The sequence below is a fragment of the Vibrio sp. R15-SG3-ISO1A genome, from assembly GCF_059833955.1.
This window is the reverse complement of record NZ_JCBDGH010000088.1, coordinates 1-57671: the sequence shown is the minus strand read 5'-3', so window position 1 is coordinate 57671 and position 57671 is coordinate 1. Positions and strand designations below refer to the sequence as shown.

The window sequence follows — 57671 nt, the reverse complement described above, 5'->3', positions numbered from 1 at the left end:
TGTGAGTGTGAGCTCATAGGCCACTTGATTGCGCAGCATAAGAAAGGTTTCCAGTTGATTGAGCAGGCGCTGCAAAGGGCGAGTGAGCCACGCAATGGTCTCAATCTCAAACAGCAGTTCCAGATAGCGCTGGAAGGACTCGGGCGGATGGTAGAAATCCACGGGATGCTTAAATTGACCCATCAAGCGCCCCACATAGTTGACCAAATCAATATCAAAGCGGCGGGCAATATCTTGCATTGGCAACGCCAGCAACTGTTCGAGTGTGGTTATCCCGACGCGCGCGAGTTTATCCACTTGCGAGGGGGCGAGTTCGGTCGCGTGCAGAGCAAACGGTAAAAGGGCTTGATGGAGTCTCTCTTGACGCTCTTCAATCATGTCTGTACCCGATTTGGCCAATAGCATGGCACAGAGCGGAGAAAACCCCGTGGCATAATGATAGTGAAGGCACATCGGCGCGTTGCTATCGCTCTCTTCTGTCTCTTTGCCATCCAACGACCAGCGCGTGAGGTGCTGACTGAGCTGCTGCCAATACTTATCCAACCCCTCGTATAAGGTCAGCATATCGGTGACTTTAAGTAGCAAGCCATTGGGGGGGTAGAGCGCAATGTCAGAGGTGACGAAATAGAGCCACTGCGCCAGTTCCAGTAACAGCTTATGCTCGACATCGGCATCATAAGGGTGCACTTGCAGAGTCGGGCAAAGTGCACTGGCGCTGCCCAGCCCCATGCCGGGTTGGATCCCTTGAGCATGAGCCGCTGCATTTAATTGCACAACCCGAAAGCGCTGAGGATCGACAATCACCAGCGGATCACCTTGCGGCGTGTGAAACAGCGCGTCCAGTTGCAAGGACGGAAAATGGAGATACAACCAGAGCGTCATCGTTAGCCTTGCTGCCTCAGTGGAAAGGGGAGAACGTCAGCGCTTGATGGCGAGCGAGCGTGCGTCAGTGCTGGCCAAGTGCGGCTCATATCCAGGACAAAACTGGCGTGTGGCCATCCGCCGCGGCGTTTGGTGATAGTGACCTCTAAGCCCAAAGGGTGCGGGCGCAGGGCAAGGCTTAAGCTCACCGGCAGTGATGCCTGGCTGTGCTGCTCGGATTTGAACAAAAAAGACAAACTATCACCGCGTTCACTGGCGACTTGCAAACGCCGAGCTTGGTGCACTTCTAACTGGCTCGACCATAACAGCACATTGCTGCAAGCGCCGCTTTTTAAACATTGTTCAGCGGCCCACAGCGCCTCTTTGTGCTCGCGTGGGTAGAGGAGCAAAATCTTATTCATATCGAACCCTTCGCGGATGAGCTGCTCGGCGCATAGATACCCCGGCGGCTGAATAAAGACCGACAACCGCTCTTGAGTGGTGTTTCTTAGATGGGGAAGCAACAGGCGCAGCTCACCAATCGCAGCGGGCGAGCTCAGCTCCACCACACCTTGCTTCGGGAAGCCGCCGCTGAGCTTTTGATCAAGCAGATCATAGCCAGTGGTGTAGTGGTCTTGTTCTGCTAAGGTTTGATTACCCTGCCAAAGCCATTGTTTTTGCTTAAGATGTTCGATCAGTTCATACATAATTATTTACCTGTATATATATACAGTATAATTGTTTATCAACGATCGACAAGATCCTTGTGGTGTGAGTGAATAAAAAAACGCCTCACACAGAGTGCGAGGCGTTGAGAAGTCGGCGTTTATTGGTGATTATTTTTTCGGTTGCGCGTCAATACACTGCCCGTTGACGGCGCGACCTTCTGGTGCCATCAAGTAGAGATACAGGGGCATCAGATCGAGCGGTGTTTTGAGCAAATCGGCATCTTCCGCTGGGTAGGCTTTTGCGCGCATGCCTGTGCGGGTCGCGCCTGGGTTGATGGCATTAACACGAATAGTCGAGTCACTGAGCTCATCCGCCAACACTTGCATCATGCCTTCGGTTGCAAATTTGGACATCGCATACGTGCCCCAGAACGCGCGGCCACTGTGACCCACGGTGGATGAGGTAAAGACAATGCGCGCATCGTCGGATTGACGCAGCAAAGGCAGCAGGGCCTGTGTCATCAAAAAGGGCGCTTTGACGTTGACTTGCATCACGTCGTCATAGGTATCCTCACCGATTTGATCAAACGGACTGATCACGCCAAGCAAACTGGCGTTGTGCAGCACACCATCAAGACGTCCAAACTGGCTCTCAATCGTATCGGCCATATCCAGATAGTTTTGCTTGCTGGCGCCTTTCATATCTAGGGGAATAATCGCTGGCTGAGGGTAGCCAGCGGCTTCGATTTCGTCGTAGGTGGCTTCGAGTTTTTTGACGGTGCGGCCAAGGAGAATCACCGTTGCGCCATGCTCTGCATAAGAGAGCGCCGCTTGTTTACCAATACCGGCTCCCGCGCCAGTAACCAGAATAACCTTACCTTTCAGGGCATCTGAAGAGACAGCATAATCCACGATGTGCATCCTTATTGTAATCTTCTGCTTTAAGTCTTCGTGACAAGGTGGTTACAATACACCAATTCGCCTAGGAGAGGATATTCACATTGGAATTTTTGTTGGAGTACGGGCTGTTTTTAGCCAAGATTGTGACTGTTGTGGTCGCGATTATTGCGATTTTAGTGATAGCCAAAGCCGCGGGTGGTAAGAGTGGCAGTGCGAAAGGTGAACTGGAGGTGACCAACCTCAGTGAACAGCATAAACACACTGTCGATACCCTCGAACATCATCTGCATGATGACGCGTTTTTGAAGGCGCGCGACAAGGCGGAGAAGAAGAGCCAGAAAGAAGAGACCAAAGCGCGCGAGAAAGCCATTAAGCAGGCCAGTAAAGCGGGTGAGTTAGACAGCCAGCGCGAGCCGCATCTTTTTGTGTTGGATTTTAAGGGCAGCATTGATGCGAAAGAGGTGGCTTCGCTACGTGAAGAGGTGACCGCCATTCTTGCCGTGGCCCGGGAGGGAGACGAAGTGCTGCTGCGTCTTGAATCGGGTGGTGGCATGGTGCACGGTTATGGCTTGGCCTCTTCGCAATTGGATCGCATCAAGCACGCGGGCATTCCACTGACCATCGCGGTCGACAAAGTGGCGGCCAGCGGCGGTTATATGATGGCGTGCATTGCGGACAAAATTGTCTCGGCACCGTTTGCGATTGTCGGCTCTATTGGCGTGATTGCCCAGTTGCCAAATTTCAACAAGCTGCTAAAAAAGCATGACATCGACTATGAGCAGCTGACTGCTGGTGAGTACAAACGCACCCTCACCATGTTTGGTGAAAACACCGACAAAGCGCGTGAAAAATTCAAACAAGAGCTTGAAGAGACGCACGATCTCTTTAAAGACTTCATCCGTGAACATCGTCCAGAGTTAGCGTTGGAGAAAGTCGCCACCGGTGAACACTGGTTCGGCACACAAGCGCACAAACTGGGCTTGGTGGATGAAATCAACACTTCCGATGACCTTATCGCCACAGCTTGCAAGGAAAAGACCGTGTTGGCGATCCATTACACACAAAAGAAAAAGCTGTCATCCAAGCTGGCCAGCATTGCCGGAGAAGCCGCCGATAACGTGCTCATGAAGCTGATGGATCGCGGACAAAGACCGATTGTGTGATAAAGATAGATGCTTTGGTAACACGACGTCTAAAGCCTAACTCCCAAAAGCCCACTTCGGTGGGCTTTTTGCTGTTTGGTATTGGTACGGAGCCAATGTGTAGCTCGTTACTGTATGAGGAATAACCGATATTCCTCATAAAATATGCACTTCGCTACACTCGCACGAGCATGCTTATTTGTCTCCGAGGAATTATGAAATTTCGTACCAAACTGATCGTAGCAGGATCAGCGATATGTTTAGTGTCGTTGAGTCTATTATCGACCCTTAACTACCGTGCATTGAGTAAAGAAGTGGAGAGTTCTATCTCAACAATGATTGACCTCTCGATGAAACAGGTAGCTGATAATTTGTCGGAAACCATGAAGGCTAAATATGACTTTGCTGATTACCTATCGGAGTTGACGGCGAACGCACCTCAAGAGAGTGTTCATACTATTTTCAATCAATCGGCACTGAATCATGTCTTTGTTACCGCCGGAGTCGGATATGAAGATGATGGCCGAATTGTGCACAATGATGCTAGTTGGACGCCACCGAGTGACTGGGATTCTCGCACTCGCCCTTGGTATGTGGACGCAAAGCGCGTGGGTCAACGAGTGGTGACAGAGCCGTATGTGGATGAAGGCACAGACGCAGTACTGATCTCTGTGTCACAACCGATTTACCAGAGTGGTCAGCTTGAGGCAGTGAGCTTTTTTGATGTTGACCTTTCTGTGTTGTCAGCCACTGTCAATGAGGCTGACGTGCCACACAGCACGCTATTCATTGTTCATGAAAATGGCACCATCATTGGTCACCCAAACGCGCAATTTAATGGTCAGCCTCTGACTCGTTTCATTGCAAATGGTGCGATTAGCAATGATGTTAAGATCTTGCCTGTAAATGGGCGAGATTACTATGTCACCTACCAGCCAGTGCCTGATACGCGCTGGTTTGTGGGTATCTTAGTCGATTTTGAGCAGACACATCTTCCTTTGCAGAACATGAGAACAAGCTCGATGATCATTGCCACTCTCTTGATGTTCCTCAGTTTAGCGGTTTTCTTGGCGATCATCGCTTGGCTAACCCGCCCATTGCGTCAACTGAGTGCAGCGATGGACAACGTTGCAAGTGGCGATGGTGACTTGACCAAGCGTCTTGATACCAATACCGATGAAGAATTTAGCCAGCTGGCGAAAAGCTTCAACAACTTTGTTGCGACGATTCAAGCGCTGATTAAAGACAGCCAACGCACAGCGCACGATGTCACTCATGTGGCGGAGTCGACCAATATCGCGGCGAACGATTCACGAATGCTGCTGGACACTCAAGTACAAGAAGTGGAGCAGTTGGCGACTGCGATGAATGAGATGTCGACGACCTGTGCATTGGTGGCAGAGAACGCACAGAGCGCGGCGCACGCTGCGCAATCGGCGGATCACGCTGCAGAAGAGGGCACCAGCATTGTCTCGCTGACGTCTGATTCTATCCAAACGCTGGCTCAGCAGATGGAGCGCGCGTCGAAAAGTGTCCGTGAACTGGAAGCCTCAACCGACAGCATTGAATCTATCGTCAGCGTGATAAATGGCATTGCTGACCAAACCAACCTGCTTGCATTGAACGCAGCGATTGAAGCGGCGCGTGCGGGCGATTCAGGACGCGGTTTTGCGGTAGTGGCGGATGAGGTTCGCACCTTAGCACAGCGCACAACGGAATCGACTACCGAAATTCGCGCTATGATTGAGCGCTTACAAGCGGGCGCGAACACAACGGCCTCGGCGATGACTCAGAGCTACGATCTGGCGATGGAGACGGTAGAGCACGCGCACAGTGCCAATGAATCACTGCATCGCATTAAAGATGCGGTGTCGCAAATCACCGAAATGAACATCCAAATTGCCTCCGCGGCGGAAGAGCAAAGCTTGGTGGCTGAAGAGATCAACGGCAACACGGTGAACATCAAAGATCTGTCGAGCCAAGTAGCAGAGCGCACGTTGGAAACGTCCAACTTAGTCGAGCAACAGACGCGCCTTGTAGAAGAGCAATCATCAGCACTCAACAAGTTTATTGTCTAATCGAAATGGCCCCAGCTTAATGTTGGGGCTTTTTTTGAGCAGTGAGCGTGCGTTAACTGGCTTTTAAAGTGCGCACGAAGGGCACACCATCGTTATCATGGTGAACCGTGGCATCCACGTTGTAGATGGACTTTACCAGCTCTGTGGTCAAAATCGTATTGGGCGCGCCGCTGGCGACCAATTGCCCCTGCTTGATGACCAGAAGATGGTCGGCGTATTGCGCCGCCAAATTAAGATCGTGCAGCACCATAATGCTGACAAACTGCTGCTCGCGTGTCTGTTTCACTAAGTGATCAAGCAAGACATGCTGGTGGTGAAGATCCAATGCGCTAACGGGCTCATCAAGTAACATGATCTGCGGGTTGCGCATGATAGCTTGGGCGAACAAAATCATCTGCCGTTGACCGCCACTGAGTGAGCTAACGTTACGATTCGCCAAATGGGCCATGCCAATACTGTTGAGAATGTGCAGCCCTTGCTTGAGTAAATCATCATCAATGCGCAAGCTCAAACTATCGAGCCTGCCCATCAGTACCACTTCTATCACACTCAAACTCACTTCAAGGTGAATGTCTTGCGGCATGTAGCCAAAGCGAGCACGCCAGCGAGCGAGAGCTTTCGGGTTGAGCGTGGTCTCTTGATGACGAATGGCACCTTGAGAGAGGTCAATATCGCCAAATAGCGCTTTCAAGAGTGTGCTCTTTCCGGCGCCGTTGGGACCCAGTACCGCAGTGACTTGGCCGGGATTGAGCTCAAAGCTGATGTTATCCGCCAGCGTGAGATTATCGATATGAATGTGAATATGATCCGCAACCAGCACCATTAACCTCGCTTCGCCAAGATAAGCCAGAAGAAGAAAGGCACGCCAATAATGGCGGTGACTATGCCAATGGGAAATAGCGCGCCTGGCACGATGATTTTAGATAGCACAGAGGCGCCTGAGAGCAAAAATGCCCCAACCAAAAACGACATCGGCAAGAAGAATCGCTGATCTTCACCCACCATGGATTTCGCCATATTGGGGGCGACAATGCCAACAAAACCGATGATCCCAACAAAACTGGTCACGGTTGCGGTGATCACCGCGACGATAAACAGAGTTTTTAATCGCAGCCGTTTGATGTTAACGCCAACGCTTTTTGCCCGCTCTTCCCCAAGGCGCAGCGCGGTGAGTTGCCACGCATCTTTCATCAGCAACACGCCGCCCAATAAGACCACCGCCGCAGTAATGGCTAGGTTATTCCACGTTGCTTTCGACAGGCTACCAAAGAGCCAAAATAGAATTTGCTGACTGAGTTCAGGGGAGGAGACAAACTGCACCAACGAGAGCAGCGATTGAAACAAAAACAGCAGCGCAATGCCGGCAAGAATCAGCTGGCCAGAGCTAATATGACGCACCGATGCGAGAGAGAACAAAAAGCACGCCGACAGCATACAACACAAAAACGCGCCAAGTGGCACCGCATAGTTGCTGCTGATCCCCCAAGATCCCATGTACAGAGTGATGGCCGCGCCAAAACCAGCGGCGGCGGCCATGCCTAAGGTGTAGGGGCTTGCCATGGTGTTGTTCAGTAGCGTCTGCATTTCTGCACCGCCAACGCCAAGTGCGCCGCCAACGACGATCGCCATCAAAGCGATGGGCAAGCGCAGGTTGGTGACAATGATTTGCGTGGATGCATCGACTTGATACGGCAAGCCAATCCATTCCAATAATGAGTAGAGGACTTTGGATGCATTGAGCATCGAAGGCCCGGTCATGATGTCAAAAACAAACGTCATCACAATCAGACAAGCAAAGGCGATAATGACGCCTACGCGTTGCTTCTCATTGCGGCGCTGCTGCTTGATTAACTGTTCTAAGGCGACAGATTCCACGTCATCTTACCTGTACAAAAGGGCGTATTCGCATAAATAAAGGTGGTGATATTATCATTAATGATAGTTAGTTGCATTATCATTAATAAAGGGATTAATATGTCGCAAAACAACAAGGAATTGACCCAATGATTAAACAGTTAATGATGTTTGCCGCACTCTGTTTTAGCGGTTTCACTTTTGCCCAAACCACCACAGTAACTGACGTTCTAGGACGTGAGGTGACCTTTGATGCGCCGGCGCAACGAGCCGTCGTAGGATTTTACCCTGAAGATTATATGGCAATAGGCACGGAAGCGGCGTATGACCATGTGGTTGGCATGTCTAAATACATTTGGCAAGCACGTTCGGCGAGCTGGGCGGAGTATCTCAAGCACCGCCCCTCTCTTGATGAGATCCCCGAAATCGGACGTGTAGACACCAACACCTTCTCGGTAGAAAAAGTGATCGGCTTGAACCCAGACGTCGTGCTACTGGCGGATTGGCAGTTTAAGGCACTTGAATCGGATGTTGAGCGTATGCAAAGTGCTGGAATCGCGGTGGTCGTCGTGGATTACAACGCTCAAACGGTGGAGCGCCATGTGCAAAGCACTAAGCTGATTGGTGTCATCACTGGTCAGAAAGCGCGCGCACAAACCATTGCTGATGAGTACCAGAAAAACGTCGAGATGATCAGCGATCGTCTAGCGAAAGCCAACCTGCCTAAGCCGCGTGTCTACGCCGAATATGGTGCGGCGGGCGTGAGTGAAACTGGCTACACCTTTGGCAAAAACATGTGGGGTGCGATTGCGACCATGGCGGGCGGTGACAATATCTCCGCTCCCTACGTCGAGTGGTGGGGCAAACTCAACCCAGAGCAAATCCTCGCTGCGAATCCAGAAGTGATTGTGATGACAGGCTATGAATCAGGCAGCGCCGATGACTCTATGGTCATGGGGCAAGGTGTGGATGAAGCGCTAGCGAAGCAGCGTTTAGCCGGATTTCAGCAGCGCGTCGGTTGGTCAACCCTATCTGCGGTGCAAAACCAGCGTATGTTTGCGGCGTATCACGGTGCATGTCGTACGATTCTTGATGGCGCGATGATTCAGTTCTACGCGAAAATTCTTTACCCATCCCTGTTTAGTGATTTAGACCCTGCTGGTCAATACCAGGCGTTTTATGAAAAATACCTGCCGATTAGCCCAACCGGCACCTTTATGACTGAGTTATAAGAGCTCAGCTGTTAGGCTGGTTACGCTCTTTTGGGCAAGTTGAATAAGCGTGCTGCCCTCAACGAAAGCCGAAGTGAACCGTATGTCGGGTCACTTCGGCTTTTCTGTCATTACTGATCCTAGAGAGCGTCAATTTTCTTCTTTTCTGACAGAGTCGATTTGTCTGGTATCTCCCGAACTCGTGTCATACTCTTCCTACAAAATTTAAAATTATCTATATTTAACAATTAGTTACAATCAAGATGCCAAACGTGCTCGTTTGACTTTGCTTCCTATATCCCTAGTCTTGCCGATCAGTAGATTAGGAAAGACTTATGATGCCACGTTTTCAAACACGATTTCACATGCCGCGCCTGCGCGTGATGGCGCTGTGCGCGCTCTGCCTGCTTGGTTTAGGTACAGGTGAGGTGAATGCGACCAAAACTGCGCCAGTAGCGCCGACCAGCGAGCCACAAAGGGCGACGTTGGTGTTTGGTATCGTGTCAAAAGAGGGAGCGATGGGTACCCACCGCGATGGCATCAATGCGTTTGATGCCATCAATCAAGACTATCTGGTCAACATCGCCAACGCGCTGAAGTTGAAGGTAGAACTGAAAGGCTACCCGACGGTGTCTGCACTGCTGGATGCGATTGAGCGTGATGAAGTGGTCGGGGCGGTGGGCTTTAGCCACACCGAGGAGCGAGCCAAGCGATTTATCTTCTCTAAACCTTTTTTCACTAGCAGTGTGGCGGTGTGGTACGCCGATCGTCACCTCGCCAAACATGCGCCTGAATCTCTTGCTTGGTCATGCATTCGCGGCACTTCCCATTGCGAACAGCTCAAATCGGCGGGCATTGATAACATTCACTATGCCCGCGATCTTGATGATGCCAAGCAAGCGATGGAGTTGGGATTGAGTGATGCGCTTATCTCCAGTTTCGTGGTCTTAAACACCTTTCTTGATGGCCATGACATCGTCAAAGGTACATTGGCGACGCCAGAGTGGGTCAAGAGCGAGAAAGTGCGCTTGATCACCACCGCCAAATATCAAAGCCTTGTCGATCGCGTCAATCAGGTGCTGAATTTAGAAGAGCAGGGAGATAACGTTCGCTCGATAGTCTCCGACAACCCTTATCACTCGGTTGAACTCAAACTGAACGATTTTCAGCGTACCCATAGCGCCGAACAGCCGATCACTTATAGCGCCGCGACCACCGCCTATCCGTTTCTGTTTCGTGGTGAAGACGGCAAGCTTGATGGCTTTTTGCATGATTTCTTCCAACTGCTTCGCTCGCGTACAGGGCTCGAGTTTACCCATGTAGAGCCTGATCATCTCGATGAAGGGAGCTTGTCAGGCTATAACGCCGATTTGGTTCCTGTGGCGTATACCGATGAAAAACCGATGGCGAAGTGGCAACTGACTGAGCCCTTTTTGTCACTCAACTATGTTGCCGTGACCCGTGAAGGTGACGTGCCTCAACATCACGGGCATGACATTGTCGGCGTTTTGACCAGCAGTGAGCACCAAGGATTTGTTCATCTTACCGGGTGGCGCGATCGCCAGATCAAACAATACGACACACTGAAAACGCTGATTGCAGATTTGAAATCTCAAGCGATTGATTTTGCTTATATCCCTAAAGATATCGCGCACGGTTTGGTGGTACGAAGCGATGTCGGCGGGCTCGAAATCAATGAACGTGAACCTCTAAAAGTGCACCTTGCGTTTGCGGTGAAAAACTCCCCGCAGTTGAAGCGATTGCTCGACAGTGTATTTAGCACCATTGACGTTAACGAGATGGCGAAGCTGATGCGAGGCTATCGCCAAATCAACTTCATCTACGGCTATGACGACAAGCAAGTGGTGCAGGTCGCTGGCGCAGTGCTGACACTGGTGTTGCTGGCGGCGCTACTGACCTACTTTATTATCTCTAACCTCAGGCTCAAAGTGGGCTTGGCTGAGGCGAGTGCAAATCAAGAAGAGAACGAAAAAGAGTGGTTGAAGACCATTATTTCAGAGCTCGACAGTTGGGTATTTATTCATGACAGCCGCAACCAGATGGTGCTGAGTAACTGCGAGCACGTTCAACGTGGCGATTGCAGCGGGTGCAGTGTGGCCAGTCGCAGCGCGCAGTCGCCTTTGGTCGATAATGCGCAAGAAGTGGAGCGGGTATTGGCGGGTGAGCGGATCGCGGATTATCACCAAACTCAAGATTGTCGTCTGTCGGTGGCGCACATTTTCCGCCAACGTAAAGTGATCACGTCTCCGAGCTCAAACAATCGCTTTGTGTTGACGGTGCTCAACGACATCACCGAGCACAAAGCGAAAGAAGCCGAGCTTCTCAAAGCGAAGCAACATGCGCAGGAAGCGGTCGTCTCTCGTGAGCGCTTTTTGGCAACCATGAGCCATGAGCTGCGCACTCCCATAGCGGCAGCGCAAGGGCTATTGGAGCTGATGCAAACCAAGCCGTTGCATGCTGACGTGTCTGAACTGGTGGAACAAGCCAAACAATCGACCCGTCACCTCAATCAGCTGGTGGATGAAGTGCTCGATTTTTCCAAATTGCATGCCAATCAGTTGCGTGTGAATCCGGTTGAGACCGACCTGCTTCAGGTGGTGGGGGAGACGGTTCGTTCCTTTGAAAGTGCAGCGCAGAGCAAAGGACTGGAGTATCGCGTGGCGTTTTTACCCTTTGCCCAGCGTTATGGCGTGATTGATGATGTGCGAGTGGTGCAAATCATCAACAACTTGATGTCTAACGCGATTAAGTTCACTCAGACGGGCTTCATTAAAATTGACGCATCCGCGACTGACCGGGCACTCAACGTGACGGTCTCTGATAGCGGCATCGGAATGACGCACGGCCAAATAGAAAAGATTTTTCAACCGTTTACCCAAGCCGACGATGGCGTGACGCGCCAATTTGGCGGCACCGGTTTAGGACTGAGCATTGTCGATAAGCTGGTGGCCTGCATGGGTGGGTCACTCAATGTTGAAAGCATCGTCAATGTTGGCAGTGTGTTTCGCTTACAGCTGCCACTCAAACGCAGTGCTCGCTTAGATCCGATATTGAGCGATGTGACCTACAACGAATCAGGTTTACCTGTAGAAATGACACAGTGGTTTCGCGCCTGGGGGCTGAAAGCCTGTGAGAGTAACGCGGATGTGATGATGCTTGAAAACCATCATCTTCAGATTCGAGGTTTGAGTGATGACGTAAATGAGATGCCGAGTCAGCACTATCGCTACCCTCATCTGGTGCTTAAAGCCTTGACGGAGCGCACGCGTCAGACATCGACCTCCACGTCAGCAGCTAAGGATGCGCCAGCAAGTCCCGCGCTGTGCGGACGTGTTTTGGTAGCGGAAGATAACCTCATCAATCAAAACATCATCGCGATGCAACTGGCTGAGCTGGGCGTTGACGCCAAGATAGTCGATAACGGTGAACAAGCGTTGGTTTATCTTGCTCAGCACCAGGATATCGATGTGCTGCTGACTGACTTTCATATGCCCATTATGGACGGTTTTGCCTTGACGCGTCACATTCGTCAAGACTCGACGCTGAGTGTGTTACCCGTGATTGGCCTCACCGCAGAAGATTCGCGAGTGGCGACGGAGCTTGCCAGCCAAAGCGGCTTGGACCATGTCCTTTGCAAGCCTTATTCAATGGCGCAATTACGCGCTCTGCTTGGCTTGTATCTGCCCGCAGAGGCGAACGAAACCCGCGCCATGCCTGCTTGGCTTGCTCAGTTAAGCGAAAGCGAACAAGCCGAATTTGCGGCGCTGTTTGTGCAGTCGATGAATCAAGATTTAAAGGTGCTGCGAGGCAGTGGTGACATGGACGTGCTCCGTAAGGCGATACACAGCATTAAAGGCGGCTTGGCAGCCGTTGGGCTCACGTCACTGGTGACTCAGTGTCAACACATAGAGCACTCTTCTGCTCACTCATTCTCTCAGGGAGTCGCGTCATTGATTGATAGTCTGACGCAAGAGGTAGCTGCGGTAGACCGCTGGAGAACCCAATCATGACACACACAGTGATGTTATTAGACGACCACCCCTTACAGCTAAAAATGCTGGACAGAGCGCTACGCCAACTCGGGGTGAGTGATATTCACAGTTTTACCTCGGTAGATGCGGCGATGGCGTCAGTGAGTGAACGGGATTACCAGTTGATCTTGTGTGATTTGAGCATGCCCGATCGAGATGGTATCGACATGCTTGAAGCGCTCAATGAGGTCGGTTTTGCTGGACATGTCGCCATTCTCAGTGGGCTAGATCAACCCGTACTCTCTACGGTGAAAGCCATGTGCCAAGGTTACAGTTTTGACCTCATTGCCCAGATCAGCAAGCCTTTTGTTGAGGCTGAATTAAGCGCTCTATTTTCCTACATCAAACCGGCCCAGCGCACATTCGTTCAACGCGCGCTAACGCTAACGGATGCGGAGTTTTTGCTCGCATTGGCTGCGGGGGACATTTGCAATTTTTATCAGCCTCAAGTGGATTTCAATACTGGTGAGGTAGTAGGCGTCGAGGCATTGGCGAGATGGCAACACCCAGAGCATGGCACGCTCTTTCCCGATACCTTTCTTCCTATGGTGGAGCGATGCCAGTTGTCGAACGAGCTGTTTGATACCGTATTACTCAACGCGCTTGTGGATATGCAGCAGGGTTTGCTGCCCGCCAAAGTCTCCGTGAACGCCGATCAAGCGAATCTGGAGAACCCCAATTTTGCCGATCATGTGCTGACGCTGTGTCGTCAGCACCGAGTGGATCCGCAGCGTCTGACGATAGAAATCACCGAAGAGTACTCGTACCAGAAAAATCGTGCGCTATACAAAAACTTAGCCAAGCTGCGCGTCAATCACATCAATGTCGCGATTGATGATTTTGGTACAGGCTACTCCTCGTTGGAGAACTTGTATGCCTTCCCATTTAACGAAATCAAGATAGACCGCACCTTTGTGCTTGGTCTTGAAAACGACACCAAAAAGCAGCGCATCGTGACGTTTATCAGCCAACTTGCGCAATCTTTCAACATTCATGTTGTAGCAGAAGGTGTGGAGACGAAGCAATCGTGGGATGTATTGCGCGGGTTGAGTGTGCATACCTGCCAAGGCTACTTGGTCAGTAAACCTGTTCCTTTGGCAGAGCTGCCGCTTTGCCAACCTAATTTAGTAGAGAGCTTATTATGAGTAAATGTCGCTGTTTAGTGTTTGATGACCATCCACTGGTGGGAGTGGCGATTCGCGCCACCATCTCAACCTTACCCTTTATTGACAGTGTCTCTGTGGCCAACAACGCCAAGAGCGCGCTCAATACTATTAAGTCAGGGGCAGTGGACTTACTTATCTTGGACATCAATCTCACCGATGTCGATGGATACGATTTCTACCGCCGTATTAAGTCTCATGGCTATCGCGGTAAGGTCTTGTTCTATTCGGCGGAAGAGAGCGCGTTGTTCAGCGAATTAGCGTTTAAAGCAGGCGCTGACGGTTATGTGTGTAAGTCGGAGCAGCAAGAGATCTTGCGTGATGCGGTAGAAGGGATCTTCAACGGCTATACCTTCTTCAAGTTCAAATCAACTCCGAGCCCTGAGCGCGAGAAAGTGGAGCTCTCCAATCGTGAAGCCGTCGTGATGAACCATTTATTGCGCGGAAAAACCAACAAGGAGATCGCGCATATTCTATCCATCAGCGACAAAACCGTGAGCACCTATAAGAAGCGTCTTTTAGACAAATATGGTGTGGGTAATTTAATGGAGCTCAACAAGGTCGCGGCATTATGATTAGCAAAAAAGTGAGTCGTGTCAGCGTGCTGACGAAGTCTTGCGCGTTGGCATTCATCGCCTATATCTTACTGTTTTTTGCCTACTCCTATGTGCAAGTCAGCACGAAAAAAAACGACTTCAAGCTGCTGACGGAAAGCATCGATACTCAAAAGCAGCGCCTGATTTACACCTCTTTGTTTGTGAATACGGTTTTTCATATTGATGAGGCGGTGTTGGAGGAGATGTACAACAATATCGGCCAATATGCCATTAAGACTTACGTTTACCCGCTGACCGGAGAGTCACACCAGCTGAATCGCGATGAGAAAGTGGTGTTGTCTTCGCTGATTTATGCCTTTGGCAATATGAATGCGTTTTTACTCGATGATCGCTCTGCGACTTACTACCAGTCGTTTCAAGGGCAGGGAAAGTTCATCTTTTTCAGCGATATGGGGCAAATTGACTTGGGTACACGCGCCATCCACGATCAGCGCTGCGAACGCTTTCGAACTTGTTCTCGATTTTCCACCGCAGAGGCGCTTTCGGATCGCTTAGTGGTATCAAAAATCTACCAGGATATGATCTCAGGCGAACCAACAATAACGCTGTCGAGCCCCGTGTTGCATCGTGGTGAAGTGATTGGCGATGTGAGCGTAGATATGTACGCCTTTGGTTCAAAATTTGGTGAAGACGCGACGTACAGCTCAGGCAGTGTAGGCGAGCTTAATTATGTGCAAATCAGTTACCCAGACTACCCGTTGGCAGAGCTGGGCTTTCGCTCGCACTACGTGATTGATAACAAATCGGTGCTCAGTTTCAATTATCCGGTCAGCAAATTGTTGCTCGATACGTTACCCGCCTTTTTCTTGCTTTGGTGTGTCTCACTACTTGGGGTGAATCACTATGCCAAACTGCGAGAGGCGAAAGCCAATATCGCCAAAGTGTACGAAGAGTCACACCGTGATGAGATGACAGGGCTGTATAACCGCAAGGTGTTCAATACTCGCAAGTTTATAGAAAAAACGCACAGTGAAACTCTGGCTATCTTGGCCGTGGATGGCGACAAACTCAAAACCATCAATGACGAATATGGACACCATACCGGCGATGAAGCGATTAAACACATTGCCAACGCGATGAAGCGTGTTTTCCGCGACTCCGACTATCTTGTTCGCTCGGGCGGTGATGAGTTTCTCGCCATTTTGCCAGGGTGTACTCCGCCTCGTGTGTTGGAGCTCAAAGAGAAGTTGCAACAGCAGGTATCGGCTCAGTTGTTAAGACCGATGAACATCGCGGTGACCGTGAGCGTGGGTGTCGCGTTTAAACGGCCAGATGATGAGCTAGACCATGCGCTGATCATGGCGGATGAAAATCTCTATCAAGACAAAGGCAAGCGGGGGTAAGTAAGAGGTGATGCAGCAAATCCAGCCTAACGATCACACGGCGTGGCTAGATGCCTTCGAGCCAAGCACAAGGCCGATGATGGCGCAGTGCTATATCGATGTGATGCAAGAAGACGCCACCGGTTTAACGCAAGCGCTTGAACGGGCGGATGCAGTGACCGTTCGCGCTCTGCTGCATAAGATCAAGGGCGGCGCGGCGATGGTGGGTCACCACTTATTGGCGACTGAGGCGCATCACTTATTGCAAGCCAGTTCTCTATCGGTGCAGGGTGAGCCGGCGCTTATCCTATTTTCACGAAACCTAAGCCAAAGCATTGAGCATGTCGTGAACTGGCAATCGATGCCGACATCGGAGGAGGCAGGGCCATGAATGGGATCAATGTTAGCCAGCTTAAAGTATTGGTCGCGGATGACTCGCGTTTAGTGTGCAACTCTATCTTGTTGATCCTAAGAGAGATTGGCTTTGATAGCAGCAACGTTGTTTGTGCCTATCGGCCAAATGAGGTGATTAATCACTGCAAGCAGATTGCGTTCGACATCGTGATTTGTGATGTGAACTTCAATAGCCAGATCAACGGCTACCAACTGCTCGAAGAGTTGCATCACTTACAACTGCTCAAAAGCGATCTCTTTTTCGCCTTTTTAACCGGTGAAAACCAACCGCAAATCGTGCGTACCATCATTGACTGTAACCCGGATGATTATTGGCTTAAGCCCTTCAATAAGCCCTTTCTCTCTGCGCGTCTTTACAGCGGTCTCAAGCGGAAAAAGGCACTGGCGAGTGTCTATGCCGCTATTTATGCCAAGCAATACCAACAGGCGCTAGAGGTATGTGATGAGCTGCACCCGTTTCACCCGCAGTATGGGCGTCATCTTGGCCACCTGAAAGCCCAATGCTATGCCCAGTTAGGTCAATATGAGGATGCAGCCCAGCAGTATCGCGCGCTGCTCGATGAGTATGATTGCGACAGCGTGAAAACCGCATTGAGTAAAGTGCTGATTGAACAAGAAGAGATTGATATGGCAAGGGATGTGCTTAGTACCTTGTCGAATCAAGATAATAATCCCTACTACCATGATGGGATGGCCGCGGTGTGTGTGCGTAACGACAACATAGAGGGGGCGATAGGACATTTAAAATTGGCCACCAACCTGCTTGAGGCAGGGACAGAGCGCGAGTTGATTCTCTCCAATCTGTCGCTAGCGATTGCTCATTATGACGACGCGTTTTATTACATTAAGCGCTACAGCGAAAAGAACGAAAATACCTACCGGCAAAGTGAATACATCACGCTCAACACGGTCCGCAGTTTTCTCTATCGAGCCGTTGATGAGGATAAGCCCGCGGTGTTTGAAGCTCAGCGCTACCTCATCAATGGTAAGTTGGATGAGCTTGAAAAGTGCCGTCATCTTGGTGTGCAAGTGACGTTGCTGCATGTGCATATTCATTGGTTGTCGCAAGATATGCGCAGCGCCGTGTCGCTCATCTCTGAGCTCACCGTTGATGAGCCACTGCATTTCTATGATTATTTTCATTGGCTCTATCTACTAGAGCACCTGTCGCTGTTTAACGACATTCCCGTGCTCTTACAGCAGGCCAAAATGGCGATTCGAGACGAGCAAATTGCCCATATTAAGAAGAGCCAGCACATCATGTGGGAAAATTTTGAAAGCCGCTTCAAAGATAAGCAGCGCCAAATTCAGCGAGTGAAAAGCATTATGGCGCAATGGAACGAACGCGACGAAAAAGAAGGCGAGAAATACTTAGAGCAATACGCGACGCTCAAAGCCCTGATGCCGAACTCCAACAAAGTGAGCATGGCGATCATCAAGCTACTCGCCAATAACCGTATCCGAATTCGCAACTATCGAGAGGTATTTAACTTGTTGGCGGATTGCCATCGAGTGGTTCTCTCGCAAATGTCGGCACAAGAGCGCAACAACAGCAATTACAAAAAGCTCTATGCGATGGCGAAAGATAATGTGATGGAGTATGCCTAAGCCACCGGAGTGACTTAGGCAGGATATTAAGCTTTGATACGCATGATCGGATGATATGGGTTAGAAGCCGCGCATTTGGATACGACGCAGGAACTCCGTCATCAGGCGGTCATAGAGAAGATCGCCGAGGAAAGCGTCTTCAACATGATGGTCAATACTTGGGTTGTCATTGACTTCAATCACGTAGACTTGACCGTCGATCTCTTTCAAGTCGACACCATATAAACCATGACCAATCAGATTCGCTGCTTTGACCGCCACATCGACGACATTCTTTGGCACTTGCTTAAGATCGAGCGTCTCAAAGCTACCAGATGAAACACGGCCACTGTTGTGGTGTTGGTAGATTTGCCAATGACCACGACTCATCATGTATTTACAGGCAAAAATCGCTTGGTGGTTCAAAACACCAATTCGCCAGTCAAAATCGGTCGGCATAAAGGCTTGAGCCAAAATTAATGCGCTTTTCTCAAACAGCGCCGCCGCTTCGCGTTCAAGCTCTTCTTGGTTTTTAACTTTCACTACACCGCGAGAGAAAGCGCCATCTGGAATCTTAAGCACCATAGGAAAGCTCAACTCGCTCAGCAAATCGTCTTGCCAGTCTGGGTCAAAGCGATTCAAAATCACGCTTGCAGGCGCAGGGACTTTGTTGTTTTTCAACAGCTCAGTCAAAAACACCTTGTTGGTACACTTCATGATGGACTCCGAGTCATCCATCACCACTAGGCCAAGCTTTTCGGCGGTTTTGGCAAAGCGGTAGGTGAAGTTGCTGATGTTGGTGGTCGCGCGAATAAACAAGCCATCAAATTCGCCAAGACGCGAAATGTCGTTTTTGCCAATCGTCTCTAGGTTCATCCCCAAGCGATCCGCTGCACGCTTAAAACGCTTCAATGCAGAGGCATCCGATGGCGGCATTTTTTCCTCTTCATCGACCAGCATTGCGAGGTCATAGCGGTATTTTTTCACCTGCTTGGGTTTGCGCCAAACTTTGTCTGAGAATAGCTCAAGCGACTCGATAAAGAAGTTTTCTTCTTGATCTTCTAGCTCTTGGAACGGGAAGGCCGCCACTGATTCGATTTGCCACTGCGTTTGGTGTTTGGTCATCTTGAGCTCGATGATCGGAATCATAAACTGCTCAAAAAGCTGACGGGCAAGTTTTTCAAGCCCTGCTTGTTGCGTACGGCCAAAATAGATCTTGCAAGACAAGGTCGTTAAGTCACTCGGCAGTTTACTCAGCTTGAGGAAATTAGATGACATCAACAGGGGTTGAGAAATATCATTGATGGCAGTGACCGTCGGGATCACTCGGTGACGACGGGCCTCGGCCATCAGCGAACAGTAGTAACCACTGCTCATGTAGCTGTAATCGCGGCATAGGTTGACCACTTGAACGTTACGTTGGGTGGTTTGCCAATCTCTGTCGAGGTATTGCGCCACGCTCACCACTTGTTCTGACGGGAAATATTGCTGCCAATCACTGGTTTGGTCGGCGACAATTAATAAGTTTGCCATCTATCTTGTTCCTTAATAATAACGCTATGATGGGTAAACACTAGCATAAGCTTTTTTTGAAGGTATCACATGAATTTTCGCCAATCGAAAATCACAGATCTCAGTGCGTTAAATCAGTTGGAAAAGTCACTTTTCTCCAGTGATAGGATCTCACCACGGCAGATGAAAAGGTTCATCCAATCTGAACATTCTTCTTTGTTCGTAGCACAGTGCGATGAGCAGGTGGTTGGCTATGCATTAGTTTTGTTTCACCAAGGAACACAACTGTCGAGACTCTATTCCATCGCGGTGATGCCGCAGTACCGGGGACGAAATATTGCACAATCGTTGATCGAAATGTGTGAGCGCGCTGCCGTCGAAAAAGGCTTCACAACAATACGACTAGAAGTGCGCGAAGACAATATAGGCGCGATAAATTTATACAAGAAATTGGGCTATAAAACCCTCAAGCTGCTGATCCATTATTACGACGATTTGTGTGATGGGCTAAAAATGCAAAAACGCTTAAGTCATTACGGACCTAAGACCTTGTTAAATATGCCTCTTTATGTGCAAACCACGCCATTTACTTGTGGCGCGGCGTCGCTGCTAATGGCTTTTGCTCATTTCGATAAATCACAACCTCTGACACGCAGTGCCGAGTTGCAATTGTGGCGCGAGGCGACGACGATTTTCATGGCGTCAGGCCACGGTGGATGCAGTGGTCATGGATTGGCACTGGCAGCGGCACGACGCGGGTATCATGTCGAGCTGTGGAGCCAATCCCAATCGACGCCATTTATCGACAGTGTGCGGGATGACAACAAGAAGCAAGTGATTGAAATTGTTCATCAGGATTTTTGCCAACAGTTGGCGGAGCAGGACGTGGACATCATCGACTCTCCACCATCACAGAGTCAGTTGGAGCGCTGGGTGGAAGAAGGGGCCAGCATTTTGCTGTTAATCAGCACCTATCGTTTTAATGGCAGCAAAGAACCGCACTGGGTGGTACTGAGCGGGATGAGCGAGCAGTTCTTTTTCATTCATGATCCGCACGCAGAATCTGAGCTAGATGCCGTTGGCTCGGCGCACGTGACGGTCAGCAAAGCGGCGCTGTCGCAGATCATCGGTTTTGGCAAGCAGCGTCATACCGCTTGTGTGGTGATTCGCCCCGCACACTCTGGCTCCAGCGCAGTGGCGTCACAGAGCTAGTTGACCGAATAACGCTTAGATTGGGTCGCGTCAGCGTCAGGTTGTTCGGTTTTGCTATCGGTTTTACTATCGTCTTGGCTATCCAGGCTCTGCCATTTCAGCGCGCCATTGCTCTCAAAGTCGTTGGCTTTCGAGCAGCGCAGCAGGTGATCTTTGACTTCAATCACGGCGCCCAATGAGTAGGCTTGGTCTTGGTAGTAGCAGACGCGCTCCGCAAGGCGCGAAGCGTTGACGCCGACAACCGGTTTACCCGGCGTTGTGATGACGGTTGCCAACGCAGGATAAGTCATGCCGAGAGCCAACAGCAGACTTAGAATTTGAGTGCACAATCGCATCGCTGCGCTCCTTTTACTCTTTGGTTGGTGATGAACTCAGGGGATGCGGTGGCTTTAAACACCATCAAATTTGCGTTGATAACGCGCCAGCATACTTTCGTTGCCCAGCAATCCCCCTTGATGCACATAGAGAATAGTCTTTTGCAGGTGATTTGGGTACCAGCTGAGCAGGCAGCGCCACATCACGGGATCGTAAAGCAGATCAAACTCAACATCGGTGTCGGCCAGCAGCTGCTGCCACATCCGATAGTCCGCTTGATACAACTTGCCAAAGTGATGCTTTTGTTCGAGTTCAAGAACGGTGGGAAAGACCTCTTCACCTAACGCTCGCCACTGCGCTTCGAGGTAGGCTCTCCCGCCCACACACGGACAAGTCAGCACCTCAATGCCGTGCGGTCTGAGTGCTTTTTGCAGATAGAGCGACGTGGTACCGGTCCCGGAAGGTAAGGCGACAACAAACTCGTGCTCGGGATGATAGCGAGTCCAAGAGAGAATTTCTCGCGCCAGTCCTGCCACGCCGGGCTCTGCCAGGGTAGAGCGGCCGCCTTCGGGGATCACCAAGCAGGTATCATCAGGTTGGCGGATTTGCTCGATGTAGCGCGTGGGTTCTAGCCCTGAATCGCCGACAGCGATGATTTGCCCACCGAGCTCCAACACGCCCCGATAATTGCCCAGCGGCTGCTGCTCTAGCCATGCGGGGATACGATCGACATAAAACTCAAACGCCCAGCCCTTTATTGCAGCAAGCGCGGCAAGCGAGTAGGCAGAGTTCGCCTGTGCGCTGCCATAGCCAATCAAGGTTTTCACCTTTGGCCACTCGCTGCTCAGCACTGACATCAGTTTGCGTGCCTTGTTACCAGAGAAGTGGCTGTGCAGTTGATCGTCTCGCTTGAGAAAAAAGGGGATCGAAGCCACTTGATGTTGCGTGACGGGCGTATCGCTGAGTTTCATGGTCTAACGTGCAGGGTGTCAAAAAGAGGCGTAGTGTATAAAACTAGCACTAAAAAGTCTTGCTGAGCGGTTGGAGCGAAAAAGAAAAAAAAAGCCCAGAGTAAAAGGTCTCTGGGCGGATACATAAAACATAGGAGTTAATAAGAAAAAGCAGCATATGAGTAGGTTCAGAAAGGAAACAAGTTTGACGGCCTGTAAACTTCGAATGCTCTGCTCACTACACCTATTCAGACCGGGGACGGCGCAAACAGTTCAATAAATTTCTTCTCTTTTTTCTTCTTTGCACACTTTTTTGTTCGCAATGAAAAATCTCTCTTACGTTTCAATGAATTACTTTCACACTTTTTTATCTGGTCAGACCAAAGCGCAAAAATGTGATGTTAATTGGTTGTTAGTTAAATGTTTCGGATGTATATTTCAAACAGTTGTTTAATACGAGTGCTTTAAAATGTCGGCGAGAAATAAGACGAAAGAGAAAATCCTAGATGTAGCGGAAGCGTTGTTTGCTGAGCATGGTTTTAATGACACGTCTCTTCGCACCATTACCAGTAAAGCTGGAGTGAATCTCGCGTCAGTCAACTATCACTTTGGCGATAAGAAAACCTTAGTACGTGCAGTGCTAAACCGTTATCTCGAAGCTTTTATGCCCTCAGTGCAAGATGCGCTAATAAACTTAAATCTCAATGATACGTATGAAATGTCAGACGTGTTTGAGTCACTGCGTACGCCGCTGAGAAATTTAAACGATGTGAGACCGAACGGTACCAGCCGCTTTATGTTGCTGATTGGGCGTGGTTATACCGATGTGCAAGGTCACTTGCGTTGGTTCATCACCACACGTTACCAAGAGACGTTGTCACTGTTTACGCAATCGGTGATGAAGGCCAACCCTGAGTTGACTCAAGAAGCGCTGTTCTGGCGTTTGCATTTTACCCTCGGCACGTGCGTATTCACTATGGCTTCGAGTCAAGCGCTGCTGGAAATCGCTGAAAATGATTACGGCAAAGCGATGGATGCTAAGTCCGTCGTTGACCAACTGATTCCTTATTTGGCTGCGGGCGTCGCGGCCAAATAAGTCGAGTAATAGTTAAGATTTTTAACACCAACAAAGCATTTATAACACTAACAATAAGTTCAACACCCTAACGCGAACAAAAGGATCGGATTATGTGCTCTCTAAGAAGAAAATGGGTCAGTGACCCAGCTTTCAAAATGTTCAAAAAAGTACTACCGCCGCTATCAAGCACAGAGAAAGAAGCCATGGAAGCGGGCAGCGTATGGTGGGACGGAGAGTTGTTCTCAGGCCGTCCTGATTTTCGTAAGTTGCATCAATATCCTGCACCAACGCTAACAGCGGAAGAGCAAGCCTTTATGGACAATGAGCTCGAAACCTTGTTGGCGATGCTCAATGACCACAAGATCGTCAAAGAAGATCGCGATCTGCCAAAAGAAGTGTGGGATTACCTGCGCAATGAGCGCTTTTTCTCGCTGATCATTTCGAAAGAGTATGGCGGCCGTGAATTCTCTGCATTGGCAAACTCAACCATCGTTTCGCGCATCGCCACTCGCAGTATCAGTACGGCGGTATCGGTTATGGTGCCAAACTCGTTAGGTCCGGGTGAGCTGTTGTCCCACTATGGTACGCAAGAGCAAAAAGATTACTGGCTGCCACGTCTTGCCGATGGTACCGACATTCCGTGTTTTGCGCTAACTGGCCCGGAAGCGGGTTCAGATGCCGGTGGCATTCCCGATGATGGCGTCGTCTGTTACGGCGAGCATGAAGGGAAAGAGGTGCTGGGTATTCGCCTCAACTGGAACAAGCGCTACATCACTCTCGCGCCCGTTGCGACGGTACTTGGCCTTGCGTTTAAAATGTATGACCCAGACGGCCTGCTAGGCGATGAAAAAGAGCTCGGCATTACCTGTGCGTTGATCCCGGCGGATCACAAAGGGGTGGAAATCGGTGAGCGTCACGACCCGCTAGGTTTGGCGTTTATGAACGGTCCAACGCGCGGTAAAGATGTCTTTATTCCTATGGATTGGCTCATTGGTGGCCAAGACTACGCCGGTAAAGGTTGGCGCATGCTGGTGGAATGTTTGTCAGCAGGTCGCGGTATCTCGTTGCCAGCTCTTGGCACTGCGATTGGCCATCTGACATCACGCACTACGGGTGCGTATTCCTACGTGCGTAAGCAGTTTGGTATGTCGATCGGTAAGTTCGAAGGGGTTGCAGAAGCACTGGGGCGCATCGGTGGTTTGACGTACTTGCTTGAAGCGAGCCGCACACTCACCACGACCTCGTTAGATCTGAAAGAGAAACCGGGCATTGTGACGGCGATTGCCAAATACCACATGACGGAAATGGCCCGCACTATTTTGAATGATTCGATGGACATTCACTCAGGCCGCGCTATTCAAGATGGCCCGATGAACTACCTTGCTACGCACTATCTCGGTGTGCCGGTCGCTATTACCGTGGAAGGTGCGAATATTTTGACCCGTAACCTGATGATCTTTGGTCAAGGGGCGACACGTTGTCATCCATACGTACTGAAAGAAATGGAAGCGGCCGCCAACCCGGATGAAAAAGAGGGTGCGAAGCAATTTGATGATTTACTGTTCAAACACATCAAACACGCAATGGGCAATACCTTCGGTGCGTTTGGCGCGGCGCTGACCGGCTCTCGCTTTATCAAAGCCGATATGAGCGGGCCAACGCAGCAATACTATAAAGAGATGACGCGTCTCAGCCGCGCGTTGGCGGTCAGTGCGGACATCGCAATGGCGACACTGGGCGGCGATCTAAAACGTAAAGAGATGATCTCGGCACGTTTAGGGGATGTACTGGCGTATCTATACATGGCGTCTGCGGCACTGAAAAAGTACGAAGATGAAGGTCGCCAGCAGCAAGATCTCGATTACGTACACTACGCCGTGCAGCACTGTTTGTATCACGCGGCGCAGTCATTGCAGCAAGCCTTTACCAACTACCCACAAAAAGCGGTTGGGCGTTTGCTGAAAGTGATCATCTTCCCGCTGGGCAATCGCTACACCAAGCCAAGTGATCAGCTTACTGTGAAACTGGCAGAAAGTCTGATGACACCAGGCGCGCATCGTGATCGCCTCACTCACCTTTGCTACATTGGCAAAGATGCGGATGACAGTGTCGGCTTGATGGAAAACGCGTTCCTTGCCATGTATGGGGTGAAGAGCTTAGAGCGCAAACTGATGCGCGCGGCTAAAGATGGTGTAGTCGCTCGTAAAGGGCTACTGACCGAGCGATTAGCGCAAGCCTTAGACGCTGGCGTGTTGACTCAAGCTGAAGTGGATAAAATCTTGGCCGCGGATAAATTGCGTTACCGCGCCATTCAAGTGGACCACTTTAGCCACGATTTCAGTGAGACTCGTACCCATCAAGAGGGCGCGAAGCCAAAGCTCGATAGCGTGGCGTAATAAAACACGTCACCGCTCTTACTACCTTAGAGGCACCGTCATGGTGCCTCTGCTGTTTCTGCTTCGAAAAGTGCTTTGGATACCACAGAGAGAAGCGACAGGAAGTGATCCAACCACTTGCCTTTTCACGACATTTTTACAGAAATTAGATGCGATCTGGCGTTGAACCTTTTATCCTAGCCGGGTTTTGTTAAGGAAGTTGAATATGATCATCAAACCTAGAATTCGTGGATTTATCTGTACAACAACGCACCCAGTGGGTTGTGAAGCTAACGTAAAAGAACAAATTGCTTACACTAAGGCGCAAGGCCCAATTAAGAACGCACCTAAGCGTGTATTGGTTGTGGGCGCATCGAGTGGCTACGGTCTATCTTCTCGTATCGCAGCGGCATTTGGTGGTGGCGCTTCAACCATCGGTGTGTTCTTCGAGAAAGAAGGCACAGAGAAAAAGCCGGGCACAGCCGGTTTCTACAATTCTGTCGCTTTTGAAAAACTCGCCCGTGAAGAGGGTCTTTACGCAAAAAGCTTGAACGGTGACGCGTTTTCAAACGAAGCAAAAGAAAAAACCATTGAGCTGATCAAACAAGATCTGGGTCAGATCGATATGGTGGTGTACTCACTGGCTTCTCCAGTGCGTAAAATGCCAGAGACGGGTGAAGTAATTCGTTCTTCTCTCAAACCAATCGGCGAAACCTACACATCGACAGCGGTGGATACCAACAAAGATGTGATCATCGAAGCGAGCGTTGAGCCTGCGACTGAAGAAGAGATCAAAGACACCGTCACCGTAATGGGTGGCGAAGATTGGGAATTGTGGATCAATGCCCTCTCTGAAGCTGGCGTGTTGGCTGATGGCTGCAAAACCGTCGCGTACAGCTACATTGGCACTGAGCTGACGTGGCCGATCTACTGGGACGGTGCGCTAGGTAAAGCGAAGATGGACTTAGACCGCGCCGCCGCAGCACTGAACGAGAAACTTTCTTCAACCGGTGGCAGCGCGAATGTCGCAGTATTGAAATCGGTTGTGACTCAAGCGAGTTCTGCGATTCCTGTTATGCCGCTTTATATCGCTATGGTCTTTAAGAAGATGCGTGAGGAAGGCGTTCACGAAGGGTGTATGGAACAAATCTACCGCATGTTCAGTCAGCGTCTCTACAAAGAAGATGGCAGCGCAGCAGAAGTGGATGAGAAGAACCGCCTGCGTTTAGACGACTGGGAGTTGCGCGACGACATCCAACAACACTGCCGTGACCTATGGCCACAAATCACCTCTGAAAACCTAAAAGAGCTGACGGATTACGTCGAGTATAAAGAAGAGTTCTTGAAACTGTTTGGTTTTGGTGTTGAAGGCGTCGATTACGACGCAGATGTTAACCCAGACTACAAAGCCGACTTTATCGCTATCTAACGGCTATTTATCGTAACGTCACTACTCAATATGTGGTGTTAGAGACAAAAAATCCGGAGTTGATGCTCCGGATTTTTTTCACTGCGCTATTTTCAATCGACGGCTTTGGAACGTCGGCTTTCCCTGCTCTTTATCCTAGTCAGTCCGCTTACTTAAACGTCGACCAAATAGGCGCGTGGTCAGACGGCTTTTCAATGCCGCGCAGCTCGTAATCAATATCCGACTCGACGCATTTTTGCGCCAAACTTGGCGTAGCAAGAATCACATCAATACGTAGACCACGGTTATCATCGAAACCGCGAGAGCGATAATCAAACCATGAAAAACGATCGTCGACACTTGGATGAACCTGACGGAACGTATCGACCAAGCCCCAATTCATCAAGGTGCTAAGCCACTCGCGCTCCTCAGGTTGGAACGAACATTTGCCCGTTTTTAACCAACGTTTGCGGTTGGGTTCGCCAATACCAATATCGCTGTCCAATGGGCTGATGTTGATGTCACCCATCACAATCAATTGCTCGTCGCTGCTGTGATACTCGTTCAAGTAGGTCATTAAATCTTGATAAAACTGACGCTTATACGGGTACTTGGTTTCGTGGTGGATGTTGTCACCTTGAGGGAAGTAACCATTGAGGACGGTCACTTTCTCTCCCGCGTCGTCTTCAAACGTCGCCATGATCATGCGTTTTTGATGATCATCATTGTCGGTAGGAAAGCCTTTTTGCACGTGAATCGGCGCTTTCTTACACAGCATGGCCACACCGTAGTGCGCTTTTTGACCGTGAAAGTACACGTGATAGCCCATCGCTTCCACATCCTCGAGTGGGAAAGCTTCATCATGCACCTTGATTTCTTGAAGACCAATCACGTCAGGTTGATGCTTATCAATAATGGCTTGCAGTTGATGAAGGCGGGCGCGAAGGCCGTTGATATTAAAAGAGATGACTTTCATTGATAATCCTTGCTTGAATAGGTCTCGTTTTTGCAGTCTAAATCCACTGGTTTTGAATAGTAACACTTCCACTTTTGGCTGACTAATGCCGAGCGTTTAGCATCTTACTCTGAGCGATAGTAACAAATTCTTAAACTTTTGATTGATAATCAAGTTCAATATGCTGTAATGATTGAACAAAACTATCAACAAGTTTGCTTATAAGGATGTATTATGCGAACGCTTTCGGTTCAATGGAAGATCACGCTTTTCGCTGGCTGCTGTCTCCTCATTACGTCACTCTCTCTAATTGGCTTCTCGGTCTACAACGCTTTATCCAATCAACAATTGATCAAAGCGCAAAGCGCGGAATCGGTGATCGATAAATCCGAGCAGTTGCTACAAACGCGCGCTCTGCTCAGCGGTACTGAGGTGGCGGAGTATCTCAATGAAGCGCTCTACCGCGCTGAAATGTTGGCCTCCAGCGCCATGTTCTTAAAACGCAATACCGAAGAAAATTTTGGTGACAGTGAGGAGCTGCGTACCGCATTGGATGAAATGGTCCGTCGTTCGGTGATGGACTTTGAATCGATTCAAGGGGCGTATTTGGTCTTTAGACCGGACATGCTCGACAATGAAGACAGCAATTACGTTGATGCTGAGTATGTCGGTTCAAATGAAGTGGGCCGTTTTGCGCCTTACTGGATCACCGCGCAAAATGGTGAAAACGTGGTGAACAGCGTGCTCAGTGAAGCCCTGCTGTTAGACCCAAGTAATCGTGAGCGCTTTGAGTGCCCATTGACCACAGCACAAGCGTGTGTGACTACGCCACGTTTGATTACTCAAGAGGAGGAAACATTTTTAACCTCCTCGATTTCGGTGCCAATTATGCTCGATGGCACCAGCATTGGTTTCTTCGGAATTGATTTGCGTCTCGACGCCTTGAAAGAGGTGGTGACCGATGCGGATAGCAAACTCTTTTCGGGCGACGGCAGCGTCAATATTGTTAGCTTTGATGGCTCTTTGATCGCCAGTGACGCGCCTGACGCGGCCATTGGCCAACCTTACCAGAGTGACATGCACAGCAGTGAAGCGCTACGAGAGTTGCTCTTGGGTCAAGAAGTGGTGACCCAGTGGAGCGAAAGCGGTGACTGGATGACGGTGTTCGCACCGATTATGGTAGCGAATCAAACCTGGGGCGTATTGTTTGATATGCCTAGAAACAGTGTGTTGGCCGATGCCGATGACCTTGACGCTACCATTACGGCGCAAGTGGAATCGAGCGTGACCACCGAACTGTTGGCGGGTTCGGTCCTGGTGTTGTTTGGTTTATTTACGATTGGTGTTATGGCTAATCGCTTGGTGAAACCCATTCGTGATGTGGTGGCGAGTTTGGATGATATCGCGTCGGGCGAAGGTGATCTTACCCAACGTATTGAGGTGAAATCGGCGGATGAAATTGGTCAGCTCGCCATGGGTTTCAACTCGTTTTTGGAAAAGCTGCAACACATTATTCGTGATGTGATTGATACCACGATGCAGGTAGGGACCACAACCGAACAATCGAAAGTGGCCGCCCAAGGCACGAGACGCAGCAGCGATGCCCAGTTTAAAGAGGTCGACTTAGTCGCGACGGCGTCTGAAGAGATGACGCAAACCGCAGGCCTTGTGGTGCAAAACGCGGAAATTGCAGTGCAAGAGGCGGATAAAGCGCATCAGGCGGCAACCGTCGGTCAACAAGTGATTGAAAAATCGCAACATGAAATGGAACATCTGGTCGAACGTATGACCGCAGCAGTGCCCGTAGTGGAAGAGCTGGCGAAGAACAACGCCAACATTACGGAAATTTTGACCGTGATTGAGGGCATTTCGGAGCAAACCAACCTGTTGGCGCTCAACGCTGCGATTGAAGCGGCGCGCGCGGGTGATCAAGGTCGTGGCTTTGCCGTGGTGGCCGATGAGGTCCGTAATCTCGCCAGCCGCACTCAAGACTCAGTCGGCGAAATCCGTAAAGTGATCGAAAGTGTGCAGAAGGGCACGCAGGATGTGGTGTCTGCGATTCAAGAGGGCAATGAGCTCGCCAATCACTCTGCCAGCCAGGTTGAACAGGCGGTACAAGAGCTTAATCACATCTTTGGCGCGATCGCTTCCATCAACGATATGAACAACCAGATTGTCAAAGCGGCAGAAGAGCAGCAGTCGGTGTCAGGCGAAGTGAATCAAAGTGTCGCTAATATCCGCGATCTGAGTGCACAAATTTTGTCTCAAGCGGAAGAGTCAGAAACGGTCAGCGGCCAGATCAGTGAGCTGTCGAAAAATCAGCAGCAATTGGTCAATCAATTTAAGGTGTAGCCTCAAAGGACATACACCTCTTATTGAGAAAACGCGCTTGGTGAATCCCCATCCCCGAGCGCGTTTTTGTTTTATCCAGCGATGAGTAGTTAAGCAAGACAGCAAGTCTTTGAAGTCAGGGCGTTGACCTTATTGTGCCAACTTTCGCTCTAAATCGCTTTTTACGATGTCGATCGCGGCTAAAGCAGTGTGAGGATCGATCGCGTTGCTCTCCAATAAGTAGATCAAATCTACTGCCAGTTTGATCTCTTCGGGGGCGTTTTCAAGCGCGCTGTTTGCTGCCGCTGACTGTTCTTGGCTAGACATTACTGGTTTCTCTCTCGATAGGTGATTTGATTTTCGATTTTCAACTTAGACTCTTGGCACCTTTTTAGACGCTGCTCGGTGGCCAGTAAAGCTTGCTGCGCTTGTGCTTGGGCAAACGATGAGGCGTTTTGCAGTGCACGCTCTTTATCTCTCACCATCTCTTTTAAGCGACGTTCCCACTCTTGATGCTGCGCCAGTTGTTGGTAGAGCTCGTTGATGGGCTTTCTATAATAGCTTTTGTGCTTAGGTTCGTTTTTACGGATTGAGGTGGTGGCCAATTCGCGCTCAATGGCACTGATTTGCGACAGTAAACGCTCGCCGAGGTATTCTGCTCGGTGCGTGGTCAATTTGCCCGCTTGTTCTTCGCGCAAAATAGATGTCAATGTGGCTTGTGTTTCTGTCACGCAGGGGACAAGCAGTTTGGCTCGGCAAGAAAACAGCCGTTCATCAAACAGCGGCAAATGGTGCTCACCACGTTGGCGATCAAGCCCCGCCGCTTGCAGGGCTAGGCTCTCTAAGGTTTGTTTTAGCGAATCGAATCTATTCATAGCGTTCTACTTGTCGCTTCCTATGCAAGTTACGCGCAGTGATTGCGTTAATCAGTGTTTTCGTCAAGTAATGCTTTCGTTGAGCAATGATTGCGTTAACTAGGGATAAACCACGCATCAAACGCCAGTTTGACGGCGAGCACACTGACGACGGTAACAAAGACTGGGCGTATAAACGTTGCGCCAAATCGTATGGCGGAATGAGCGCCAACGAACGCGCCGGCCATCAAACAGACACCCATCGTCAGGCCTAGTACCCAATCGATGTGACCCAAAATGGCAAACGTAATCAATGACGTAAAGTTGCTGGTAAAGTTCATCGCCTTGGCCAAACCTGAAGCCAACAAAATATTGAGGCGATAGAGCGCCATTGAACTCACGGTCCAAAACGCACCGGTACCTGGGCCGGCAACGCCATCATAAAAGCCTAGAATCAAACCTTGGCCCATCTGCTTTTTATGCAGTACAGGACAAGGTGGCGGCGATTCATTGATGTTTGCATTCGGCGTTTTATGCCAAACAGTATAGACAGCCGCCGCCAGAATAATCAGCGGTAAGATTTTTTCAAGCCACTCGGTTGAGATGAAATCAACAAACAAGGTGCCCAAGATTGCCCCTGCTAGGGTGGCAAAGAAGGCTCTTAGCCAACATTCAGGTTTAAACAGGCGCTTTCGGTAGTAAGTAAACGCGGCGGTTGAGGATGCGAAGGTCGCCGCCAACTTATTTGTACCGAGCGCAATGTGCGGCGGTAGGCCGAGTGACAGCAGGGCAGGCACCGTTAACATGCCACCACCACCGGCGACGGCATCAATAAATCCAGCAACAAAAGCAACCAGTGCCAACACCAACAACATGGTTGGCTCAAAAAGTTCCATAATGTGTATTCTTCTTTATATGCTTGAAGCGCTTGTAAGTTATGGGTGTTAATCGCACCACTATTTAATGGTGCGTTTAAATGGCGGAAGTGAGTCCAACAGCGCACTCCCGTAACGTTTGGTGACCAGTCTGCGATCAAGGATGACGACTCTACCAGAATCGCGCTCTTTACGCAGCAAGCGACCGACAGACTGAATCAGCTTTTTACTCGCTTCGGGTACCGAGATCTGCATAAACGGATTTCCGCCTTTGCGCTCGATGTATTCTGCATGTGAGCGCTCCACGGGGGAGGTTGGCACCGCAAACGGAATCTTGGTGATCACCAGGTTGGTCAGCAAGTCGCCCGGTAAATCCAGCCCTTCTGAGAAGCTGCCAGTGCCAAACAGAATGCTCGTCTTGCCACACTGCACAAGGGTTTTATGTTTTTTTAGAATTTCAGAGCGTGATTCTTGACCATGAATTTGCAGCGCCCAACCCTTTTTAACAAATTCGCTACTCAGCGCTTCTGCGACTTGGTTCATTTGCCAATAGGAGGAGAATAAAACCAAATTGGCCTGTTTGTCTTCAATCCAGTTAGGCAATATCTCTATAAGATATTCAGTAAACTGTGGCGCTTGGGGTTCCATCTTCATTGCCGGTATGACCAATTCGGCTTGGTTGGCGTAATCAAACGGTGACGAGAGCGCAAGAAAGCGCACACCGTCTTCCTCTTTTTCACTTACGCCAGCTTGGCGACAGAAAAAGCTGAATGAGTTGAGCGCGCGCAGAGTCGCGGAAGTGAGTACCGCACCGACGCAGCGGCTCCAGATCTGTTGATCCAATTGCCAACCCACTTCGAGCGGTGAGACATTGACGATAATGTCGCCTTCGCGTTCCGGATGCAGGGATAACCAACGCGCTAAAGGCGCGCCTTTTTCACGCGTGGGCTCGGCCATTAAGCGCCAAACTTGGGCGAGATTGTCAAAACGCTGAATGTAAAAACCGAGCTCAGCGAGCGCGGGTTCTGCGAGTCGATTCGCAATTTCGCCGTCTTTGACGCGTTCTGAAATCAGATCCGCCACCTTAGCGAATGCCTGAGCACCTTTGACCGAATAGGTTTTCAATTCTTTGGCCTGTTCAAATAGCCAATTGGGCAGTTCGCCATGTTCAAAGCGATAATGACGGTCTTCAAATGCTTGCGTATCAAACTGTGCGGGGAGCTTCGCCAAGGTTGGAATAAGCTGCGCAATGCTGTCTTGCAACTCGTTTTTAAACCTTGCGACGCGCTTTTCATCGGCAAGGCCTGCAAATTTGGTCACACTTTGATTGAGCTTCTCTAGCCAACTGGCAGCGCCTTTACAACTGGCTGCGGCAGAGGCGTGATCGCGCGCGACGTGGGGTAAGTGGTGCGCCTCATCAAACACATAAAAGGTGTTCTCAGGCTCTGGTAGTATCACGCCACCACCGAGATCGGCATCGGCCATCACCAAGCTGTGGTTGGCAATGATCACGTCGACCTTATCAAGCTCGGCACGGGCCTTTTGAAACGGACACTGGCGATGCGCAGGTAAACTGGTGTTGCAGCTGTGCTTATCGCTGACAATCATTTGCCACAAGTGGTCGGGAATCGGCTTGGGCCAAGCGTCGCGGTCACCATTCCATTTGTTTTGTGCCAACTTGCTATGCATAAGCTCAAGCAGTTCAATCTCTTTTTTCTTTGGTTTACTTTCGAACATCGCCATCTGCCCCCCGTCTGCCCCACACGCGGCGTAGAGTTTTTCAGCGCAGCAATACCGGCCTCGGCCTTTGGCGAGGATAAAGGAGAACTCACGATCAGAGAGGCGTCTATATAAAGGCAAATCTTTATTGATGAGCTGCTCTTGCAGCGCGACGGTGGCGGTGGAGATGACCACTTTGCGATTATTGAGCAGCGCAACGGGTATTGCTGCCATCAGATAGGAGAGTGATTTGCCGATCCCGGTCCCTGCTTCTGCAACAATCATCCGATTAGATTTGTGATACTCGCCACATAATGTTTTGGCGATCTCCGCGACCAAGTAGTTTTGTGCCCGGCGAGGAACGAAGTTTTCTAACTGATGTTGGAGAGATTGATAACTGTGGCGGATAGAATTTTGTATCTTACTGGCAATCATATGGGGACCTTCGCTATGGGCGACGGATGATAGCACAGTTTGCTAAACGCTACTCAGTTCACGAAATAGAATCTCAAATGACCAAATCTAGATCTTCTTCACAAAAAAAAACTGAACCTTCAAGAACTTATAATTAATTCTAATTGTAAAATATATATCACTCCAAATAATCACAAATGGTAGGTTTATATTCTGTAATTTGCTTAGTTTTATCGATTTATTAGCGTTTAAGTCTAAGTGTTAACGGTTTTGGTAAGGCCTGTGGCGTGGCGATATTTTTATGAGCCTGGTCTAAAAAACGGCAGATTTATATGTAAATATATGATTTTAAACTAATTTATGTTTTTTTAGTTGTGTGATTTAGAACATTTGACACTTGGGGGAATCTTTTGCAATCTAAACCACGAAATTTAGTGGCGATGACATCGGACCAATAAAGAGTTTGAGTCATCTTCTAAAACATAAAGGGAACCGGATAGGGAATTCCCATTTTATAGAAAAGGCAGTGGATTATTATGAAAAAGACTCTAGTAGCTCTAGCAGTACTTGCAGCAGGTTCAGCGCAAGCTGGCATCGAAGTGTACAACCAAGACGGCGTGACTGTTAACCTTAAAGGTGACATCGAAGTTGTTTACGTAAAAGGCACAGCAAAAGATTCTGAGTTCACTCAAGAAATCCAAGACGCTGACTTCGGCTTTGACGTTCGTTACGCAGTAAACGACGAAGTAAGCTTCGGTGGTTACTGGGAATTTGACGGCGCTTCTGGTGATGTTACAGACGGCAAGTCAAGCTCAGCTGATGTGGGCGATGCTTATGTTGCTTTCTACACTCAGTCTTACGGCTCAATCAAGTTCGGTCGCACTTGTGGCGCACTAGATGACGCTGGTATCGCATCTGACTACCAATTCGGTGTGACGTCATTCTTTAGCAACGACAGTTCATTCTGTGGTGACGAGATGGTTCGTTACGATTTCGACAACGGTGCATTCTACGCAACTGTCTCTTTTGCTCAAGATGAGAAAAACGTTGACCGTATGGGCGCAGACGGCTCTTACTTCGACGGTAAACTAGGCTACCGCGTTGCTGATTTTGACTTTACTGCTTACTTTGCTCAAGCAGACCTAAGTGAGCAAACTTCTTCTGAGTGGCGTGAAACAACTCAAGATGATGTAGACGCAGGCAGCTCGAGTTCTCTTGGTGAATGGGCTAAATTTGACTCTACTAAAGCACAAACAGATGAATCTCTATACGGTCTAGAAGCACGCTTTGCTGGTGTTGAAAACCTAAACCTAGGTGTTGCTTACTACGCAGTGTCAGTTGACCCAGCAGGTGCATCAAAAGTTGATTCAAATGTTATCGCTCTAGGTGTTGATTACACTATCGAATCAGTAACTCTAGCTGCTGGCTACAGCACAATTGACTCTGACACTAAAGCAGCGGAATACGATTCTTGGTTCGTTAACGCGGGTTACGGCTTCGCTCCAAACACTACTGCTTACGTTGAAGTTGGTGGTAACGATAAAGACAACAGCGAAACAGGTGTTGCTGTAGGTGTTAAAGCAAGCTTCTAATTTTTGTTAGCTTGATTACAAATACCATAAGCCACCCTACGGGGTGGCTTTTCTATTTCTAAACCATTGATTATGGTGTCACTTTAAGCCCTCTGTCTCGAAGGAATGATTTGTGAAAATACTATCAATACTGTTAACTTGTTTGGTCTCTTCTACGGTAATCTCTGCCGAATTATCTTCCGCTAAAGGGGTGTCGGTACTCTATATTAATGGTGTGCCCGCCGAATCTAAGCTAGGTACTAACACGATAGAAGATGGATTCAATCAGATCGTGGTCCGTATGGATAAAGAAGTGGGCCGAGGTAGTGGTAATGGCGTCTTCACCTCCAAGCCGTATGTTGTGGAAATAAACGTCAGCGGTGACGAAGTCACTATTGATCACCCAACGGCAAGAAGTAAAAAAGAAGCGGAGCTAGCATTTCGTGACGATCAGCCCGAGTGGCGTATAGAACAAGATGGCCAACCGATCGAGTTCCAGCAAGAAGTGCTAAAAGGTAAAAAAGGCATGTTCCCTTACTTAGGTATGGATAAGCTTATTGCTGAGCATAACCAGCAGCGCGGAGTCTACTTCGACAAAGGTACACTCGTCGATAAACCCGTCGCCGCTGTCAGCGTAACCACTGCTACCGCTGCCGCTGTGGCTGATGTGCCTGAAGCGCCACAAGCCACTCCTCAAGTAGTTGACACCAACAACCTTGATCAACTCAAAGCTTGGTACCTAAAGTCTTCCACCGAAGAGCGCAAAGCCTTCCGCCGCTGGATGATTGATCAGGAGTAAGTTCCTAGTGTCTAGTTCCTAGTTCCTAGATTTTGGGAACTAGGATTCAGTTTGAGTTTTAAAACACGCCTCTTTCCCCAGCGCGCTCTCCACTGCCATCACCAACTTCTCAATATGCTCAGGTTCGCTGATAAACGGTGGCATCATATAGATCAGGCGTCCGAACGGGCGTATCCAGACGCCTTGCTCAACAAAATGCGCTTGGATGTTTTCCATATCCACCGCTGTCGTCGTCTCGACTACACCAATCGCGCCGAGCCAGCGCACGTCTTTGACCTTTTTATGTTTTTTTAGTCTCGGTAGCAGCGAAGCAAATTGACGTTCAATGCCCGCAACTTGTGTTTGCCATTCGCCGCTTTTTAACAACGCCATACTGGCACTCGCGACGGCGCAGGCGAGGGGGTTGCCCATAAAAGTAGGGCCGTGCATAAAGCAGCCCGCTTCGCCCGAACAGACGGTGTCAGCCACGTGGCGAGTGGTGAGCGTGGCAGACAACGTCATGTAACCGCCGGTAAGCGCTTTACCGACACAGAGGATGTCTGGCTGAACCTCGGCGTGTTCGCAGGCAAACAGCTTGCCTGTGCGGCCAAATCCGGTGGCGATTTCATCCAATATCAGTAATACGCCATAGTCGTCACACAGTTGGCGTACGCCTTTTAGAAATTCCGGGTGATAAATGCGCATGCCTCCCGCACCTTGCACTATGGGCTCAAGAATGACCGCCGCTATTTCTTGGTGATGATTGGCGAGCTTTTGACGAAAATCGTCCAGATCACTGGGTTGCCACGTTTGCCAGAAGCCCGTTTGAGGCGAGCGTGCAAAAATATGCTCAGGAAGAAAGCCTTTATACAGTGAATGCATTGAGTTGTCAGGATCGGTCACTGACATTGCCGCAAAGGTGTCGCCATGGTAGCCATCCCGAAGGGTGAGAAACTTTGAGCGCCGCTCACCTTTCGCATGCCAATATTGCAGCGCCATTTTTAGGCTGACTTCGACTGCTACCGAACCAGAATCGGCAAGAAACACCTGTTCAAGATTATCCGGTGCGAGCTCAAGCAGCCTTTGACACAAGGTGATCGCCGGTTGATGGGTTATGCCGCCAAACATCACATGAGAGAGGGTGTCAATTTGTTCATGGGCGGCGCGGTTTAACACAGGGTGATTGTAGCCGTGAATTGCCGCCCACCAAGACGACATGCCATCGACCAGCTGTTCACCGCTCTCTAATTCAAGATAGACACCCTCTGCGCTACGAACAGGATAGCAGGTCAGAGGTGTAAGAGTAGAAGTGTAAGGATGCCAGATATGGCGGCGATCAAAGGCGAGATCCATCAAAGTCCCTTAATAAATTAAAGTTCAAATATTGATCAGATGTAAACCTGCGTGTTTTTATTGTGTTGACAGTGCGTATGGTGTCAGTAGACTGACGAGAAATCAATCCAAATAATAAAAAGGAAAGCAGGTGGAAGTACGTCATAACTGGACTGTCGAGCAAGTCCGTGCGCTCATGGAAAAGCCATTCATGGACTTAGTCTTTGAAGCGCAAACCGTCCATCGCCACTATCAGCAGGCCAATCATGTGCAGGTGAGTACCCTGCTGTCGATCAAAACCGGCGCTTGCCCGGAAGATTGCAAATATTGTCCGCAAAGTGCGCGTTACCAAACTGACATCGAAAAAGAGCGATTGATGGAAGTCGAGCGGGTACTCGATGCCGCGCAAAAAGCGAAAAACGCGGGTTCCACACGCTTCTGTATGGGCGCCGCATGGAAGAACCCCAAACAGCGCGATATGCCTCATCTCACCGAGATGATCAAAGGCGTCAAAGAGATGGGGCTTGAGACCTGTATGACTCTGGGTATGTTGACGGCCGAGCAGGCGAAGGAGCTCTCACAGGCTGGTCTTGACTACTACAACCACAACTTAGATACCTCGCCTGAGTTTTACGGCAACATCATTACTACTCGCACTTATCAAGATAGACTGGACACTCTGTCACACGTGCGTGACGCAGGCATGAAGATTTGTTCCGGTGGCATTATTGGTATGGGTGAGAGCGCCAATGACCGAGCGGGCTTACTGGTTGAGCTGGCTAATCTGCCGACACACCCGGAAAGTGTGCCGATTAATATGCTCGTCAAAGTCAAAGGGACCCCACTGGAAGAGGTCGAGGACGTCGAGCCGTTTGATTTCATCCGCTTAATTGCCATTGCGCGCATTATGATGCCGCGCTCTGCAGTGCGCCTCTCTGCTGGACGTGAAAATATGAACGAGCAGATGCAAGCGCTGTGTTTTATGGCCGGGGCCAACTCGGTGTTTTATGGCTGCAAACTGCTGACCACGCCAAACCCATCGGAAGACAAAGATATGCAGCTGTTCAAAAAGCTGGGTATCAACAGTCAACAGGTGTCGCAAAAGCCGGATGAAATAGAAGAGAACGATCTGCTGGATCGCGTTGTTGAACGTGTGGCGGCTCGCCCAGCCAAAGACGACTTGTTCTACGATGCCAGCGTTTGATTCTCGCGTGCGCGCTGCGCTGGCCGAGCGCCGCTCGCAGGGCTTACTGCGTCAGACACACACCTTGCACGGTGGCAATCAGGTGGAGATTGCTGATAACGAGCGCCGATACTTGAATTTTTCCAGCAACGACTATCTTGGTCTTGCGACGAACGCCACTATTGGGCAAGCCTGGCAGCAAGGCATTACCGTCTATGGCAATGGCTCAGGCGCATCGCCATTGGTGACAGGTCATGGCGGCGCACATCAAGCGCTGCAAGAGCGGCTGTGTGAATGGCTAGGCTATGAGAGCGCGGTGCTGTTCAGCTCCGGTTTTGCCGCTAATCAAGCGCTCCTATTGAGTTTACTTCAGCAAGACGATGTGCTGATTCAAGACAAACTCAACCACGCATCCTTGATGGAAGCAGGAGTACTCTGTCCTGCGACCATGAAGCGCTTTAAACACAACGATATGGCGCATTTGCGTCAGGTATTGAACACCATCGATCCTGAAGCTGCGACCCTTGTTGTCACCGAAGGGGTGTTTAGCATGGACGGTGATCTTGCGCCGCTCCAAGGGATCAGCGAGCTCACAGAGAAACAGGCATGGCTTGCGGTCGATGACGCCCACGGTATCGGCGTGCTCGGCGAAGGCGGACGCGGCAGCTGTCAGCATGCGGGCATCAAGCCACAGGTGTTAATTGTCACCTTTGGTAAGGCGTTTGGGCTCTCAGGTGCGGCGATTCTGTGTCATGACGAATTGGCCGATTACTTGACGCAATTTGCTCGCCATTATGTCTACTCGACAGCCATGCCCGGGGCGCAAGCGGTCGCCCTGCATAAAGCGAGCGAGATCATTGAGCAGCAGCAGTGGCGAAGAGATAAGTTAGCTGAGTTGACGGCACTGTACGATCAACTGCTTAGTGACGAACCGGGGTATGTGGCAACGCCGACACCCATCAAGCCTTGGCTGATTGGTGAGAGCGACGATGCGGTGGCCACCGCCTCACAGCTGAAACAGCAAGGCATATGGTTGACCGCCATTCGCCCGCCAACCGTACCTAAAGGTAGCGCGCGGCTACGCATTACTTTAACCGCCAATCATACCAAAACGCACATTCATCAGTTGGCCCAAGCCATCAAAGGCGCAAGAAAACCCACGGGACGAGGACACTCATGCACGCGGTAAAGACACCTTCCTCACATCCTCTTACACCGGTGAGCGTCAAAACAGTCAGCGATAAAGCAGTGAGCGATAAATCCGCCATTCGTGATGCGTTTAGTAAAGCATCCGCCACCTACGATGCCCATGCGGCTTTCCAGCGTGATGTGGGTGAGAGACTGCTTGCACGCATGCCAAGCGATTTGAGTGGTCAAGTCGTGCTGGATGTCGGTTGCGGGACGGGGTATTTCTCTTTGCAGTTACAACAGCGCGGGGCTAAGGTGATCTGTCTTGATCTCTCTCCGGATATGCTGGACACGGCTAGGTCGCGCTGTGGTGACGTGAACATGCACTATCAATTGGGCGATGCCGAACAGTTGCCGCTGCAAGCGGGCAGTGTGGATTACGTGTTCTCAAGCTTGGCTTTGCAGTGGTGCGAGGACTTGGCACTGCCACTTAAAGAAATGCGCCGCGTAGTGAAAAAGGGCGGTGAGATTGTATTTTCGACTTTGCTGGATGGATCGCTCGATGAGTTGAAAAGCGCATGGCGCAATATTGATTCATATCAACACGTTAACGATTTTATTACCGTCAATCAGTTAAAACTTGCGTTAGCGCAATCTGAATCACCCCACCATCATCTAGACTTGCCCGCTGTCACAGTGTGGTATGAGACTGCTTTTTCTCTAATGCGTGATTTAAAGGGCATTGGCGCAAACCATGTGAGCGGTCGCTCACCGGGACTCATGAGTCGCCAAACGCTTAGAAAGTTAGAGCAAGCGTACCAGGTATTTCAAAACCAAGAGGGGTTGTTACCCGCAACTTATCAGGTTTGTTTAGGGGTTATACATCGATGATTGATGCTTTTTTTATTGCTGGTACGGATACCGATGTAGGCAAAACGGTTGCTTCTAAAGCAATCCTCAACGCTTTAGCCGAGAAAGGAATGAAGACAATTGGCTACAAGCCGGTTGCGGCTGGAAGCGAACAGACAGAATTTGGACTGCGTAACTCAGACGCGCTCTATTTACAAAGCGCTGCAACGTTGGATGTCGCTTATGAAGATGTCAACCCGTATGCGCTAGAGCTCCCCGCGTCACCACATATTGCGGCGCAGCGCGAAAATGTGACGATTGATTACGCGGTGCTGAGCGATAAGTTAGCGCAACACAAGCAAAATGCGCAGATGGTCCTTGTCGAAGGCGCGGGCGGTTGGCGCGTACCAGTGTCCGAGAGTGACTGTTTATCGACTTGGGTCGTGCAAGAAAAGCTGCCGGTGGTACTGGTGGTGGGTATTAAGTTGGGCTGTTTGAGTCACGCGATGTTGACGCTAGATGCCATCAAAGCCGATGGTCTTGACGTCATTGGTTGGGTTGCAAACCGTGTCAATCCGGGCACAGAGCACTATCGTGACATCATTAAAATGCTTGAGAACAAGATTGATGCACCTAAAATCGGCGAGATTCCTTATGTGCCGAGCGTCAAACGCAAAGATTTGGCAAAATACATCAATGTTGAGCCGTTGATTGCTGGTGCGACCTCACCCTTGTTAGAAGCGTGATCGGCCTTGTTAGAAGCGTGATCGGCTTTACACGATAACCGCACTGAAGAGACAAAAAGGGCAGCCGTGTGGCTGCCCTTTCTTGTTGCGTCGTCATCCGATGCGTTTCTGTCGTTGCCGTTTATTGCTCTTCGTTTAGCCCCAGCATGGCTTGTTGCATCTCCATTGCGTGGTTCTGCGCTGATTGGCCCAAGGCTAATCCCAGTTGCTGTTTGGCCTCATCCTCAGACAATCCTAAGTGACAACGAAGCATATCAATAGCCATTTGATAGTTGTTAGTTTCAACCATGATGTCGTTCCCTTATCCATGGAAGTGAAAATCTGTTTGAAATCTACCATGAAACCAAGATGCAGCAATAAGACCAAAGTCTAATGGTGTTTAGTTGGCCTGTTGATTGATTCAAGAGAGAGGCGAAAAAGTGCTGTGACATCAAATGTTTCAATTTGCCACTTAACGTTATTGAGAAAAGGAATACACTCTCTTTATCCCTGATAAATTGTGGCGTGCGTCATACTTAGCCTGAAATAATTCCTATGCTAGGTATTGATATTGAGTCAATGTGCCCACAATTCATCTACAACAGGTCATTCGTAACAGTTCATTCAGAACAGGCGATGGATCTCTTGACTGTCAGCTTTTGCGTGGAGAAGAGTAAATAATGAAGCGTGTCATGTTATTTCTAGCGACCAACTTAGCCGTTATCCTTGTGCTTAGTGTGGTGCTTAATATCGTTTATGCGACCACCGGTTTGCAGCCAGGTAGCCTATCGGGCTTGCTGGTGATGGCAGCGGTATTTGGTTTCGGCGGTTCGTTCATTTCTCTCTTGATGTCCAAGAGTATGGCGCTTCGCTCCGTGGGTGGTATGGTGATTGAAAGCCCACGTAACGAAACAGAGCACTGGCTGCTTGAAACCGTAAAGCGTCAATCTGACCAAGTGGGCATCGGTATGCCGACGGTGGCCATTTATGACTCTCCTGATATTAATGCTTTTGCGACAGGCGCTAAGCGTGATGACTCTCTGGTTGCGGTATCGACCGGTCTTTTGCACAACATGACCCGCGATGAAGCGGAAGCTGTGTTGGCACACGAAGTGAGCCACATTGCCAACGGTGATATGGTCACCATGACCTTGATGCAAGGTGTGGTGAATACCTTCGTGATCTTCTTGTCACGCTTTATTGCCAATATCGTCTCGTCGAACCGCGACGAGGAGGGAGGCAGTAGCATGATGGTCTATTTCGGCGTCTCTATGGTGTTGGAATTGGTGTTTGGTTTCCTCGCGAGCTTTATTACCATGTGGTACAGCCGTCACCGTGAGTTCCACGCCGATGCGGGTGCGGCGAATTTGGTTGGCAAACACAAGATGATTGCCGCACTTGAGCGCCTTAAAGTGAGCCACGAGTCTCAACTCGAAGGATCGATGATGGCCTTTGGTATTAACGGTAAGCGCTCAATGACCGAACTGCTTATGAGCCACCCTCCATTGGATAAGCGCATCGCCGCACTGCGCAACTCATAACGCTTATCTCGTCATAAAGACAACTTAATTGACTGAAAAGGCTTGGTTTATCACCAAGCCTTTTTTTGATCTTATTCGCTAAGCAGACGTACAAGCTGGCAGTAGAAAGTTGTACAAAAAATAATTTGTACAACTTTTAATGTTCAACTAAGGTTATATAAGTTGTACATTAAATAAAAATGTATAACTTGTGTGAATGTAAGATGGAGGCGAAATGGACGTCCAGTCAGTCGGCAATATCTATCAGCAACTCGATAAGCATAATCTGGTGTTGCTTGAGCAGGTCTATCACCAAAATGTGGTATTTGAAGATGCCGCTCATCGAATGGAAGGCTGGCCTGAGCTTGAGCGCTACTTCCAGTCGCTTTATAGCAATGTCCAGCGCTGCGAGTTTGATATTCAGCACGCCCAACAAAGCGGCGATATGGGTTTTTTAACTTGGGTGATGACGTTGGAGCACCCCAAATTGTCCAAAGGTAAGCCTGTTGCTGTCAATGGCGTGTCTCATCTTAAATTTGCCGATGGCAAAGTGATTTACCATCGCGACTATTTCGACCTCGGTGAAATGTTGTACGAGAACTTGCCTATTTTGGGTAGCATCATTAAATCGATCAAACAGAGGCTCGGACAATGAAGACCGTTCTCATCACGGGGGCGACCTCAGGCATCGGCAAGCAGCTGGCGATGGATTACGCCCGCGACCATTGGCAGGTGATCGCTTGTGGTCGAAACGAGCAAGCGCTCGCAGAGCTGGCGCAGCAATTTGAGACGATAACGCCGCTGCGGTTTGATGTCACCGATCTCGCGCAGACTACTCAAGCCATCGACTCCCTCGAGAACACACCGGACGTATGGCTGCTCAGCGCCGGAGATTGTGAGTACATCGATGATGGTGTGATGGATGCAGCTCTGTTTGAGCGCATTTTTGCGATCAATGTGATGGGGGTGGTCAATCTCGTCACCGCCGCGCAATCGCATTTTTCACCAGGGCAGCGTGTCGCAATTTTGGGTTCGATCGCCAGTGAAGTCGCCTTGCCAAGGGCGGAAGCTTATGGCGCCTCAAAAGCGGCGGTTAGCTATCTCGCCCGCACGCTGCAGCTGGATCTCAAGCCCAAAGGCGTTGATGTCACGCTCATTTTTCCGGGATTTGTCAAAACACCGCTCACGGACAAAAACACGTTTGATATGCCGATGATGGTTTCGGTGCAATCGGCATCGGACTCGATTCGACGAGGTTTGGATAAGGGTGTCTCGACGCTCTATTTCCCCAAACGATTCACCACGCTACTGCGCGTGTTTGGTGCGTTGCCTTATCGTTGGCAAACCGCGCTGGTCAGCCGACTACTTGGCTCGCGTTGAACGCATTCGCTGCATAGATAACAGGATAGGGAACAAGGATAACAACAATGAAAATAGCAATCATCGGCTCGGGTATTTCAGGTTTAACCTGTGGTTACTACCTACATCCAAACCACGACATCACCGTGTTTGAAGCCAACGACTATGTGGGCGGTCATACTGCGACGGTGGACGTGGAGGTTGAAGGGCACACGTACGCGGTAGATACCGGCTTTATTGTTTACAACGATCGCACTTACCCCAATTTTATCCAGTTGATGCAGGAGATTGGCGTGCGTGGCAGACCGAGCCAAATGAGCTTCAGTGTGAGAAACGACGACACTGGACTGGAGTATAACGGCCATACACTCACGACCTTGTTTGCTCAGAAGCGAAATTGGCTTCGTCCGCAGTTCTATCGCTTTATTTTCGAGATTTTGCGCTTTAACCGTTTAGTGAAAGCGCAAGCTCAGGCCAGTCAAGAGAGTTCATTGACCCTTGGTGAGTTTCTTACTCTACATGAATTCAGTGACTATTTTTGTACGAACTATATTTTGCCGATGGGCGCCGCGATTTGGTCATCAACGTTGGCGGATATGCGCGCTTTCCCACTTGGTTTCTTCGCCCGCTTTTTCCTCAATCACGGCTTGCTGGACGTCACCAACCGCCCGCAATGGTATGTGATTGAGGGAGGATCGCGTGAGTACATTGCCCCGCTGACCAAAGGCTTCAAAGAGAGAATTCGTTTGAACACGCCTGTCACTCGTGTCACGCGTGATTCGGCAGGCGTGACGATTCATTATGTTGACCGAAGCGCGACGCAAAGCGAGCAGCGCCAGTCTGAACGTTTCGATCAGGTTATTTTTGCTTGTCACAGTGATCAAGCCCTTGCGATGTTGGCTGATGCGAGTGAAAGCGAAACCTCAGTGCTGAGCCGTCTGGCCTATCAAGCCAACGAAGTGATTTTGCATACAGACGAGGCGTTGCTGCCGACTCGTAAGGCAGCATGGGCGTCTTGGAACTACTGGATTGAAGGTGGAGACGGCCAGAACACTCGCGCCCCAACGCTGACTTACAACATGAATATTCTTCAGCACATTGAAGCGCCGGTGACCTTTTGCGTTTCACTTAACAGCGCAGAGCATATCGAGCCGAGCAAGGTGCTGGGTACCTTCAATTATCATCATCCAGTGTTCAATACCGAATCTCTCAACGCTCAGGGCCGCAGAGAGGAAGTCAACGGGCAAAGTCAAAGCTGGTTTTGCGGCGCTTACTGGTACAACGGATTCCACGAGGACGGTGTACGCAGCGCACTGGATGTGGTTCGCGGTATCGAAGCCCTTGCGCAGACGAAACGAGGTGCAGCCTAATGACAGACGCGTTGCGCAGTGCACTGCTGGTGGGGGATGTGAGACATCGGCGTTTTTCGCCCATCTCGCACAGTCTCAATTATCCGCTCTTTATGCCGTGCATCGATTTGGATGAGCTAGAGGTGCTGGAGCGCAGAGTCTGGGCATTTGGTACACGCTGGTGGCACTGGGCGAGATTCAAACGCAGTGACTATGTTGGCGAGGGAAGTCTCAAGGTAGCGGTGCAAGACAAGGTCGAAGCGCTGACGGGTGTTACCCTGCGAGGCCGCGTTGAAGCCGTCCTCCATCTTAGGTACCTCGGGATTTACTTCAGCCCGGTCAATTTTTACTACCTTTATGATGGACAAGGGCAATGGCGCTACTTATTGGCAGAGGTCTCCAACACGCCTTGGAACGAGCGCCATTACTACGCGGTGGATGCCAATGATGCTAACACTTGGCGTCATGATAAGGCTTTTCATGTGTCACCGTTTAACCCAATTAAACAGACTTATGTATGGCGTCTTAAACCGCTTACTGAGTCTCTGTTTGTCCATCTTGAATGTCATAGTAATGGGGAGGAGACAACGACAACTAAGGTGTTTGATGCCACGATGGCGATGCGCAAACAGCCTCTTACCTCCACTCAACTCGCTAAGCGATTGATCGCAACGCCGATTATGGCAGTAAAAGTGGTGATAGGTATTTATTGGCACGCGTTGAAACTGTGGGTGAAAGGGGCCCCTTTTTACTCTCACCCCGGTTCCCAAGAACCCGGCTACCAAGACAAAGAGAGCAACAGCTAGCCAAGGCGTTTAGCCATCTAAAACCCTAGCACCTAAAACAAAGACAAATGTACGCACAAAACAGAGTCCGCCGGACATGTTGCAAGGAGCAAAGAGAACAATGAATTCGCAAGTAATGCCCATACCAAGAGCGCTGACCACTGTGCAAAAAACGGCGCGTAATCTCGCCTTTTCGACGCTGTCCCATCTGCAGGTCGGGACATTGACCATACGAGAAGTGTTTAGTGACAGTGATGGCAGTCAAAGACAAGAGACGTTTGGTCAGCATCACGGATCCAATCAGCATTTAGACAATGGACCCAATGCCGTTGTTGAAGTGAGGCACCCCGGCTTTTACGCACGTCTACTCAAGGGCGGCAGCATTGCAGCAGGTGAAGCCTATATGGATGGCTGGTGGGACAGCCCAAACCTGACCCAAGTAATGGAGTTGATGGCGAAGAACTTATCCGCGTTGGATGCCTTGGAAAGTCGCAGCAGTTTGCTGTCTAAAATCCTCTATAAGCTCGGGCATTGGTTAAATCGCAATACGGTTGAGAAGGCGCAGAAGAACATTGAAGCGCACTATGACTTGAGCAACGAGTTATATCAAACCTTCCTCGATAAAGAGATGCTCTACTCTTCAGCGCTGTTTACTGACCCAAGTGACTCATTAGAACAAGCGCAGATCAATAAGATGGAGAGACTCTGTCAGGAATTGCAGCTCAACGAGCAAGACCGAGTGATTGAAATCGGCACGGGTTGGGGCGCGATGGCCATCTACATGGCGACGACCTACGGGTGCCATGTGACCACAACCACTATCTCTGAGCAACAATATCAATACGCCGCAAGCCGGATAGAAGCACTTGGCTTGCAGGATAATATTACTTTGCTCAAGCAAGATTATCGTCTGCTTGAGGGGGAGTTCGATAAATTGGTATCTATCGAGATGATAGAGGCCGTCGGTAAACAGTATCTGCGCTCTTATATCGAGAAGTGTCAGTCTCTACTGCGCCCGGGTGGATTGATGGCCATTCAAGCGATCACCATTGCCGATCAGCGCTATGACTATTACAGCGACAATGTGGATTTTATCCAGAAATACATCTTCCCGGGAGGATTTCTGCCATCCATCACAGCCTTGACACAAACCACCACCAAACACAGTGACTTGGTGCTGCGAAACCTATTCGATATTGGTCAGGACTACGCGCAAACGCTCAACCACTGGCATCGACGCTTTAATGGTTCGCTGGCGCGCGTCAAACACTTAGGGTTTGATGAGCGTTTTATTCGCATGTGGAACTACTACTTCTGCTATTGCGAAGGGGGCTTTAAAGCCAAGAGCATCAGCACCGTTCATATGACATTTCAGCGACCATAACTGATGATTCGTTTACTGCTGATATCGAGCTGGTTTCAAGCGCTTTGGCTGCTCGCAGTATTAGGCAATGAGGCGTGGCAATGGTGGTTGGTTGCGCTGGTGGTGGCGACTTATGCGGTCACCATAGGGGTGTCAGCTAAGCCGTTGCCTTTGAGTTTTGTTGGTATCGTTTTCGCTGTTGGTATTGGCATCGACAGTGTCAATATGCTTGCGGGGGTACTGCGGTTCGAGTACGCGATGCATTCAACTTGGTTGATACCGATTTGGCTATCGGCGCTTTGGGCGATATTCATCTGGTACAGCACTTTTTTGTTGCCCTTGGTGAACACATACCCCAGTTGGATCGTAACAGTGATAGGAGGGCTCTCGGGCGCTTTGAGCTATTGGGCGGGAGAGCGGCTTGGTGCGGTTGAATTCGGCTATTCTCCCACACTCAGTTTACTGATTCTTTTTGGTCAGTGGATGGTGGTGATAGGTTTGATGTTAAGGATATACGGCAATGAAAAAGGTCATGACATTCCTGATTAGCGTGCTGTGCTTGTCTCAATACGCGCACGCCTCCATTTCAGCGGGACACGTTTCAGGGGGAGATAATGAACAGACGCAGAGCGCGCTATGGTCACACTGGCCGGTGGTCGGTCAGGCGCAGCTCTCCATGCTCTTTTTTGATATCTACCAGTCGGAGTTACGCGCGCCCAATGGTCAATACCGGGAAAGTGACGACGTGACGCCTCATCCACTCGCGCTCTCCATTACTTATCAGCGTAACATCAGCCAAGATCAGTTACTCAATGCCACGATGGAGCAGTGGCAAAAACTCGGCTACAGAGAAGAGGTTGCACAAGGTTGGTTGACTCGTTTGGCCGAGGTTTTCCCCAATATCGAACAGGGGCATAACTTAACGTATGTAACCAACGGTCAAGTGGGTGAGTTTTATTATACGCGTCAGTCGGATACGCAGCGCATTGGCATTATCGACGATGAAGCCTTTAATGATGCGTTTGTCTCAATATGGCTTTCCCCCAACACTGACTACCCAAGATTGCGTCAACAACTGATAGGAAAGCAGCGATGATATCTCGTTTAGGTGCTCGTTTAGCGGCGATACTTTTGAGTGTCGTAATAGTGGGGTGTAGCGCCGACATTGATGACTACCAAACTAGCAGTCCAGCGTTTGACTTGTTCGACTATTTTCAAGGCGAAACCCACGCGTGGGGTATGGTGCAAGACTATACAGATAAACAGACTCGGCGTTTTTTCGTCACTATTGACGGAACAGTAGAGGGTGACACGTTGACGCTGGTGGAAGATTTTCGTTTTGATGATGGCGAGTTGAGTCAGCGTATCTGGACGATAACACGCAGTGACGCTGGTCGCTACACCGGAAAAGCCGATGACATCATCGGTACCGCCCGCGGAAGAGAAGTCGGCAATGCGCTGCAATGGCAATACGATTTTGAACTGCAATTGGATGACGGCAGTGTGTCGGTCAGTTTTGATGATTGGCTATATCGACAAGATGAACGGCACGTGTTCAACCTGACCAAGATAAAGAAATGGGGGATGGAAGTGGGGCAAATCACGCTCTTTTTCCAAAAGCAGTAGGCGCCTTAAACAGTCCTCATCTCTAAGCGAGGCTCACATACTCTGAAATGAAAACGCCAGAAATGAAAAAGACTTTGCCGAGGCAAAGTCTTTTGACTATTGCTGCGAGGATGCTCGCTTAAAGCTTGTCAGTCAGCTCGATGGCTTGACCAATGTAGTTCGCGGGTGTCATCTCTTTCAGACGCGCTTTTTCGTGCTCTGGAAGCTCTAGACCGTCGATGAAATGACGCATTGCTTCACCATCAACGCGCTTACCACGAGTGAGCTCTTTTAGCTTCTCGTATGGCTTCTCAATACCGTAACGACGCATAACGGTTTGCACAGGCTCCGCAAGCACTTCCCAGTTTTTGTCTAGCTCAGCAAGCAGGGCTTCACGGTTCACTTCCAGTTTGCTGATGCCTTTTAGGGTCGACGTGTACGCAATGATTGCGTAACCCACACCCACACCAAGGTTACGTAGCACGGTAGAATCCGTTAGGTCACGTTGCCAACGAGAGATAGGCAGTTTTTGTGCTAGGTGGCCAAATACCGCGTTTGCTAAACCTAGGTTGCCTTCTGAGTTTTCAAAGTCGATTGGGTTGACTTTGTGTGGCATGGTTGAAGAACCAATTTCACCAGCAATGGTTTTTTGCTTGAAGTGACCCAGTGCGATGTAACCCCAAACGTCGCGATCGAAATCGATAAGGATGGTGTTGAAACGTGCGATGGCATCAAACAGTTCTGCGATGTAATCGTGCGGTTCGATCTGCGTCGTGTATGGGTTCCACGTTACGCCAAGAGATTGGGTAATGAACTCTTCAGAGAACTGGTGCCAATCAAGCTCAGGGTAGGCGGAAAGATGCGCGTTGTAGTTACCTACTGCGCCGTTGATTTTCGCGAGAATTTCAACATTTTCGATCTGCTTGTATTGACGTTCCATACGGTACGCCACGTTCGCCATCTCTTTACCCATAGTGGTCGGTGATGCTGGTTGACCGTGAGTACGAGAGAGTAGCGGGATGTCGCGGTACTCGACAGCCAGTGCTTTGATCGCATCAATGATATTTTTGATTTCAGGAAGAATCACGCTGTCACGCGCTTCTTTAAGCATAAGAGCGTGAGAGGTGTTGTTGATGTCTTCTGACGTACATGCAAAGTGAATGAATTCGTTCACGGCATGCAGTTCAGGAACGCCCGCGACTTTCTCTTTAAGGAAGTACTCAACGGCTTTAACGTCGTGGTTGGTGGTGCGCTCAATCTCTTTGATGCGAGCCGCGTCCTCTTCTGAGAAGTTGGCCGCTAGGTCATCAAGGAACTGGTTCGCTTCTGCACTGAAGGCAGGAACTTCTGCGATGGCATCGGTCGCTGCGAGCTTTTGTAACCAACGAATTTCAACGATAGAGCGGTACTTTAGTAGACCAAACTCACTAAAGATGCTGCGAAGTGCAATTGTCTTGCTACCGTAACGGCCGTCTACGGGTGAAACAGCAGTCAGTGCTGACAGTTCCATGATGTTCTCCTGAATTGGGTTTTAAATCTGGTGAGCTTTATACCAATAACTGTGGCAATTGTCACGAATATTGCGCAAACGTTTGCGCGATTCTTATCCGACAAAGAAAAAATAAGCTCGCCGAGTGGCGAGCCAAGATTCTCTATGACGTATCTTACATTCTGGCGAGCAAAATTTGTGCTTGCTCCACCATCTTCTTGCGTCCAAAAATGAGGTGGCGACGTTTGCCGCCCACTTGACGCCATAGCACGGCACTACGAATGCCAGAGAGCAACAAGGCACGCACTTTGTGCTGGTTGCTAGTCTGCTGTAATACGGACGGTGTGCCAGTGACCTGAATACGAGGGCCCACCGGACTGATGACATCCAGGTAGACGCTGGCAAGGTTGCTGATCATCTGCTCGCTGTGTAGGTCAAAGTGCTCAAGTTGGCGTTCCAACATCTGGATGCGATCGCCAAGCTGAGACATCGAGTCGCGGCGGGCGCTGAGTTTACGTTCAAGCGCCATGAGACTGATGATGTAGCGTGTGATTTCGCTGCCTGCTGGCGTGCTATCGATCCCTTTGACTAAACACTCAAGCCCCAGTTTAAGATCGGATTCACGACCATACACCGCCACTGTGTGGCTTGGATTGGTGTTTAAGACCGCTTTTAACGAGGTTTCGAACGCGTCATTGTCGCAGTAACCGTTCTTCGCCACTTGTTGAACCAAAGCGACAGCCTGGCAAATACCGGCAAAGGCAATGGTGCGGTCATAGAGTGCATTAGCCACCGATTCGTACTCCTATCAATAAACTGTTGATTACAGACACACTGTCCATTACAGACGCTGTTCGATGATGCCGCCACCCAAGCACACATCACCATCATAAAATACCGCGGATTGCCCTGGGGTCACCGCCACCTGAGGCTCATCAAAGGTAACCTTGATGTTCTCATCATCGATAGGTGTGATGGTACAAGGGATGTCGGTTTGGCGATAGCGGGTTTTTACCGTGCATTTGATTGGCTCGCGAATCGGTGTGCGATCGACCCAATGTAACTGTGAAGCCACCAAACCCTCAGACTTGAGCAGTGGGTGATCTGCACCTTGCACAGCAATTAACACATTGCGTTTCAGATCTTTGTCTGCCACGTACCAAGGGTCTTCATTACCGCCGCCACCTTTTTGACCACCAATGTGTAGTCCTTTACGCTGGCCTAGCGTGTGGTACATCAAACCTTGGTGTTCGCCAATCACTTTGCCTTCCGGTGTTTCGATTTTACCGGGTTGCGCAGGTAGATAGCGAGATAAGAAATCGGTAAATTTGCGCTCACCAATAAAACAGATGCCGGTGGAATCTTTTTTCTTGGCGGTGATCAAATCTTGCTCTTCGGCGATGCGTCGCACTTCCGGCTTTTCAAGCTCGCCAACAGGGAATAGGCTACGCGCTACTTGGTCACTGCTTAGTGTATAAAGGAAGTAGCTTTGATCTTTGTTGCCATCTAATCCACGCAGCATCTTAGGTGCTTCGCCATTGTCAGGGAAGGTGCGGCGCACGTAATGACCCATCGCAATGTAGTCGGCGTCGAGGACTTCGTCGGCGAATTCCAAGAATGCTTTAAATTTGATCTCTTTGTTGCAGAGAATATCCGGGTTCGGCGTGCGGCCCGCTTTGTATTCCGCCAAAAAGTATTCGAATACGTTATCCCAGTACTCGGCAGCAAAGTTAATGGTGTGCAGGTGGATGCCCAACTTGTCACACACCGCTTGCGCGTCGGCGAGATCTTCTGCTGCTGTACAGTATTCTTCGTTGTCGTCTTCTTCCCAGTTCTTCATGAACAAGCCTTCAACCTGATAGCCTTGTTGCTTTAACAGGTAGGCAGAAACGGACGAATCTACACCGCCAGACATACCGACGATGACTTTCTTTTTACTGTTGTCAGTACAGTTTTCAGACATTGGTCACACCACTCAATTTAACTGGATGCAAATTCTAGCAGAAAGCCGGTAGCGGTGACAGATCCGAGATCGAAATCACACCCATGCTTTTCAGCTTGTTCTCGCTAGGTTGTTATGCAGCCCATAGTTTGACAAATAGAGCCCAAGTTATCTGCTAAACACGGCAATGTACCTCGCGTAAATATCACAACATATCGGTTGATTGCGTTGATGGTCATTACGTCGACAGTTAGCTCGGATATCGTTGGGTAATGCAGGGTTAGTTGTGGCATAGTGGACGAAATTCAAGAGTCCTAGGCTCATCTATCTCATTATTAAGTGAACTCCTCATGACTGAACACCAAGACGAACTGCTGCAAGAAACGCAACTTATTGAAGTAATTGAAAACCAACTGCAAGATGGCAACCCCATCAAAGTGAAAGAAACGTTAATGCGTTTGATGATGACGGGCACAGCAAGAGACGAAGCAATTGCCATGATGGCTTGCGCAGTCTCAATCGAAATTTTTGATGTGATGAAAAACGATGGTGAGTTTAATCTTAAACGCTATTCCGAGCACTTGGATTTGTTGCCAGATTTGAGTTTTATGGAAGGCGAATAAGCCGCCGCTAATCCTTATCGACGTTGCTCTAGGTTAAATGCGCGAGCAAACGTTTGCTATACTAGCGGGAGTTGCCGCGCCAATAAGGGCGCGGTAGAATCGCGCCACTTTTTATCCCTTACTTTACTCTGATTATGAAATTTCCCGGCCAACGCAAATCCAAACATTACTTCCCGGTTCATGCTCGCGATCCTTTAGTGACTCAAGCGCAGGACAGCAAGAAAATGTCACGCACCCACATTATTGGTATCGACCAAACCTTAGTGGATATTGAAGCCAAAGTGTGTAGCACGCTCATCGAAAAATACCAGTTAAGTAAGGGACACTCACTGGTGATTGATGATGCGACGGCCGAAGCGTTATACGACGAACTAAAGCGCGATGATTTGATCACCAATGAATACGCGGGTGGTACGATTGGCAATACCTTGCACAACTATTCTGTGTTGGCGGATGACCGTTCGACGCTACTGGGTGTCATGAGTCAGGACATCAAGATCGGCAGTTACGGCTATCGTTATTTGTGCAATACCTCCAGTCGAATGGACTTGAATTATCTGCAAGGCGTCGACGGCGCGATTGGACGCTGCTTCGCGCTGATCACCGAAGACGGGGAGCGCACTTTTGCCATTAGTGAAGGGCAGATGAACCAGCTTAAACCAGAGAGCATTCCAGAAAAAATCTTTAAAAATGCCTCTGCACTGGTGCTGACTGCGTATTTGGTGCGCTGCAAAGCGGGCGATCCGATGCCAGAAGCGACCATGCGCGCTATTGAGTACGCGAAAAAGCACGATGTACCAGTCGTTCTCACGCTAGGGACTAAGTTTGTCATCCAAGATGATCCGCAGTTTTGGCAGCAATTTTTGCGCGATTATGTCACCGTTGTGGCGATGAATGAAGATGAGGCGCATGCGCTCACTGGGGAGAGCGACCCGCTTGCGGCATCAGACAAAGCCTTGGAGTGGGTCGATTTGGTGCTGTGTACTGCTGGGCCACTTGGCTTGTTTATGGCTGGTTATACCGAAGAAGCAGCCAAACGTGAAACGTCATTGCCTTTGTTGCCAGGTAGTATTGCGGAATTCAATCGTTATGAATTTAGCCGCCCAGCATTAAAAGATAATTGCGATCAAGCGATCAAAGTGTATTCTCATATTTCACCATACATGGGTGGTCCGGAGAAAATTAAAAACACTAATGGTGCCGGTGATGCGGCATTGTCTGCGTTGTTGCACGATATGGCCGCGAATAAATACCACAAAGAAAATGTGCCCAACTCGAGTAAACACGCGCATGCGTTTTTAACTTACTCTTCTTTTTCACAAGTGTGTAAGTATTCTAACCGTGCCAGTTATGAGGTATTGGTTCAGCACTCTCCACGTCTTTCGAAAGGTTTACCAGAGCGAGAAGATAGCTTGGAAGAAGCCTACTGGGAAAGATAAACGAAAAAAGCGCCAACAGGCGCTTTTTTTGAACTAACTTACATCGAAAGTTAGATCAGGAACTCTTCTAGGCTCTTGCCTGCATCCAATTGCTGTTGAATAGCAGATGGGGTGCGACCTTGACCGGTCCAAGTTTTAGTTTCACCGCTTGCATCCACGTATTTATATTTTGGTGGACGAGGTGCACGTTTCGATTTTGTTTTGGTTTTTGTTTCACCAGCAAGCGCAGAGTAAAGGGCATCAATATCGATACCTTCTTTAGATATTTGCTCAGCAATTGCAGCCAGTTTGGCTTCTTGCTCTGCCGCTGCTGCACGCTGCGCTTCTTCCTCTTCTTTACGCTCAGTAAAGACTGTCGTTAATTTGCTTAGGGCGTCTTCCAGTTGCTCAAGAGTCAGTTCACGTGCTGCTGCACGAAGACTACGAATATTTAATAGTGTTTTTGTTAGTTCAGACATAACATCTCTCATTGTTATCTTATTTAAGAGTATTTCTTAAATACTAATCCTGATATTTAAACATTACAATCCATTCTTAGCAGAATGCGATAAATTTATTGTTACTGTCAGCCAAATTTACCTTTCTTTACTTTATTGGACCGATCATTCGGCTAAGTCCTGTTTTGACGCTCAGATTTAATAATAGAGTTTCATATCTATTATTAAACGTTTCTAATCCTGATGGCACTGTTTAGATAAAAGTCGCCGAAATCAGCATGAGAACGAATTTGCCTAATAGTTGGCATTATAATGTCGATATAGTTCAAATGAACCACCTCAATACGTTTTCTTTTACGATTTCGATCACAGCACATATTTCGACTTCGAGAAAGTGCTATCTATTTGGTATTGCAGTCAACACCGAGTTTTTAATGTCCCGGGCGTTGTACGTCAGCACAGTGTGAAATGTCACCAAATTGAGAGTTGGCTTCCCGTTTGTACCATCGCTAAGCAATAAAAGTGACAACAAAACGAGCCAAATTGTTGAAATGCAGTTTTAGATGGGTACAATGGCGCCACCTAATGCATGACTACAGCAAAACCTTTGTTAATTTGATGTTTCATTGGTTGATTATTTTGGTTGTGCGGTAGAGGAGCGGAATAAAATAGTAGCGTTTGTTGGGGTGATGCCAATGAGCATGCGTGAAAGGTTATCTCGCCGAAGTGGGCTTCCATATCAAAGGAGCTCGCTGGGGTTAGTCTCGAAAGGGCTAACACTGCCATAGTCTATAATGTGTAAAACTATGGAGCGCTACTGTAGGGTTGGGTGAAGTGTCTACTTCCCTGTCGCTAAGTTCAACATTATCAACGGCCTCGTGCGGTTGACTAATCTGCAGTAGATCTCTAACCATTTATTACTGGTTTTTGAAGATCATGAATTTAATTGATTTTGCCTCATCTCCTTTATCTCTTTTGCCACCACTCGTGGCGTTGAGTCTTGCGATCATTACGCGTCGCGTTCTTGTGTCTCTCGGTGTGGGTATCGTTTTAGGTGCCGTATTGCTTAACGACTATTCGTTTGCGAGTGCGTCGGGTTATCTTGCGTCAACCGTATCGGGCGTTTTCGTAGAAGACGGTGGCCTCAATGCTTGGAACATGAGTATTGTTGGCTTCTTGCTTTTGCTCGGTATGATGACAGCACTGCTGACGCTCTCAGGCGGCACTCGCGCGTTCGCTGAATGGGCGCAGTCTCGTGTGAAAAGTAAGCGCGGTTCAAAACTGCTTGCTGCGTTTTTGGGCGTGTTCATTTTTGTCGATGACTACTTTAACAGCTTGGCGGTGGGCGCGATTTCTCGCCCAGTCACGGACCGTTTTTACGTCTCTCGCTCTAAGCTGGCTTACATTCTCGATTCGACCGCTGCCCCTATGTGTGTCTTGATGCCCGCATCAAGCTGGGGTGCCTACATTATGACCATTATTGGTGGCATCTTAGTCTCTCATGGCATCACAGAGTATTCCGCGTTGGGCGCTTACGTGCGTTTGATTCCGATGAACTTCTATGCGGTATTTGCGCTGTTGATGGTGTTTGCTGTGGCTTGGTTTGGTCTCGACATCGGTAAGATGCGTAGCCATGAAATTGCGGCGTCTCAAGGCCGTGGCTTTGACAAAGATGCAGAGAACGATACCAAAGAAGCGCATGAGCTCAATGAAGAGCTGGATATTCGTGAAAGCGAAGGCGGACGCGTTCTTGATTTGGTTTTGCCTATCGTGCTGTTAATCATTGCAACGGTCGCGGCCATGCTTTACACCGGTGGTCAGGCGCTTAAAGCGGATGGTGAAGCGTTTAATCTACTGGGCGCTTTTGAAAACACCGATGTGGGTTTGTCTTTGATCTACGGTGGTATTGTGGGTTTGGCAACCGCGCTGTTTACGGTGGTTAAGCAACGCATTGCGACCATCGAAATTGCTCGTACACTGTGGATTGGTGCGCGCTCAATGTTTGGTGCGATCCTCATTCTAGTCTTCGCGTGGACCATTGGTAGCGTGATTGGTGACATGAACACAGGTAAATACTTGTCAACGCTGGCGCAAGGTAGCATCAACCCACATTGGTTGCCGGTTATCCTGTTCTTGCTCTCGGGCTTGATGGCGTTCTCGACCGGTACCTCTTGGGGTACATTCGGTATCATGTTGCCGATTGCGGGTGATATGGCTGGAGCAACAGATATTGCCTTGATGTTGCCAATGCTGAGTGCGGTGCTCGCAGGTTCGGTCTTTGGTGATCACTGCTCACCGATTTCAGATACCACGATTTTGTCTTCGAC

Annotated in this window: 51 protein-coding genes and 1 riboswitch (1 of these 52 running past the window's edge); of the genes, 32 read left to right on the top strand and 19 right to left on the bottom strand. The window is 49.5% G+C overall.

What is annotated here, in order from left to right; all coding sequences use genetic code 11:
- The 3 genes from AC6R0L_RS15555 to AC6R0L_RS15545 form a co-directional block, all read right to left on the bottom strand.
- Nucleotides 1-882 carry the 5' portion of a Y-family DNA polymerase gene (locus AC6R0L_RS15555; protein ID WP_500629693.1) on the bottom strand. Its footprint begins 567 nt before the window's first position, so the window shows 882 of its 1449 coding nt (coding positions 1-882); it begins with the start codon at nt 880-882; its stop codon lies beyond the left edge, outside the window.
- A 2-nt stretch (nt 883-884) separates the two neighbouring features.
- Nucleotides 885-1568 (bottom strand): translesion DNA synthesis-associated protein ImuA, encoded by a 684-nt coding sequence (gene imuA / locus AC6R0L_RS15550; protein WP_500629692.1) that lies wholly within the window; start codon nt 1566-1568, stop codon nt 885-887.
- Nucleotides 1569-1697: 129 nt separating this feature from the next.
- A complete protein-coding gene (locus AC6R0L_RS15545) occupies nt 1698-2441 on the bottom strand; it encodes a YciK family oxidoreductase (RefSeq protein WP_500629691.1) in 744 nt (247 codons plus the stop codon).
- Nucleotides 2442-2530: 89 nt separating this feature from the next.
- On the opposite strand from AC6R0L_RS15545, the gene sohB reads away from it, so the two are divergent.
- Together sohB and AC6R0L_RS15535 are read left to right on the top strand one after the other, a co-directional pair.
- On the top strand, nt 2531-3592 hold the full coding sequence (gene sohB / locus AC6R0L_RS15540; protein ID WP_500629690.1) for a protease SohB: 1062 nt from the start codon (nt 2531-2533) through the stop codon (nt 3590-3592).
- A gap of 194 nt (nt 3593-3786) precedes the next feature.
- Nucleotides 3787-5649 carry a methyl-accepting chemotaxis protein gene (locus AC6R0L_RS15535; RefSeq protein ID WP_500629689.1) on the top strand — a complete coding sequence of 621 codons (1863 nt, stop codon included), beginning with the start codon at nt 3787-3789 and terminating at the stop codon, nt 5647-5649.
- Nucleotides 5650-5701: 52 nt separating this feature from the next.
- Here the strand turns inward: AC6R0L_RS15535 and AC6R0L_RS15530 are convergent, their stop codons facing one another.
- Both AC6R0L_RS15530 and AC6R0L_RS15525 read right to left on the bottom strand, forming a co-directional pair.
- Nucleotides 5702-6472, bottom strand: coding sequence for an ABC transporter ATP-binding protein (locus AC6R0L_RS15530; protein ID WP_334550851.1), 771 nt, complete (start codon nt 6470-6472; stop codon nt 5702-5704).
- The gene (locus AC6R0L_RS15525; RefSeq protein WP_334568275.1) at nt 6472-7524 is read right to left on the bottom strand and encodes a FecCD family ABC transporter permease; all 1053 of its coding nucleotides are present in this window, start codon (nt 7522-7524) and stop codon (nt 6472-6474) included. Before AC6R0L_RS15525 ends, AC6R0L_RS15530 begins: the two co-directional genes overlap by 1 nt.
- A gap of 128 nt (nt 7525-7652) precedes the next feature.
- On the opposite strand from AC6R0L_RS15525, the gene AC6R0L_RS15520 reads away from it, so the two are divergent.
- The 7 genes from AC6R0L_RS15520 to AC6R0L_RS15490 all read left to right on the top strand — a co-directional run bounded on the left by AC6R0L_RS15520 (nt 7653) and on the right by AC6R0L_RS15490 (nt 17890).
- On the top strand, nt 7653-8735 hold the full coding sequence (locus AC6R0L_RS15520; protein ID WP_500629688.1) for an ABC transporter substrate-binding protein: 1083 nt from the start codon (nt 7653-7655) through the stop codon (nt 8733-8735).
- 314 nt (nt 8736-9049) lie between these two features.
- Complete coding sequence (locus tag AC6R0L_RS15515; protein ID WP_500629687.1) at nt 9050-12745, top strand: ATP-binding protein; 3696 nt, start codon at nt 9050-9052, stop codon at nt 12743-12745.
- Complete coding sequence (locus AC6R0L_RS15510; protein WP_500629686.1) at nt 12742-13911, top strand: EAL domain-containing response regulator; 1170 nt, start codon at nt 12742-12744, stop codon at nt 13909-13911. The genes AC6R0L_RS15515 and AC6R0L_RS15510 overlap by 4 nt, the downstream gene beginning before the upstream one ends.
- A complete protein-coding gene (locus AC6R0L_RS15505; RefSeq protein WP_487902371.1) occupies nt 13908-14504 on the top strand; it encodes a response regulator in 597 nt (198 codons plus the stop codon). The genes AC6R0L_RS15510 and AC6R0L_RS15505 overlap by 4 nt, the downstream gene beginning before the upstream one ends.
- Nucleotides 14501-15889 (top strand): sensor domain-containing diguanylate cyclase, encoded by a 1389-nt coding sequence (locus AC6R0L_RS15500; protein WP_500629685.1) that lies wholly within the window; start codon nt 14501-14503, stop codon nt 15887-15889. The genes AC6R0L_RS15505 and AC6R0L_RS15500 overlap by 4 nt, the downstream gene beginning before the upstream one ends.
- Nucleotides 15890-15899: 10 nt before the next feature.
- The gene (locus AC6R0L_RS15495) at nt 15900-16259 is read left to right on the top strand and encodes an Hpt domain-containing protein (RefSeq protein ID WP_500629684.1); all 360 of its coding nucleotides are present in this window, start codon (nt 15900-15902) and stop codon (nt 16257-16259) included.
- Nucleotides 16256-17890, top strand: coding sequence for a response regulator (locus AC6R0L_RS15490; RefSeq protein WP_500629683.1), 1635 nt, complete (start codon nt 16256-16258; stop codon nt 17888-17890). Before AC6R0L_RS15495 ends, AC6R0L_RS15490 begins: the two co-directional genes overlap by 4 nt.
- Nucleotides 17891-17950: 60 nt before the next feature.
- Here AC6R0L_RS15490 and AC6R0L_RS15485 read toward each other — a convergent pair whose 3' ends face one another.
- Nucleotides 17951-19402, bottom strand: a complete 1452-nt coding sequence (locus AC6R0L_RS15485; RefSeq protein WP_500629682.1) for a RimK family ATP-grasp domain-containing protein — start codon at nt 19400-19402, stop codon at nt 17951-17953.
- A 69-nt stretch (nt 19403-19471) separates the two neighbouring features.
- Here AC6R0L_RS15485 and AC6R0L_RS15480 point away from each other — a divergent pair, with 69 nt between their 5' ends.
- The gene (locus tag AC6R0L_RS15480; protein ID WP_334550833.1) at nt 19472-20593 is read left to right on the top strand and encodes a GNAT family N-acetyltransferase/peptidase C39 family protein; all 1122 of its coding nucleotides are present in this window, start codon (nt 19472-19474) and stop codon (nt 20591-20593) included.
- Here AC6R0L_RS15480 and AC6R0L_RS15475 read toward each other — a convergent pair.
- Both AC6R0L_RS15475 and AC6R0L_RS15470 read right to left on the bottom strand, forming a co-directional pair.
- Nucleotides 20590-20928 carry a DUF1496 domain-containing protein gene (locus AC6R0L_RS15475; protein ID WP_500629681.1) on the bottom strand — a complete coding sequence of 113 codons (339 nt, stop codon included), beginning with the start codon at nt 20926-20928 and terminating at the stop codon, nt 20590-20592. The genes AC6R0L_RS15480 and AC6R0L_RS15475 overlap by 4 nt on opposite strands.
- 54 nt (nt 20929-20982) lie before the next feature.
- Nucleotides 20983-21879: a pyridoxal-phosphate dependent enzyme gene (locus AC6R0L_RS15470; RefSeq protein ID WP_500629680.1), complete on the bottom strand. Its 897-nt coding sequence runs from the start codon at nt 21877-21879 to the stop codon at nt 20983-20985.
- Between the two features lie 448 nt (nt 21880-22327).
- Between AC6R0L_RS15470 and psrA the strand changes: the two genes are divergently transcribed.
- The 3 genes from psrA (at nt 22328) to fabV (ending at nt 26740) form a co-directional block, all read left to right on the top strand.
- Nucleotides 22328-22954 carry a TetR family transcriptional repressor PsrA gene (gene psrA, locus AC6R0L_RS15465; protein ID WP_334550821.1) on the top strand — a complete coding sequence of 209 codons (627 nt, stop codon included), beginning with the start codon at nt 22328-22330 and terminating at the stop codon, nt 22952-22954.
- Nucleotides 22955-23046: 92 nt separating this feature from the next.
- Nucleotides 23047-25332: an acyl-CoA dehydrogenase gene (locus tag AC6R0L_RS15460; protein ID WP_500629679.1), complete on the top strand. Its 2286-nt coding sequence runs from the start codon at nt 23047-23049 to the stop codon at nt 25330-25332.
- Between the two features lie 205 nt (nt 25333-25537).
- Nucleotides 25538-26740, top strand: a complete 1203-nt coding sequence (fabV, locus tag AC6R0L_RS15455; RefSeq protein ID WP_334550818.1) for an enoyl-ACP reductase FabV — start codon at nt 25538-25540, stop codon at nt 26738-26740.
- A gap of 148 nt (nt 26741-26888) precedes the next feature.
- Here the strand turns inward: fabV and xthA are convergent, their stop codons facing one another.
- A complete protein-coding gene (gene xthA / locus AC6R0L_RS15450) occupies nt 26889-27695 on the bottom strand; it encodes an exodeoxyribonuclease III (RefSeq protein WP_500625596.1) in 807 nt (268 codons plus the stop codon).
- 213 nt (nt 27696-27908) lie between these two features.
- On the opposite strand from xthA, the gene AC6R0L_RS15445 reads away from it, so the two are divergent.
- Nucleotides 27909-30026 carry a methyl-accepting chemotaxis protein gene (locus AC6R0L_RS15445; RefSeq protein ID WP_500629678.1) on the top strand — a complete coding sequence of 706 codons (2118 nt, stop codon included), beginning with the start codon at nt 27909-27911 and terminating at the stop codon, nt 30024-30026.
- Between the two features lie 129 nt (nt 30027-30155).
- Here AC6R0L_RS15445 and rsmS read toward each other — a convergent pair whose 3' ends face one another.
- The 4 genes from rsmS to dinG all read right to left on the bottom strand — a co-directional run bounded on the left by rsmS (nt 30156) and on the right by dinG (nt 33888).
- A complete protein-coding gene (gene rsmS / locus AC6R0L_RS15440) occupies nt 30156-30332 on the bottom strand; it encodes a pleiotropic regulatory protein RsmS (protein WP_500629677.1) in 177 nt (58 codons plus the stop codon).
- Entirely contained in the window at nt 30332-30880 is a 549-nt protein-coding gene (locus tag AC6R0L_RS15435; protein ID WP_500629676.1) for a primosomal replication protein, read from the bottom strand. Before AC6R0L_RS15435 ends, rsmS begins: the two co-directional genes overlap by 1 nt.
- A 95-nt stretch (nt 30881-30975) precedes the next feature.
- Nucleotides 30976-31755: a sulfite exporter TauE/SafE family protein gene (locus AC6R0L_RS15430; protein ID WP_500629675.1), complete on the bottom strand. Its 780-nt coding sequence runs from the start codon at nt 31753-31755 to the stop codon at nt 30976-30978.
- Nucleotides 31756-31815: 60 nt separating this feature from the next.
- The gene (gene dinG / locus AC6R0L_RS15425; protein WP_500629674.1) at nt 31816-33888 is read right to left on the bottom strand and encodes an ATP-dependent DNA helicase DinG; all 2073 of its coding nucleotides are present in this window, start codon (nt 33886-33888) and stop codon (nt 31816-31818) included.
- 515 nt (nt 33889-34403) lie between these two features.
- On the opposite strand from dinG, the gene AC6R0L_RS15420 reads away from it, so the two are divergent.
- Both AC6R0L_RS15420 and AC6R0L_RS15415 read left to right on the top strand, forming a co-directional pair.
- A complete protein-coding gene (locus tag AC6R0L_RS15420; RefSeq protein ID WP_500629673.1) occupies nt 34404-35459 on the top strand; it encodes a porin in 1056 nt (351 codons plus the stop codon).
- A gap of 112 nt (nt 35460-35571) precedes the next feature.
- Nucleotides 35572-36237: a YccT family protein gene (locus AC6R0L_RS15415; protein ID WP_500629672.1), complete on the top strand. Its 666-nt coding sequence runs from the start codon at nt 35572-35574 to the stop codon at nt 36235-36237.
- A gap of 39 nt (nt 36238-36276) precedes the next feature.
- On the opposite strand, the gene bioA is transcribed toward AC6R0L_RS15415, so the two are convergent.
- A complete protein-coding gene (gene bioA, locus AC6R0L_RS15410) occupies nt 36277-37569 on the bottom strand; it encodes an adenosylmethionine--8-amino-7-oxononanoate transaminase (protein ID WP_500629671.1) in 1293 nt (430 codons plus the stop codon).
- A 130-nt stretch (nt 37570-37699) separates the two neighbouring features.
- On the opposite strand from bioA, the gene bioB reads away from it, so the two are divergent.
- Genes bioB through bioD form a run of 4 tightly spaced genes read left to right on the top strand, consistent with a single transcriptional unit; the run spans nt 37700 to nt 41454 of the window.
- Entirely contained in the window at nt 37700-38752 is a 1053-nt protein-coding gene (gene bioB / locus AC6R0L_RS15405) for a biotin synthase BioB (RefSeq protein WP_500629670.1), read from the top strand.
- Nucleotides 38739-39920 carry an 8-amino-7-oxononanoate synthase gene (gene bioF / locus AC6R0L_RS15400; RefSeq protein WP_500629669.1) on the top strand — a complete coding sequence of 394 codons (1182 nt, stop codon included), beginning with the start codon at nt 38739-38741 and terminating at the stop codon, nt 39918-39920. Before bioB ends, bioF begins: the two co-directional genes overlap by 14 nt.
- Nucleotides 39908-40750, top strand: a complete 843-nt coding sequence (bioC, locus tag AC6R0L_RS15395) for a malonyl-ACP O-methyltransferase BioC (protein ID WP_500629668.1) — start codon at nt 39908-39910, stop codon at nt 40748-40750. The genes bioF and bioC overlap by 13 nt, the downstream gene beginning before the upstream one ends.
- Nucleotides 40747-41454 (top strand): dethiobiotin synthase, encoded by a 708-nt coding sequence (gene bioD / locus AC6R0L_RS15390; protein ID WP_500629667.1) that lies wholly within the window; start codon nt 40747-40749, stop codon nt 41452-41454. Before bioC ends, bioD begins: the two co-directional genes overlap by 4 nt.
- 121 nt (nt 41455-41575) lie before the next feature.
- Here the strand turns inward: bioD and AC6R0L_RS15385 are convergent, their stop codons facing one another.
- Entirely contained in the window at nt 41576-41743 is a 168-nt protein-coding gene (locus AC6R0L_RS15385; RefSeq protein ID WP_334550797.1) for a hypothetical protein, read from the bottom strand.
- Between the two features lie 370 nt (nt 41744-42113).
- Here AC6R0L_RS15385 and htpX point away from each other — a divergent pair, with 370 nt between their 5' ends.
- From htpX to AC6R0L_RS15340, 9 genes are all read left to right on the top strand, one after another.
- A complete protein-coding gene (gene htpX, locus AC6R0L_RS15380; RefSeq protein ID WP_334550795.1) occupies nt 42114-42974 on the top strand; it encodes a protease HtpX in 861 nt (286 codons plus the stop codon).
- Nucleotides 42975-43188: 214 nt separating this feature from the next.
- The gene (locus AC6R0L_RS15375; RefSeq protein WP_500629666.1) at nt 43189-43608 is read left to right on the top strand and encodes a nuclear transport factor 2 family protein; all 420 of its coding nucleotides are present in this window, start codon (nt 43189-43191) and stop codon (nt 43606-43608) included.
- A complete protein-coding gene (locus AC6R0L_RS15370; protein ID WP_500629665.1) occupies nt 43605-44333 on the top strand; it encodes an SDR family NAD(P)-dependent oxidoreductase in 729 nt (242 codons plus the stop codon). The genes AC6R0L_RS15375 and AC6R0L_RS15370 overlap by 4 nt, the downstream gene beginning before the upstream one ends.
- A gap of 47 nt (nt 44334-44380) precedes the next feature.
- Entirely contained in the window at nt 44381-45682 is a 1302-nt protein-coding gene (locus AC6R0L_RS15365) for an NAD(P)/FAD-dependent oxidoreductase (RefSeq protein WP_500629664.1), read from the top strand.
- Nucleotides 45682-46467 (top strand): DUF1365 domain-containing protein, encoded by a 786-nt coding sequence (locus AC6R0L_RS15360; RefSeq protein ID WP_500629663.1) that lies wholly within the window; start codon nt 45682-45684, stop codon nt 46465-46467. The genes AC6R0L_RS15365 and AC6R0L_RS15360 overlap by 1 nt, the downstream gene beginning before the upstream one ends.
- A gap of 100 nt (nt 46468-46567) precedes the next feature.
- Nucleotides 46568-47830, top strand: coding sequence for a class I SAM-dependent methyltransferase (locus AC6R0L_RS15355; protein ID WP_500629662.1), 1263 nt, complete (start codon nt 46568-46570; stop codon nt 47828-47830).
- Between the two features lie 3 nt (nt 47831-47833).
- Entirely contained in the window at nt 47834-48358 is a 525-nt protein-coding gene (locus AC6R0L_RS15350) for a DUF2878 domain-containing protein (protein WP_500626915.1), read from the top strand.
- On the top strand, nt 48342-48905 hold the full coding sequence (locus AC6R0L_RS15345) for a chalcone isomerase family protein (RefSeq protein ID WP_500629661.1): 564 nt from the start codon (nt 48342-48344) through the stop codon (nt 48903-48905). Before AC6R0L_RS15350 ends, AC6R0L_RS15345 begins: the two co-directional genes overlap by 17 nt.
- Entirely contained in the window at nt 48902-49435 is a 534-nt protein-coding gene (locus AC6R0L_RS15340) for a DUF3833 domain-containing protein (protein ID WP_500629660.1), read from the top strand. The genes AC6R0L_RS15345 and AC6R0L_RS15340 overlap by 4 nt, the downstream gene beginning before the upstream one ends.
- A 118-nt stretch (nt 49436-49553) precedes the next feature.
- Here AC6R0L_RS15340 and purB read toward each other — a convergent pair whose 3' ends face one another.
- The 3 genes from purB to mnmA all read right to left on the bottom strand — a co-directional run bounded on the left by purB (nt 49554) and on the right by mnmA (nt 52866).
- Nucleotides 49554-50924, bottom strand: a complete 1371-nt coding sequence (purB, locus tag AC6R0L_RS15335; protein WP_334550783.1) for an adenylosuccinate lyase — start codon at nt 50922-50924, stop codon at nt 49554-49556.
- A gap of 154 nt (nt 50925-51078) precedes the next feature.
- Nucleotides 51079-51696 carry a high frequency lysogenization protein HflD gene (gene hflD, locus AC6R0L_RS15330; RefSeq protein WP_500629659.1) on the bottom strand — a complete coding sequence of 206 codons (618 nt, stop codon included), beginning with the start codon at nt 51694-51696 and terminating at the stop codon, nt 51079-51081.
- Nucleotides 51697-51744: 48 nt separating this feature from the next.
- The gene (gene mnmA / locus AC6R0L_RS15325; RefSeq protein ID WP_487902048.1) at nt 51745-52866 is read right to left on the bottom strand and encodes a tRNA 2-thiouridine(34) synthase MnmA; all 1122 of its coding nucleotides are present in this window, start codon (nt 52864-52866) and stop codon (nt 51745-51747) included.
- Nucleotides 52867-53195: 329 nt separating this feature from the next.
- Here mnmA and AC6R0L_RS15320 point away from each other — a divergent pair, with 329 nt between their 5' ends.
- The gene (locus AC6R0L_RS15320) at nt 53196-53468 is read left to right on the top strand and encodes a hypothetical protein (RefSeq protein WP_487902049.1); all 273 of its coding nucleotides are present in this window, start codon (nt 53196-53198) and stop codon (nt 53466-53468) included.
- A gap of 134 nt (nt 53469-53602) precedes the next feature.
- A complete protein-coding gene (locus tag AC6R0L_RS15315) occupies nt 53603-54907 on the top strand; it encodes an inosine/guanosine kinase (protein WP_500629658.1) in 1305 nt (434 codons plus the stop codon).
- Between the two features lie 50 nt (nt 54908-54957).
- Here AC6R0L_RS15315 and AC6R0L_RS15310 read toward each other — a convergent pair whose 3' ends face one another.
- Complete coding sequence (locus AC6R0L_RS15310) at nt 54958-55365, bottom strand: H-NS family histone-like protein (protein ID WP_334550775.1); 408 nt, start codon at nt 55363-55365, stop codon at nt 54958-54960.
- Between the two features lie 622 nt (nt 55366-55987).
- Nucleotides 55988-56169: riboswitch (Lysine riboswitch) on the top strand.
- Nucleotides 56170-56280: 111 nt separating this feature from the next.
- On the opposite strand from AC6R0L_RS15310, the gene AC6R0L_RS15305 reads away from it, so the two are divergent.
- On the top strand, nt 56281-57671 hold a 1391-nt coding region (locus tag AC6R0L_RS15305; RefSeq protein ID WP_500629657.1), incomplete at its 3' end, for a Na+/H+ antiporter NhaC family protein.

Bases quoted from the DNA above. Each gene is read 5' to 3' on its own strand.
- AC6R0L_RS15475 (WP_500629681.1), bottom strand. From the start codon at position 20,928: ATGCGATTGTGCACTCAAATTCTAAGTCTGCTGTTGGCTCTCGGCATG.
- AC6R0L_RS15370 (WP_500629665.1), top strand. From the start codon at position 43,605: ATGAAGACCGTTCTCATCACGGGGGCGACCTCAGGCATCGGCAAGCAG.
- AC6R0L_RS15345 (WP_500629661.1), top strand. From the start codon at position 48,342: ATGACATTCCTGATTAGCGTGCTGTGCTTGTCTCAATACGCGCACGCC.
- AC6R0L_RS15420 (WP_500629673.1), top strand. From the start codon at position 34,404: ATGAAAAAGACTCTAGTAGCTCTAGCAGTACTTGCAGCAGGTTCAGCG.
- AC6R0L_RS15365 (WP_500629664.1), top strand. From the start codon at position 44,381: ATGAAAATAGCAATCATCGGCTCGGGTATTTCAGGTTTAACCTGTGGT.
- AC6R0L_RS15505 (WP_487902371.1), top strand. From the start codon at position 13,908: ATGAGTAAATGTCGCTGTTTAGTGTTTGATGACCATCCACTGGTGGGA.
- AC6R0L_RS15360 (WP_500629663.1), top strand. From the start codon at position 45,682: ATGACAGACGCGTTGCGCAGTGCACTGCTGGTGGGGGATGTGAGACAT.
- imuA (WP_500629692.1), bottom strand. From the start codon at position 1,568: ATGTATGAACTGATCGAACATCTTAAGCAAAAACAATGGCTTTGGCAG.
- AC6R0L_RS15385 (WP_334550797.1), bottom strand. From the start codon at position 41,743: ATGGTTGAAACTAACAACTATCAAATGGCTATTGATATGCTTCGTTGT.
- AC6R0L_RS15480 (WP_334550833.1), top strand. From the start codon at position 19,472: ATGAATTTTCGCCAATCGAAAATCACAGATCTCAGTGCGTTAAATCAG.
- AC6R0L_RS15520 (WP_500629688.1), top strand. From the start codon at position 7,653: ATGATTAAACAGTTAATGATGTTTGCCGCACTCTGTTTTAGCGGTTTC.
- AC6R0L_RS15320 (WP_487902049.1), top strand. From the start codon at position 53,196: ATGACTGAACACCAAGACGAACTGCTGCAAGAAACGCAACTTATTGAA.
- AC6R0L_RS15350 (WP_500626915.1), top strand. From the start codon at position 47,834: ATGATTCGTTTACTGCTGATATCGAGCTGGTTTCAAGCGCTTTGGCTG.
- bioF (WP_500629669.1), top strand. From the start codon at position 38,739: ATGCCAGCGTTTGATTCTCGCGTGCGCGCTGCGCTGGCCGAGCGCCGC.
- AC6R0L_RS15375 (WP_500629666.1), top strand. From the start codon at position 43,189: ATGGACGTCCAGTCAGTCGGCAATATCTATCAGCAACTCGATAAGCAT.
- fabV (WP_334550818.1), top strand. From the start codon at position 25,538: ATGATCATCAAACCTAGAATTCGTGGATTTATCTGTACAACAACGCAC.
- AC6R0L_RS15430 (WP_500629675.1), bottom strand. From the start codon at position 31,755: ATGGAACTTTTTGAGCCAACCATGTTGTTGGTGTTGGCACTGGTTGCT.
- AC6R0L_RS15340 (WP_500629660.1), top strand. From the start codon at position 48,902: ATGATATCTCGTTTAGGTGCTCGTTTAGCGGCGATACTTTTGAGTGTC.
- AC6R0L_RS15315 (WP_500629658.1), top strand. From the start codon at position 53,603: ATGAAATTTCCCGGCCAACGCAAATCCAAACATTACTTCCCGGTTCAT.
- dinG (WP_500629674.1), bottom strand. From the start codon at position 33,888: ATGATTGCCAGTAAGATACAAAATTCTATCCGCCACAGTTATCAATCT.
- AC6R0L_RS15470 (WP_500629680.1), bottom strand. From the start codon at position 21,879: ATGAAACTCAGCGATACGCCCGTCACGCAACATCAAGTGGCTTCGATC.
- AC6R0L_RS15515 (WP_500629687.1), top strand. From the start codon at position 9,050: ATGATGCCACGTTTTCAAACACGATTTCACATGCCGCGCCTGCGCGTG.
- rsmS (WP_500629677.1), bottom strand. From the start codon at position 30,332: ATGTCTAGCCAAGAACAGTCAGCGGCAGCAAACAGCGCGCTTGAAAAC.
- AC6R0L_RS15310 (WP_334550775.1), bottom strand. From the start codon at position 55,365: ATGTCTGAACTAACAAAAACACTATTAAATATTCGTAGTCTTCGTGCA.
- AC6R0L_RS15485 (WP_500629682.1), bottom strand. From the start codon at position 19,402: ATGGCAAACTTATTAATTGTCGCCGACCAAACCAGTGATTGGCAGCAA.
- bioA (WP_500629671.1), bottom strand. From the start codon at position 37,569: ATGGATCTCGCCTTTGATCGCCGCCATATCTGGCATCCTTACACTTCT.
- AC6R0L_RS15445 (WP_500629678.1), top strand. From the start codon at position 27,909: ATGCGAACGCTTTCGGTTCAATGGAAGATCACGCTTTTCGCTGGCTGC.
- AC6R0L_RS15535 (WP_500629689.1), top strand. From the start codon at position 3,787: ATGAAATTTCGTACCAAACTGATCGTAGCAGGATCAGCGATATGTTTA.
- AC6R0L_RS15490 (WP_500629683.1), top strand. From the start codon at position 16,256: ATGAATGGGATCAATGTTAGCCAGCTTAAAGTATTGGTCGCGGATGAC.
- bioD (WP_500629667.1), top strand. From the start codon at position 40,747: ATGATTGATGCTTTTTTTATTGCTGGTACGGATACCGATGTAGGCAAA.
- xthA (WP_500625596.1), bottom strand. From the start codon at position 27,695: ATGAAAGTCATCTCTTTTAATATCAACGGCCTTCGCGCCCGCCTTCAT.
- AC6R0L_RS15510 (WP_500629686.1), top strand. From the start codon at position 12,742: ATGACACACACAGTGATGTTATTAGACGACCACCCCTTACAGCTAAAA.
- AC6R0L_RS15460 (WP_500629679.1), top strand. From the start codon at position 23,047: ATGTGCTCTCTAAGAAGAAAATGGGTCAGTGACCCAGCTTTCAAAATG.
- AC6R0L_RS15500 (WP_500629685.1), top strand. From the start codon at position 14,501: ATGATTAGCAAAAAAGTGAGTCGTGTCAGCGTGCTGACGAAGTCTTGC.
- bioC (WP_500629668.1), top strand. From the start codon at position 39,908: ATGCACGCGGTAAAGACACCTTCCTCACATCCTCTTACACCGGTGAGC.
- mnmA (WP_487902048.1), bottom strand. From the start codon at position 52,866: ATGTCTGAAAACTGTACTGACAACAGTAAAAAGAAAGTCATCGTCGGT.
- AC6R0L_RS15530 (WP_334550851.1), bottom strand. From the start codon at position 6,472: ATGGTGCTGGTTGCGGATCATATTCACATTCATATCGATAATCTCACG.
- psrA (WP_334550821.1), top strand. From the start codon at position 22,328: ATGTCGGCGAGAAATAAGACGAAAGAGAAAATCCTAGATGTAGCGGAA.
- AC6R0L_RS15355 (WP_500629662.1), top strand. From the start codon at position 46,568: ATGAATTCGCAAGTAATGCCCATACCAAGAGCGCTGACCACTGTGCAA.
- htpX (WP_334550795.1), top strand. From the start codon at position 42,114: ATGAAGCGTGTCATGTTATTTCTAGCGACCAACTTAGCCGTTATCCTT.
- purB (WP_334550783.1), bottom strand. From the start codon at position 50,924: ATGGAACTGTCAGCACTGACTGCTGTTTCACCCGTAGACGGCCGTTAC.
- AC6R0L_RS15495 (WP_500629684.1), top strand. From the start codon at position 15,900: ATGCAGCAAATCCAGCCTAACGATCACACGGCGTGGCTAGATGCCTTC.
- AC6R0L_RS15435 (WP_500629676.1), bottom strand. From the start codon at position 30,880: ATGAATAGATTCGATTCGCTAAAACAAACCTTAGAGAGCCTAGCCCTG.